This window comes from Micromonospora sp. NPDC047793 (assembly GCF_040642635.1).
Taxonomy (GTDB): domain Bacteria; phylum Actinomycetota; class Actinomycetes; order Mycobacteriales; family Micromonosporaceae; genus Micromonospora.
The window spans coordinates 1-57671 of sequence record NZ_JBEYSG010000013.1; the positions used below are offsets into that span (position 1 = coordinate 1).

51 protein-coding genes and 2 tRNA genes (1 of these 53 running past the window's edge) are annotated in these 57671 nt (G+C 72.1%); 32 read left to right on the forward strand and 21 right to left on the reverse strand.

The genetic code is table 11. The features are described from left to right. Positions 1 to 9 precede the first annotated feature (9 nt). Positions 10 to 297: a flavin reductase gene (locus ABZ738_RS22900; protein ID WP_176095027.1), complete on the reverse strand. Its 288-nt coding sequence runs from the start codon at positions 295 to 297 to the stop codon at positions 10 to 12. A gap of 228 nt (positions 298 to 525) precedes the next feature. Between ABZ738_RS22900 and ABZ738_RS22905 the strand changes: the two genes are divergently transcribed. Both ABZ738_RS22905 and ABZ738_RS22910 read left to right on the forward strand, forming a co-directional pair. After that, positions 526 to 1329, forward strand: coding sequence for a helix-turn-helix transcriptional regulator (locus tag ABZ738_RS22905; RefSeq protein WP_254876961.1), 804 nt, complete (start codon positions 526 to 528; stop codon positions 1327 to 1329). Beyond that, positions 1320 to 1511, forward strand: a complete 192-nt coding sequence (locus ABZ738_RS22910; protein WP_357216165.1) for a DUF397 domain-containing protein — start codon at positions 1320 to 1322, stop codon at positions 1509 to 1511. The genes ABZ738_RS22905 and ABZ738_RS22910 overlap by 10 nt, the downstream gene beginning before the upstream one ends. Before the next feature lie 105 nt (positions 1512 to 1616). Here ABZ738_RS22910 and ABZ738_RS22915 read toward each other — a convergent pair whose 3' ends face one another. From ABZ738_RS22915 to ABZ738_RS22935, 5 genes are all read right to left on the reverse strand, one after another. Continuing rightward, a complete protein-coding gene (locus tag ABZ738_RS22915; protein ID WP_357216167.1) occupies positions 1617 to 2588 on the reverse strand; it encodes a TAXI family TRAP transporter solute-binding subunit in 972 nt (323 codons plus the stop codon). A gap of 101 nt (positions 2589 to 2689) precedes the next feature. Further along, positions 2690 to 3109 carry a roadblock/LC7 domain-containing protein gene (locus ABZ738_RS22920; protein WP_131057271.1) on the reverse strand — a complete coding sequence of 140 codons (420 nt, stop codon included), beginning with the start codon at positions 3107 to 3109 and terminating at the stop codon, positions 2690 to 2692. Then, the gene (locus ABZ738_RS22925; RefSeq protein WP_357216170.1) at positions 3106 to 5460 is read right to left on the reverse strand and encodes a sensor histidine kinase; all 2355 of its coding nucleotides are present in this window, start codon (positions 5458 to 5460) and stop codon (positions 3106 to 3108) included. Before ABZ738_RS22925 ends, ABZ738_RS22920 begins: the two co-directional genes overlap by 4 nt. Positions 5461 to 5599: 139 nt before the next feature. Beyond that, entirely contained in the window at positions 5600 to 6619 is a 1020-nt protein-coding gene (locus ABZ738_RS22930) for a TAXI family TRAP transporter solute-binding subunit (protein WP_357216173.1), read from the reverse strand. A gap of 17 nt (positions 6620 to 6636) precedes the next feature. Then, on the reverse strand, positions 6637 to 8706 hold the full coding sequence (locus tag ABZ738_RS22935; protein WP_357216415.1) for a TRAP transporter fused permease subunit: 2070 nt from the start codon (positions 8704 to 8706) through the stop codon (positions 6637 to 6639). 825 nt (positions 8707 to 9531) lie between these two features. Here ABZ738_RS22935 and ABZ738_RS22940 point away from each other — a divergent pair. From ABZ738_RS22940 to ABZ738_RS23020, 17 genes are all read left to right on the forward strand, one after another. Continuing rightward, entirely contained in the window at positions 9532 to 10578 is a 1047-nt protein-coding gene (locus ABZ738_RS22940) for a YihY/virulence factor BrkB family protein (protein WP_357216176.1), read from the forward strand. Between the two features lie 345 nt (positions 10579 to 10923). After that, entirely contained in the window at positions 10924 to 12102 is a 1179-nt protein-coding gene (locus ABZ738_RS22945; protein WP_131053884.1) for an ROK family protein, read from the forward strand. A gap of 65 nt (positions 12103 to 12167) precedes the next feature. Further along, entirely contained in the window at positions 12168 to 13679 is a 1512-nt protein-coding gene (locus ABZ738_RS22950) for a sugar ABC transporter ATP-binding protein (protein ID WP_357216418.1), read from the forward strand. Positions 13680 to 13755: 76 nt separating this feature from the next. Further along, on the forward strand, positions 13756 to 14877 hold the full coding sequence (locus ABZ738_RS22955; RefSeq protein ID WP_131053885.1) for an ABC transporter permease: 1122 nt from the start codon (positions 13756 to 13758) through the stop codon (positions 14875 to 14877). A 104-nt stretch (positions 14878 to 14981) separates the two neighbouring features. Then, positions 14982 to 16037: a substrate-binding domain-containing protein gene (locus ABZ738_RS22960; protein WP_131053886.1), complete on the forward strand. Its 1056-nt coding sequence runs from the start codon at positions 14982 to 14984 to the stop codon at positions 16035 to 16037. 21 nt (positions 16038 to 16058) lie between these two features. Beyond that, positions 16059 to 17264: a Gfo/Idh/MocA family oxidoreductase gene (locus ABZ738_RS22965; protein WP_131053887.1), complete on the forward strand. Its 1206-nt coding sequence runs from the start codon at positions 16059 to 16061 to the stop codon at positions 17262 to 17264. Positions 17265 to 17733: 469 nt separating this feature from the next. Continuing rightward, the gene (locus ABZ738_RS22970) at positions 17734 to 18894 is read left to right on the forward strand and encodes an inositol-3-phosphate synthase (RefSeq protein WP_131053888.1); all 1161 of its coding nucleotides are present in this window, start codon (positions 17734 to 17736) and stop codon (positions 18892 to 18894) included. Further along, positions 18878 to 19753: an SCO3242 family prenyltransferase gene (locus ABZ738_RS22975; RefSeq protein WP_357216183.1), complete on the forward strand. Its 876-nt coding sequence runs from the start codon at positions 18878 to 18880 to the stop codon at positions 19751 to 19753. The genes ABZ738_RS22970 and ABZ738_RS22975 overlap by 17 nt, the downstream gene beginning before the upstream one ends. Next, positions 19750 to 20784: a sugar phosphate isomerase/epimerase family protein gene (locus ABZ738_RS22980; RefSeq protein ID WP_357216186.1), complete on the forward strand. Its 1035-nt coding sequence runs from the start codon at positions 19750 to 19752 to the stop codon at positions 20782 to 20784. Before ABZ738_RS22975 ends, ABZ738_RS22980 begins: the two co-directional genes overlap by 4 nt. Positions 20785 to 20914: 130 nt before the next feature. Beyond that, positions 20915 to 21520, forward strand: coding sequence for an EboA domain-containing protein (locus ABZ738_RS22985; protein ID WP_357216188.1), 606 nt, complete (start codon positions 20915 to 20917; stop codon positions 21518 to 21520). Further along, positions 21520 to 22368, forward strand: a complete 849-nt coding sequence (locus ABZ738_RS22990) for a TatD family hydrolase (protein ID WP_357216191.1) — start codon at positions 21520 to 21522, stop codon at positions 22366 to 22368. Before ABZ738_RS22985 ends, ABZ738_RS22990 begins: the two co-directional genes overlap by 1 nt. Then, positions 22368 to 23585 carry a metabolite traffic protein EboE gene (gene eboE, locus ABZ738_RS22995; protein ID WP_357216194.1) on the forward strand — a complete coding sequence of 406 codons (1218 nt, stop codon included), beginning with the start codon at positions 22368 to 22370 and terminating at the stop codon, positions 23583 to 23585. The genes ABZ738_RS22990 and eboE overlap by 1 nt, the downstream gene beginning before the upstream one ends. A 19-nt stretch (positions 23586 to 23604) precedes the next feature. Then, positions 23605 to 24993, forward strand: a complete 1389-nt coding sequence (locus tag ABZ738_RS23000) for a nucleotide pyrophosphatase/phosphodiesterase family protein (protein WP_357216197.1) — start codon at positions 23605 to 23607, stop codon at positions 24991 to 24993. After that, positions 24990 to 26057 carry a polyprenyl synthetase family protein gene (locus tag ABZ738_RS23005; RefSeq protein WP_357216200.1) on the forward strand — a complete coding sequence of 356 codons (1068 nt, stop codon included), beginning with the start codon at positions 24990 to 24992 and terminating at the stop codon, positions 26055 to 26057. Before ABZ738_RS23000 ends, ABZ738_RS23005 begins: the two co-directional genes overlap by 4 nt. A 238-nt stretch (positions 26058 to 26295) precedes the next feature. After that, the gene (locus ABZ738_RS23010; RefSeq protein ID WP_131054506.1) at positions 26296 to 29163 is read left to right on the forward strand and encodes a PQQ-dependent sugar dehydrogenase; all 2868 of its coding nucleotides are present in this window, start codon (positions 26296 to 26298) and stop codon (positions 29161 to 29163) included. Between the two features lie 79 nt (positions 29164 to 29242). Further along, positions 29243 to 30958 carry a lectin gene (locus ABZ738_RS23015; protein ID WP_176095013.1) on the forward strand — a complete coding sequence of 572 codons (1716 nt, stop codon included), beginning with the start codon at positions 29243 to 29245 and terminating at the stop codon, positions 30956 to 30958. A 298-nt stretch (positions 30959 to 31256) separates the two neighbouring features. Beyond that, a complete protein-coding gene (locus ABZ738_RS23020; protein ID WP_131054505.1) occupies positions 31257 to 32264 on the forward strand; it encodes a sugar phosphate isomerase/epimerase family protein in 1008 nt (335 codons plus the stop codon). A gap of 77 nt (positions 32265 to 32341) precedes the next feature. Here ABZ738_RS23020 and ABZ738_RS23025 read toward each other — a convergent pair whose 3' ends face one another. Beyond that, positions 32342 to 33520, reverse strand: coding sequence for an ROK family transcriptional regulator (locus ABZ738_RS23025; protein WP_357216205.1), 1179 nt, complete (start codon positions 33518 to 33520; stop codon positions 32342 to 32344). A gap of 436 nt (positions 33521 to 33956) precedes the next feature. Further along, positions 33957 to 34334 (reverse strand): hypothetical protein, encoded by a 378-nt coding sequence (locus ABZ738_RS23030; protein ID WP_131053924.1) that lies wholly within the window; start codon positions 34332 to 34334, stop codon positions 33957 to 33959. Positions 34335 to 34607: 273 nt separating this feature from the next. Between ABZ738_RS23030 and ABZ738_RS23035 the strand changes: the two genes are divergently transcribed. From ABZ738_RS23035 to ABZ738_RS23050, 4 genes are all read left to right on the forward strand, one after another. Further along, positions 34608 to 34680: transfer RNA gene (locus ABZ738_RS23035), tRNA-Asn, on the forward strand. 164 nt (positions 34681 to 34844) lie between these two features. Next, entirely contained in the window at positions 34845 to 35795 is a 951-nt protein-coding gene (locus ABZ738_RS23040; RefSeq protein WP_357216208.1) for a hypothetical protein, read from the forward strand. Next, entirely contained in the window at positions 35792 to 37486 is a 1695-nt protein-coding gene (locus ABZ738_RS23045; protein WP_357216211.1) for an insulinase family protein, read from the forward strand. The genes ABZ738_RS23040 and ABZ738_RS23045 overlap by 4 nt, the downstream gene beginning before the upstream one ends. 59 nt (positions 37487 to 37545) lie before the next feature. After that, a tRNA-Ile gene (locus tag ABZ738_RS23050) sits at positions 37546 to 37622 on the forward strand. A 106-nt stretch (positions 37623 to 37728) separates the two neighbouring features. Here ABZ738_RS23050 and ABZ738_RS23055 read toward each other — a convergent pair. Both ABZ738_RS23055 and ABZ738_RS23060 read right to left on the reverse strand, forming a co-directional pair. Next, positions 37729 to 38139, reverse strand: a complete 411-nt coding sequence (locus tag ABZ738_RS23055) for a type II toxin-antitoxin system VapC family toxin (protein WP_131053927.1) — start codon at positions 38137 to 38139, stop codon at positions 37729 to 37731. After that, positions 38136 to 38414: a type II toxin-antitoxin system prevent-host-death family antitoxin gene (locus tag ABZ738_RS23060; protein WP_131053928.1), complete on the reverse strand. Its 279-nt coding sequence runs from the start codon at positions 38412 to 38414 to the stop codon at positions 38136 to 38138. The genes ABZ738_RS23055 and ABZ738_RS23060 overlap by 4 nt, the downstream gene beginning before the upstream one ends. Before the next feature lie 374 nt (positions 38415 to 38788). Between ABZ738_RS23060 and ABZ738_RS23065 the strand changes: the two genes are divergently transcribed. Continuing rightward, positions 38789 to 39268 carry a DUF488 domain-containing protein gene (locus ABZ738_RS23065; RefSeq protein ID WP_236145797.1) on the forward strand — a complete coding sequence of 160 codons (480 nt, stop codon included), beginning with the start codon at positions 38789 to 38791 and terminating at the stop codon, positions 39266 to 39268. Here ABZ738_RS23065 and ABZ738_RS23070 read toward each other — a convergent pair. Then, the gene (locus tag ABZ738_RS23070) at positions 39234 to 40073 is read right to left on the reverse strand and encodes a hypothetical protein (RefSeq protein WP_131053929.1); all 840 of its coding nucleotides are present in this window, start codon (positions 40071 to 40073) and stop codon (positions 39234 to 39236) included. The two genes, ABZ738_RS23065 and ABZ738_RS23070, sit on opposite strands and share 35 nt — an antisense overlap. Before the next feature lie 311 nt (positions 40074 to 40384). On the opposite strand from ABZ738_RS23070, the gene ABZ738_RS23075 reads away from it, so the two are divergent. Further along, positions 40385 to 41191 carry a hypothetical protein gene (locus tag ABZ738_RS23075; protein WP_131053930.1) on the forward strand — a complete coding sequence of 269 codons (807 nt, stop codon included), beginning with the start codon at positions 40385 to 40387 and terminating at the stop codon, positions 41189 to 41191. A gap of 69 nt (positions 41192 to 41260) precedes the next feature. Here the strand turns inward: ABZ738_RS23075 and ABZ738_RS23080 are convergent, their stop codons facing one another. The 4 genes from ABZ738_RS23080 to ABZ738_RS23095 all read right to left on the reverse strand — a co-directional run bounded on the left by ABZ738_RS23080 (position 41261) and on the right by ABZ738_RS23095 (position 45801). Next, a complete protein-coding gene (locus ABZ738_RS23080; protein ID WP_357216217.1) occupies positions 41261 to 43309 on the reverse strand; it encodes a DUF4153 domain-containing protein in 2049 nt (682 codons plus the stop codon). Positions 43310 to 43408: 99 nt separating this feature from the next. Next, positions 43409 to 44104, reverse strand: coding sequence for a dihydrofolate reductase family protein (locus tag ABZ738_RS23085; protein WP_131053931.1), 696 nt, complete (start codon positions 44102 to 44104; stop codon positions 43409 to 43411). Between the two features lie 69 nt (positions 44105 to 44173). Continuing rightward, the gene (locus tag ABZ738_RS23090) at positions 44174 to 45430 is read right to left on the reverse strand and encodes a sigma-70 family RNA polymerase sigma factor (RefSeq protein ID WP_357216421.1); all 1257 of its coding nucleotides are present in this window, start codon (positions 45428 to 45430) and stop codon (positions 44174 to 44176) included. 2 nt (positions 45431 to 45432) lie between these two features. Further along, complete coding sequence (locus ABZ738_RS23095) at positions 45433 to 45801, reverse strand: YciI family protein (protein WP_357216222.1); 369 nt, start codon at positions 45799 to 45801, stop codon at positions 45433 to 45435. Between the two features lie 288 nt (positions 45802 to 46089). On the opposite strand from ABZ738_RS23095, the gene ABZ738_RS23100 reads away from it, so the two are divergent. Continuing rightward, complete coding sequence (locus ABZ738_RS23100; RefSeq protein WP_131053009.1) at positions 46090 to 46359, forward strand: hypothetical protein; 270 nt, start codon at positions 46090 to 46092, stop codon at positions 46357 to 46359. After that, complete coding sequence (locus tag ABZ738_RS23105) at positions 46359 to 47396, forward strand: hypothetical protein (RefSeq protein WP_131053008.1); 1038 nt, start codon at positions 46359 to 46361, stop codon at positions 47394 to 47396. Before ABZ738_RS23100 ends, ABZ738_RS23105 begins: the two co-directional genes overlap by 1 nt. Before the next feature lie 3 nt (positions 47397 to 47399). On the opposite strand, the gene ABZ738_RS23110 is transcribed toward ABZ738_RS23105, so the two are convergent. Both ABZ738_RS23110 and ABZ738_RS23115 read right to left on the reverse strand, forming a co-directional pair. Beyond that, a complete protein-coding gene (locus ABZ738_RS23110; RefSeq protein ID WP_357216226.1) occupies positions 47400 to 48563 on the reverse strand; it encodes a hypothetical protein in 1164 nt (387 codons plus the stop codon). Next, on the reverse strand, positions 48560 to 49084 hold the full coding sequence (locus tag ABZ738_RS23115) for a SigE family RNA polymerase sigma factor (protein WP_357216229.1): 525 nt from the start codon (positions 49082 to 49084) through the stop codon (positions 48560 to 48562). Before ABZ738_RS23115 ends, ABZ738_RS23110 begins: the two co-directional genes overlap by 4 nt. A 130-nt stretch (positions 49085 to 49214) precedes the next feature. Between ABZ738_RS23115 and ABZ738_RS23120 the strand changes: the two genes are divergently transcribed. From ABZ738_RS23120 to ABZ738_RS23130, 3 genes are read left to right on the forward strand one after another with little or no spacing between them, the layout of a single operon-like run. After that, positions 49215 to 49586 (forward strand): GntR family transcriptional regulator, encoded by a 372-nt coding sequence (locus ABZ738_RS23120; RefSeq protein ID WP_236145711.1) that lies wholly within the window; start codon positions 49215 to 49217, stop codon positions 49584 to 49586. Beyond that, positions 49583 to 50494 (forward strand): ABC transporter ATP-binding protein, encoded by a 912-nt coding sequence (locus tag ABZ738_RS23125; protein ID WP_357216233.1) that lies wholly within the window; start codon positions 49583 to 49585, stop codon positions 50492 to 50494. The genes ABZ738_RS23120 and ABZ738_RS23125 overlap by 4 nt, the downstream gene beginning before the upstream one ends. Continuing rightward, positions 50491 to 51186 carry an ABC transporter permease gene (locus tag ABZ738_RS23130; RefSeq protein WP_131053004.1) on the forward strand — a complete coding sequence of 232 codons (696 nt, stop codon included), beginning with the start codon at positions 50491 to 50493 and terminating at the stop codon, positions 51184 to 51186. Before ABZ738_RS23125 ends, ABZ738_RS23130 begins: the two co-directional genes overlap by 4 nt. Positions 51187 to 51282: 96 nt before the next feature. Here ABZ738_RS23130 and ABZ738_RS23135 read toward each other — a convergent pair whose 3' ends face one another. The 3 genes from ABZ738_RS23135 to ABZ738_RS23145 form a co-directional block, all read right to left on the reverse strand. Then, the gene (locus ABZ738_RS23135; RefSeq protein ID WP_357216237.1) at positions 51283 to 53451 is read right to left on the reverse strand and encodes a carbohydrate-binding module family 20 domain-containing protein; all 2169 of its coding nucleotides are present in this window, start codon (positions 53449 to 53451) and stop codon (positions 51283 to 51285) included. 213 nt (positions 53452 to 53664) lie between these two features. Further along, entirely contained in the window at positions 53665 to 55182 is a 1518-nt protein-coding gene (locus tag ABZ738_RS23140; protein WP_131053002.1) for a DUF6297 family protein, read from the reverse strand. A 5-nt stretch (positions 55183 to 55187) separates the two neighbouring features. After that, positions 55188 to 55811 (reverse strand): ATP-binding cassette domain-containing protein, encoded by a 624-nt coding sequence (locus ABZ738_RS23145; protein ID WP_236145712.1) that lies wholly within the window; start codon positions 55809 to 55811, stop codon positions 55188 to 55190. A 94-nt stretch (positions 55812 to 55905) separates the two neighbouring features. On the opposite strand from ABZ738_RS23145, the gene ABZ738_RS23150 reads away from it, so the two are divergent. Continuing rightward, positions 55906 to 56835 (forward strand): LLM class F420-dependent oxidoreductase, encoded by a 930-nt coding sequence (locus ABZ738_RS23150; protein ID WP_131053000.1) that lies wholly within the window; start codon positions 55906 to 55908, stop codon positions 56833 to 56835. Between the two features lie 43 nt (positions 56836 to 56878). Here the strand turns inward: ABZ738_RS23150 and ABZ738_RS23155 are convergent, their stop codons facing one another. Continuing rightward, positions 56879 to 57262: a thrombospondin type 3 repeat-containing protein gene (locus tag ABZ738_RS23155; protein WP_131052999.1), complete on the reverse strand. Its 384-nt coding sequence runs from the start codon at positions 57260 to 57262 to the stop codon at positions 56879 to 56881. 59 nt (positions 57263 to 57321) lie between these two features. Here ABZ738_RS23155 and ABZ738_RS23160 point away from each other — a divergent pair, with 59 nt between their 5' ends. Next, a protein-coding gene (locus ABZ738_RS23160) for a D-arabinono-1,4-lactone oxidase (RefSeq protein WP_131052998.1) crosses the window boundary here: on the forward strand, positions 57322 to 57671 show its 5' portion. 886 nt of this gene lie beyond the right edge of the window; 350 of the gene's 1236 nt are visible here — the first part of the coding sequence; its start codon is at positions 57322 to 57324; its stop codon lies off the right edge, out of view.

Genomic DNA, 57671 nt, shown 5'->3' on the forward strand with positions numbered 1-57671 from the left:
CGGGGTGGGTCAGCGGGGGCGGGCCCAGGTGAGGAAGCGGGCGGCCAGCGTTTCGGGTGGGCAGGTGCCGGCCAGGTCGTCGGCGGCGTCGTACATCATCGAGCCGAGATAGACGAGCAGGCCGGTGCGGTTCTCCCGGTATTCGCCCAACAACGCCAGCCGGGCCGCCGAGCACGGCCAACGGGCACCGCACACCCGGCACCGCCAGGACGGTCGGGCCGCGACGTGGGGGCGGTAACGGGCCGTCACCAGTCCCGGTCCCCGGGGAGCGGGATGGGGGTGGCCGGGGACGGACATCGCCGGAACAGGAATCGCATGGGTGGGCCTCCGTCGAGGTGAATGGGGCGCCGGCCGAGTCGGGTACGCCGACGCCCCGGCCTGGTTCCGCCCGCCGTCCGATCCCGTGAGCGGTCCCGCTGCGTGACAGTCTGGTGAGGACGCGACTACGGTGGGAGGCTTGGCGCGGTGACGACGCGCGCGTCCCGGGCCGATCTCAGGCGGTACGACGATGTACGGAGGGTGTCCGTGGACCGCTCGTCCATGCTGGAGCACTTCGCGGAGGAACTGCGGCTGGTCCGGTCCGCTGCCGACATGTCGCAGACCGCGCTGGCCGAGGCGCTCAGCTACTCGGCCGCGCTGGTGGCGAAGGTGGAGACCTGCGAGCGGAAGCCGAGCCTGGACTTCGCCCGCCGCTGCGACACGGTGTTCGCCGCCGACGGCCGTTTCGAGCGCATCCAACGCCGACTCAGCCGGGAGATCCTGGTGCCGTGGTTCCGGGACTGGCCCGGCATCGAGGCGGAGGCCACCGCGCTGCGTTCGTTCGAGCCGCTGTGTGTGCCGGGGCTGTTGCAGACCGAGGCGTATGCCCGCGCGTTGCTTGCCGGCGGTGGGCTGTTCGCGCCACACGAGGTCGAGCAGCAGGTGACGACCCGGTTGGACCGGCAGACCGTGCTGACCCGCGAGCGTCCGCCGATGTTCACCGCCGTCGTCGACGAGTACGTGCTGCGTCGGCGGATCGGTGGACCGGAGGTGATGCGGGAGCAACTGCGCCACCTGGTGAAGCTCGGCGCGACGGTGCCCAGGCTCCGGATCCAGGTCGTGCCGCTCTCGGTCGGCGCCTATCCCGGGATCAACGGCCCGTTCGTGATCGCCACGCCGCCGCACGGGGAGGACGTCGTCTATCAGGAAGGACAGCTCCACGGGCAGGTAGTGGACCGTGCCGACTATCTGCGGCAGATGGTCGAGGTTTGGGAGTCGATCCGGGGTGAGGCACTATCGCAACAGCAGTCCCTCGATCTGATCGCGGAAGTGGCGGAGACATGGAATTGACCGGCGTCCGGTGGCGCAAGAGCATCCGCAGTAACGGCCAGGGTGGCAACTGCGTGGAGGTGGCCGACAACCTGTCGGGTGTGGTGGCCGTACGCGATTCCAAGGATCCGGCTGGGCCGGTGTTGGTCTTCGGTCCCGGCTCCTGGCGTGCGTTCGTCACCCGGCTCTCCGAGCGCCCATAGCGGACGCCGAAGAGGCCCGAACGGATCGTGGTGCGAAAGCGCCCCTGCGAGGGCACTTCCGCACCACGATCTGTCCCGTCCGACGTCGAGGCAGCGCAGCGGCGGTCAGCCGCCCTGGTAGTAGCGGGCAGCGCCGGGGTGCAGGGGGATGGGGTCGGTGGAGGCGGCGCTCTGGCGGTCGAAGTTGCGGGCCTCGGGGTGTGCCACGGCCAGGTCGGTCTGGTACGTGAAGAGGAGCCGGGTCAGGTCGTACGCCAGTTGATCGGGCATGTCGGCGTTGACCAGGATCACGTTGGCCACCGTGACCGTGGGAGTGCCGTTCGGCGTGTCGTAGGCGTCCTTGGGCAGCTCGGCGGTGGTGTAGACCGAGCCGTGTTCGGCGTTGAGCGACTCGACCAACTCGGCGATCGGCAGCAGGGCGAACCGGCCCGGTGCGCCGCTGAGCATGTCGGCGATGCCGGGGGTGGGCAGGCCGCCGGAGAAGAACATGGCGTCGAGGGTCCCGGCGCGCATCCGGGCCACCGTCTCCGGCAGCGACAGCCGGGCCCGGCGTACGTCCCGTTCGGGGTCCAGCCCGGCGGCGGTGAGCAGCCGGGCGGCGATGACGTCGGTGCCGGACTTGGGGGAACCGGTGGAAACCCGCTTGCCGCGTAGTGCCGCGAGGCCGGTGAACTGGGCGTCGGCTCGGACGATGACGTGGGTGTAGTTGCTGTAGACCCGGGCCAGGGCCCGGACCGGTTGGGGTCGGCCGGCGAACGCGCCACGGCCGGCGCTGGCGTCGGCGGCGGTGTCGGCCAGGCTGAACGCGATCTCCATGTCGCCCTCGACCAGGCGGGTGATGTTCTCGCCGGAGGCTCCGGTGGGTTCGGCGCGGGCCTCGTAGCCGGGCAGGTGCCGGCTGATGATGTCGGCGTACCCGCCGCCGAGCTGGTAGTAGACGCCGGTGGTGTTGCCGGTGGCGAGGAAGATGCGTCCGTCGTGCCACGGGCGCGGCTCCGGGCCGGCCTCGGCGCCACAACCGGCGACCAGCGCGACCGCCAGCACGGCCGCCATCAGACGCCGACCCCGCCCGGCCACGCCGACACCTCGCGCGCGAACCGCCGCGCTTCGTCCACCGACGCCCGCACCCCACCCGCGAACCGCCGAGCTTCGTCCACCGACGCCGGCACTCCGGCCGGTCACGCCGGCACCCCGCCCTGTTCCGCCCAGGTGCGCATGGCCGGTTCGAGGGCCTCGGCCACCCGCTGGACCAGGGTGGCCGTCTCGTAGCCGATCTGGCCCAGGTCGCAGCCGGCGGAGGCGAGGACCCCGATCAGGGCGCGGTCGCCGACCGCCATCACCAGCAGCACCCCGCCGTCCATGTCGACGATCTGCTGGCGTACCCGGCCGGCGGACATCAGCCGCGCCGCGCCGACGGTCAGGCTGGCCAGCCCGCTGATCACGGCGGCGAGCTGGTCCGCCTGGTCGGTGGAGAGGTGGGGCGAGGCGGCCAGTCGCAGCCCGTCGCCGGAGACGGCGAGGGCGTGCGACACGTCCGGGACCTGCTCGGCGAAGTTCGCCAGGAGCCAGTCCAGGCCGGCGCTGACGTTGGGCATCATTCGGGTCTCCCGCTGTGTCTGGTCTGCTGGTTGCGTCGCATCGCCTGGGCCACCCCGGCCGACAGGGCGGTGAGTCGGGCCCGGACGACCTCGGGGTCGAGCAGGTCGGTGCCGGCCGGTGGGGGTGGGGTGTCGTGCAGTTCGGACTGCAGGCCGCCGCCACGGGTCCGCCGGGGCAGTCCGCTGGCGGTCGCCGCGCCGGCACCCGACCAACTCGGCGGTGCCTGGCCCGCCCCGGCACCCGACCAACTCGGCGGTGCCTGGCCCGCCCCGGCTCCGGCGCCCGACCGGCCGGACGATCCGTTGACGGCGGGGCGGACCACCGGCAGCGTCATCGTCGGGGCCCGGTGGACGGTGAACTGCTCCGGCGCGGTGCCCATCTCCGCCCGGGGCCGCGGTATCCGGCGGCCGCCGGGCTCGCCGTCGTGCGAGCGGAACCAGGCGGCACCGGGGGGCGTGGCGCGTGGCGCGGCGGGCGGCCGCCCCTTGACCTCCTCGACCCGGGTGAGGATCTCCTCCGGGACCTCCACCTGGGCGACCGTGCCGGCACCGGCGCTGTGCAGTCGCACCTGCACGCCGTGCCGCGCGGCCAGGTGGGCCACCACGTGCAGGCCCATGCTGCCGGCCGCCGCGCTGGACAGGACGGCCGGCGCGCGCAGCCGCTCGTTGATCTCGGCCAGGCGGCCTTCGCCGATGCCGATGCCCTGGTCGTGTACGCGCAGCGTCAGCCCGTCGACTGTCCGTCGACCGTCCACGTGCACCGGGGCGTGCGGCGGGGAGTAGGCGGTGGCGTTCTCCAACAGTTCGGCGAGGAGGTGGACGAGGTTGCCCACCGCCGAGCCGTGCACCGCGGCGGCCGGTACGTCGATCTCGACCCGGGCGTACTCCTCGATCTCCGACGCGGCGCCCCGGACCACGTCGGCCAGCAGGTGCGGGCCCTCGTGCGAGCGGCCCGGTTCGCCACCGGCGAGGACCAGCAGGTTCTCGCCGTTACGCCGCATGCGGGCGGCCAGGTGGTCGAGCGCGAACAGCCGGGCCAGCGCGTCGGGATCGGTCTCCTCCTGCTCGAACTCGTCGAGCAGGCGCAACTGCCGGGTGATCAGCGTCCGGATCCGTCGGGCCAGCGCCTCGACCATCCGGGTCACGTCCATGCGCAGCTCGGCCTGCTCACCGGCGAGCCGCAGGGCGGCCCGGTTGACCGTGTCGAACGCCTCCGCCACCTGGGCGATCTCGTCGCGTCCGCGACTGATCCCGGCGGTGATCTGGGAGGCCGGACCGGCACCGGAACTGCTGTCGCCGGCCGAGATCGCGGTGATCCGCTCGGGCAGTTCCCGGTGCGCCATGGCCAACGCGGCCACCCGCAGCCGCCGGAGCCGGCGGCTGGTGCGTACCGCCAGCATCGCGGCGGCGACCAGCGAGGCCAGCGCCAGCCCGCCGGCGGAGCCGCCGGTGACCAATGCCCGCTGGCGGGCGTCGGCGGCCAGCGCGGCGGACCGGCGGTCGAGGTCGTCGGAGAGTTCGCGGCCCAGCAGGTTGAACCGGCGGATGGTGCCGCTCTGCGCCACGAACCAGGCGTCGCCGTCGGTGCCGAGCGCGGCCGGCTCGCGGTCCGCGTTCAGCGCGCTGTCGCGCATCCGCCGGGCCGTGGAGACGTCACTGCCGGCCAGCAACCGGGTGTACGCGGCCGTGGCGTCCGCCCCGGCGATGCGGGAGAACTCGGCCTGGCGCTGTTCGGCGGCGCCCCGCAGCCGGCCCAGCCGGACCAGTTCACCCTCGGCCAGCTCGCCCCGGACGAAGACGGTCCGCAGCAGGTCACGTTCCAGCGACGCCAGGTGCTCCTGGGCGGCGACGGCGGCCACCTCCCGGGCCCGGTTGGCCAGCTCCGGGTCGCGTACCTGGGCGGGCAGCGCGTCGGCCACCGTGAGCAGCGACTCCACCAGCGCCACGTAGGTCGGGTCGGCGGTCGCGGAGCCCAGTGCGGCCACCCGTGCCTCGTCGAGCTGGACGAGGTGTTCGTCCACGCCGTCCAGGGAGCGGCCCAGGTCGGGAGCGGCCCGTCGGGCGTCGCCGCTGGCCGACCGGTACCGCGCCACGGCCTCGTCGACCCGCTGCCGCTGGGCGTCGACCAGTTGCCGGCCGGAGGTCCCGCCGCGCTGGCGCAGGGCGGCCGTCTCGCCGAGTTCCCGTTCCACCTCGTGCACCAGCGACACGGTGGCGGTGGCGGTGCCGGCCAGTACCCGGGCGCGTTCGGCGTCGGTGGTGGCGGAGAGGGCGTTGCCGGTCTGGATCGCGCCGAGGGCGAGTAGTCCGGCGGTGGCGACGAGGATCGGCGCGAGGAGCTGCGTCCGCACCGACCACAGTCGACCGGTGTGATCGGACGGACGGTTGTGCCGGCGTACGCGCGCCAGTGAGGGCAGCGGCACGGGGGTCTCCCGAGGTAGTGGTGGCCGGGCCGGGCCCCCACGGGAGGCACCGGCCCGGCCGGGTCGGTCAGCTCGCGCCGAGGTCCTGCAACGCCTTGTCCGCACCCCGGTGCAGACCGACCGGGTCGGTCTTGCGGGCGGTGTCCAGAGCGATGCCCTTGGCGGCGGGGTTGGCCTGGGCCAGCGCGTCCTTCTTCTCGAACACCGTCCGGGTGATCGCACAGGCCACGTTGGCGTCCAGGTCCTTGCGGACGAGCAGCACGTTGGGAACCACGATGGTCGGGGTGTCCGCCACAGTGGAGTACACGTCCTTGCCGATCGTGCCGGCCTGGTACGCGGGGTTCAGCTCGCTCATCTTAGGCAACAACGGCGTGATGTCGATGAACTTGACCTTGTCCCCGGCCGTGGTGAAGAGGTCCGTCACACCACCGGTGGGTACGCCGCCGGACCAGAAGAAGCCGTCGAGGCTGCCGTCCTTGACGCCCTCGACCGTCTTGGTCAGGTCCAGACGCTGGGCCTGGATGTCGGCGGCCGGATCGAGTCCGGCGGCCTCCAGCAGGCGGTTCGCGATGACCTCGGTGCCGGACTTGGGGGAGCCGGTGGAGATCTTCTTGCCCTTCATGTCGGCCACGGAGTTGATTCCCGCGTCGGCCCGGACGACCACCTGGGTGTAGTTGTCGTAGATCCGGGCCAGCGCCTCGACCGGCTGCGGAGTGGTGAAGGTGCCCTTGCCCTGCACCGCGTTGACGGCGGTGTCGAAGAGCGAGAACGCCACGTCGTACTGGCCGCCGACGAGCTGTTCGATGTTCTGCACCGACGCGCCGGTCTCGGCCGCCGTGCCGGTGAGCCGGCCGGCGGTGCTGTTCGAGAGCTGCCCGGCCAGGGCGTTGCCGACCACGTAGTAGACGCCGGTGGCGTTGCCGGTGGCGATGCCCACCCGGGTGTTCTCGGCCACCTCGCAGGTGACGGCGTTCGCGGTGTCGTCCGTGGCGGCGGCGCCCTGACGGCCGCCGCAACCTGCGGTGCCGGCCGCGACGAAGGCGAGTGCTCCCACTCCCGCCACGAGCCGCACGTTGATCCGTCCCACTCTTGCTCCTTCCGCGTTCATGCCGGTGATCCGGCTCGCGTCCCGCCGGAGGAGCCGGCGGATCCGCGTCGTACGAAAACGCCCACCGCCATGGCGCCGGCCAGTACGGCACCGATCGCGACGGGTACGGGTTCCAGCCAGAGCAGCGTGAGCCCGGCGATCGCGCCGAGCATCCGCTCCGGTACGCCCGCCGGGCCGACCCCGGGCAGCCAGCCGCCCGCCGCCACGGCCAGCACCGCCACGCTGAGCGCGGTGACCGTGCCGGCGACCAGGATCCGTTGTGGACCGCCCATGCCGAGCAGGCCGAGCCCGGTCGGGTTGGCCACGAAGGCGAGCGGGATGAGGTAGGCCGGCAGCGCGTACCGCAGGGTGTGCCACATGGTCGGTACGACGCGGCCGCCGGTGACCGCGGCGGCGGCGACCGCGGCGAGCGCGGTCGGCGGCGACACCTCGGACAGCACCGCGAAGTAGAAGACGAACATCGCCGCGGCGGGGGCGCTGACGCCGAGGTCGAGCAGGGCCGGACCGATGATCACCCAGCCGATCACGAAGGACGCGGTGACCGGGATGGCCAGGCCGAGCAGGCTCAGCGCGACGGCGGCGAGCAGCGCGGTGAGCGCCAGCACCACGGCCGGGTTCGAGCTGACCATGCCGGCGGCGTCGATCAGCAGCGCCGCGGCCTGTGGCCCGAGCCCGGTCTTCGTGGTGGTGGCGGTGATGATCCCGGCCGCCGCGCAGACCACCGTGACGGCGAGGACCCCGCGTGCGCCGCCGGAGAACGCGTCGAGCAGCCGGGGCGGGGTGAGCCGGTGCCTGCGGTCCAGGTAGGACAGCACGATCGCCAGCAGGGTGGCCAGCACCACCGCGCGGGTGGCCGAGACGCCGACGGCGAGCAGGCCGACGATCGCGAACAGTGAGGCGAAGTGATAGCCGGAGCGGGCCAGCAGCCGCCAGGCGGAGGTGGCCGGCATGGCTGCCGCGCGTACCCCGGAGCGGCGCGCGTCGATCTCCACCGAGAGCACGATGCCGAGGTAGTAGAGCACGGTCGGCACCATCGCCCAGCCGAGCACCTGGAGGTAGGAGACGCCCAGGTACTCGGCGATGATGAACGCCGCCGCGCCGAGCGTGGGCGGGGAGAGGATGGCTCCGACACCGGCCGCCGCGAGCATGCCGCCGGCCCGTTCCGCCGGGTAGCCGGCGCGGCGCAGGATCGGCCAGGTGACCGCACCGATGCTGACGGTGGTGGCGGCGCCCGAGCCGGAGACGGTGCCGAGCAGGAAGCCGGAGGCGACCGCGGTACGACCGGCGGCGGTGCGGGACCGGCGGAACGCGGCGGCGGAGAGGTCGACGAAGAACCGGCCGGCGCCGGAGCGGTCCAGCACCGCACCGTAGATGGTGAACAGCACGATGTAGGTGGCGGCCACGTCCAACGGGGTGCCGTAGAACCCGCTGTCGGAGTTGTAGAAGGCGTCCACGATCTGCCCGAAGTCGAGCCCGGCGTGGGCCACCGCCCAGGTCTGCGGCAGCAGTCCGCCGTAGTAGCCGTAGCCGAGGAAGACCAGGCACACCACGGGCAGGATCCAGCCGGTGGTGCGTCGGCACGCCTCCAGCAGCAGGAGCAGCAGGACGGTGCCCATCGCCACGTCGGTGCCGACGAGCAGGCCCTGCCGGTCGAGGAAGGCGTCGTAGCCGCCGCCACCGCCGGCCAGCGCGACCGGCAGCACCGGGTAGAGACAGGCGGCGAGCGCGGCGACTGCCAGTGCCCAGTCGACCCCGCTCGGCCCGGTGCGTGGCGGGCGGGCCTGCGCCGGGGGCGTGGCACGTCCGTCGGTGTTCGCGTCACGGTCGCGGCGCAGCCGGGGCAGCCGCAGGTCGGCCGGGTACGCGAGGAAGACCAGTGGGAGTACGCCGGCCAGGAAGAAGATCAGGTAGTACTTGCTGCCCTGGGCCAGTGGCCGGAACACCTGCCAGAGGGCGAGCAGCGCGACGGCCAGGGTCGCGGCGGTCAGCAGGACGGCGACCGGCCCGGTGAGCGTACGGCCGGGCTTCTCGTCCTCGAACTGGGCGGCCAGTTCCCGCGCGTCCACCTCCGGCGGCGCGTCGGTGTCCCCGGCACCGGTGGGTCGGTCACCGGGTGGCGTGTTCGGGCCGGTGGCGGGCTCGGGGCCGGGTCGTTGCCGGGGGATGGTGGCCGGAACGGTCCCGACGGCGCGCGGATCGGCCTCGGGGTCGGCCTCCGCCACGCGGGCACGGGCGCGATTGCCCTCGGGTCCGGAATCATCGGTGAATCGGATAGCCGACACGAGGGGGGACGATACGCGAATTGACACATCGATGGGAACATTGTCGATCGTCGTTTCCCTGAGTGACTTTCATTTTGTTTCAGTCACTCCCCGCTGCGCTTGTTTCAGAATCAGTTTCGCGACCGGCGCGGGACGTGCGCGTTAGTCTGCCGGATGCGCGACGCGAGCACGCGTAACTGCGTCCGTTTTTCACCTTCTGGGGCATTGGGCTGTCACATGTCGGCGTCGAAATGCCGGCGAATCCATTACTCTCCGTATAGATGCTGACGGAGGGTGGCGGCGTCGATCGGGTCGGTCGTCCGGGCCGGGGCGGTGGTTCGGCGGCTACCGGTGCGGGTGCCCGACCTGATCCGGTCGGCGCGTCACGGTTGACAGCGGATCCCCGACGAGTCGCGCTCTGCGCCGGTGCACGCGCCATTCCCGATCGCCTTTCCGCCATGGCCCGGGCCGGACGCGCGGCACCGGTGGCGCGACGGTGTGGTCGGCGGCACGACGGTGTGGTCGGCGGCACGCCGTGTCCGCGGTCCACGCGGAGGGCCGGCGGGTGGTTACCCGAGCGCACTGGCGGGGCATGTCTCGGGCGAGAACATCGAGGTGAGGGGAGGGGCGATGGCCTCCGAGAAGTCTTCCCGTCCAGACCGGGCCGACGCGGTGCGGCAGCCCGCCGACGATCCCCACAGCGGTGCGGAGCGCCTGCCGGCCGACCGGGACGCCCCCGACGGGCCGACCCGGCTGTCCCGCGACGAGTGGGTGGCGGCGGCGCGGCGGACCGTCCGGGAGTTCAGCTCCGACGGCCTGACCGACTGGGCCGCCGCCCTCACCTACTACGGTGTGCTCTCCATCTTCCCCGGCCTGCTGGTGCTGGTCTCGCTGCTCGGTCTGCTCGGCCCGAGCGCCACCCAGGGCGTGCGCGACACCGTCGGCCAGGTGGTGCCGGAGCAGAACATCCGCCAGATCATCGACGCGGCCATCGACCAGGCGCAGCAGAACGGCGGTCTCGCCGGCCTCGCCGCCGTGATCGGTCTGCTGGCCGCCTTCTGGTCGGCCTCCGGCTACGTCGCCGCCTTCATGCGCGCCTCCAACATCATCTACGACGTGCCGGAGGGGCGCCCGATCTGGAAGACCCTGCCGATCCGGGTGGGCGTGACCGCCGTGATCGGGGTGCTGCTGCTGGCCAGTGCGGTGATCGTGGTGTTCACCGGCCGGTTCGCCGAGCAGGTGGGTGACGCGATCGGGGTCGGCAGTACGGCGGTGACGGTCTGGGACCTCGCCAAGTGGCCGGTGCTGCTGATCCTGGTCAGCCTGATGTTCGCCATCCTCTACTGGGCTTCTCCGAACGCCCGGCAGAGCGGCTTCCGCTGGGTCAGCCCGGGCGGGGTCCTGGCGGTGGTGATGTGGCTGCTGGTCTCCGGCGTCTTCGCGCTCTACGTGGCCAACTTCGGCTCGTACAACAAGACCTACGGTGCGCTCGCCGGTGTGATCATCTTCTTGGTCTGGCTCTGGCTGAGCAACGTCGCGATCCTCTTCGGCGCCGAGTTCGACGCCGAGCTGGCGCGCGGCCGGGCCATCGCGGGTGGCCTGCGTCCGGTCGACCGGGAGCCGTACGTCGAGCTGCGCGACGACCGCAAGCTGCGGCAGGAGGACGAGACGGAGTGAGTTCGGCTTCTTAGCCGATCAGAGACACCCTGGGTCCGAGCGCCGGTCATCGGCGCTCGGGCCCAGGCTCGTTCTGCCCGGTCGGATGCGCGTCGTCAGGCTCCGGCCGGTTCGGCCACCTCCCGCCCTCGGGCGGCGTCGGCAGGCCGGCGGCCACCATCTGCCACGGCGCGGACCGGATGAGCAACCCTTTCCTTGATCCACTCGAAGCTTTTGTCTGCTCGGACAAAAGTTGGTGGAATGTCGGCCGAAGATCTGGACAGGCAGCTCGGAAGGCGCTTACTGTGTCGGACACAACACATCGGCGTTGCGTCGATGTGAATCGCATCGATGAAAGGGGTCCCGATGCGGACCGTCGAACCCCTGCACGTGCGCCTGTTGCGGTTGCTCCGCGACCAGGGGGCCGTCTCCCGGGCGGAGCTGGCGGACCGCCTGGAGATCCCCCGTCCCCGGCTGCTGGCCGAGCTGGAACGACTGGTGAGCCATGGCTACGTCGCCGAGGCCGGCATGGCCGCCTCCCGGGGCGGCCGACGCTCCACGCTCGTCGAACTGAGCCCGGACCTGCGGTTCGCGGCCGTCGACCTCGGAGCCAGCTCCATCGACGTCGAAGTCGTCAACGGCCGCCTGGAGCCCGTGGCGGCGTACGCGGAGACGGCCGACATCCGCTCGGGTCCCAAGGTGACCCTGCACCGCGTGAACGAACTGCTCGCCAAGGCCCGTGTGGACGGCGTCTACGACCGGCTGAACGCGGTCGGCATCGGGGTGCCCGGTCCGGTCAGCTTCCGCGACGGAGTGCCGGTGTCCCCGCCGATCATGCCGGGATGGGACCGCTTTCCGGTCCGTGAGCTGCTCACCCGCGAGCACGGCTGCCCGGCGGTGGTCGACAACGACGTGAACATCATGGCGATCGGCGAACGGCACGGCGGGGTGGCGCACTCGGTCGACGACTTCCTCTTCGTCAAGATCGGCACCGGGATCGGGTGCGGGATCTACCTGAGTGGCGAGGTCTACCGGGGCACCGACGGCTGCGCCGGGGACATCGGCCACATCCAGGTCGACGGGCACGGGCCGGTCTGCTCGTGCGGCAACGCCGGCTGCCTGGAGGCGCTGTTCAGCGGCGCCGCGCTGGCCAAGGAGGCCACTGCCGCAGCGCGTACCGGTGCCTCACCCGCGCTGGCCGAACGCCTGCGCGTGCAGGGGTCGGTCACCGCCCAGGACGTCGCCGCCGGTGCCGTCGAGGGCGACGTGGCCTGCATCCAGCTCATCCGCGAGGGCGGCCGACGCCTCGGCAGCGTCCTCGCCGGACTGGTCAGCTTCACCAACCCGTCGATGATCGTCATCGGCGGTGGACTCGCCCAACTCGGGCACGTCCTGCTCGCCGAGATCCGCAGCGTCGTCTACCGGCGTTCCCTGCCGCTGGCCACCGGCAACCTGCCGGTCGTGCTCTCCGAACTGGGACCCCGCGCCGGTGTCGCCGGAGCCGCGGTGCTCGCCAGCGACCTGGCTTTCCTGGAGGCAGCGTGAACACCGACGGCGACGTGAGCGACGCGCCACTGGTCGAAGCTCCGGACGACACCGTGGCCGGCGAGGTGGTCCTGCGCCTGACCGACGTGGTCAAGACCTTCCCGGGCGTACGCGCGCTGGACGGCGTGCAGTTGGAGGTCCGGGCCGGCGAGGTGCACTGCCTGCTCGGGCAGAACGGCGCCGGCAAGTCGACCCTGATCAAGGTGCTCGCCGGAGTGCATCGACCGGACTCGGGGCTGGTCGAATGGCGCGGCGAGCCGGTCACCTTCGCCAACCCGCAGGCCGCCATGCGAGCCGGGATCGCCACCATCTATCAGGAACTCGACCTGGTCGACGACCTGTCGGTGGCGGAGAACGCCTTCCTCGGGCACGAGCCGCGTCGCCTCGGCTTCGTCCGCCGGGGGCAGATGGCCCGGCGTACCCGGCAGATCCTCGGTCGGCTCGGGCACGCGGAGATCCCGCCGGGCCGGGTGGTGCGAGCGCTGCCGGCAGCCGGCAAGCAGGTGGTCAGCATGGCCCGCGCGCTCTCCCACGAAGCCCGGCTGATCATCATGGACGAACCGAGTGCGGTGCTCGCCCACGACGAGGTGGAGAACCTCTTCCGGATCATCCGCGAGCTGACCGCGCAGGGGATCGCGGTCATCTACATCTCGCACCGGCTGGAGGAGATCCGCGAGATCGGTGACCGGGTGACGGTCCTCAAGGACGGCCGGACCACGGCCTCGAACCTGGCGGCCCGGGACACCCCGACGCGTGACCTGGTCTCCCGGATGACCGGCCGGACCATCGAGTACGTCTTCCCGGATCGCCCCGACAGCACCGGTGTCGGCGACGAACTGCTCCAGGTCGACGGGTTGACCCGGGCCGGGGAGTTCGCCGACGTCTCGCTCTCGGTCCGGGCCGGGGAGATCGTCGGCATCGCCGGGCTGGTCGGTTCCGGCCGGTCCGAGCTGCTGGAGACGATCTACGGCGCCCGGCGGGCCGAGTCCGGCTCGGTGCGGATGTCCGGTCGGGCCCTGCGGTCGGGCAGCGTCGGCGCGGCGGTCCGGGCCGGCATGGGCATGGCCCCGGAGGAACGCAAGAGCCAGGCCCTGCTGCTCGGCGAGCCGATCTACCGCAACGTCACGCTGGCGACCTTCAGCAGGTACGCCCGACTCGGGTTCACCGACGTCGGGAAGGAACGCGCCGAGGCGGACCGGATCGCGGAGAAGCTGGAGATGCGCCCGCGCGACGTACGCCGGGCGGTGCGCACGCTCTCCGGCGGCAACCAGCAGAAGGTGGTGGTCGGGCGCTGGCTGCTCGGCGACACCAGACTGCTGCTGCTCGACGAACCGACCCGGGGCGTGGACGTGGGCGCCCGCGCCGAGCTGTACCAGGTGATCCGGCAACTCGCCGCCGAGGGTGTCGGGGTGCTGCTGGTCTCCAGCGAGGTGCCCGAGGTGCTCGGTCTGGCCGATCGGGTGCTGGTCATGCGGGAGGGCCGGGTCGTGCGTACCGCCCCGGCGGGCGAACTCGACGAGAACACCGTGCTCGACCTCGTGATGGCGGGGTCTCTGATGGAAGGCGCACCGGCATGAGCGAGCGTCAGCGAGCGAATCATCGATACAGCGTGAAGGTGCCTCATGGCGGCGCGGAGCGAAGCGGAGCGCCGGCATGAGCGAGCGAGGGCCCTCGACGACACAGTTGCCGGCACAGTCGCCGCCGGTGGACCCGAGCGGGACCGGGGTGACCACGCACGGGGCGGCCGACGCCCCGACGCGCGGCGGCCGGCTCTCCTTCTGGAACGGCGAGGGCGGTGAGGGCGCCAAGCGGAACCTGGCTCTGATCGGGGTGCTGCTGGTGCTCTTCGTGATCGGCGCGGCCACCCGCTCCGACCTGTACTCCAACCCGGACTGGGTCTGGGCCAACATGCTCAGCATCCTCAAGCTCGCCTCGGTGGTCGGCGTGGTCACCGTCGGGATGACCTTCGTGATCATCGGTGGCGGCATCGATCTCTCCGTCGGCGCGATCGTCGCGCTGGCCGGGGTCTGGTGCACCACGGTCGCCACGCAGAGCTTCGGCGCCGCCGGCATGATCTTCACCGCGATCGTGGTCGGGGTGGCGGTCGGCCTGGTCAACGGGACGCTCATCGCGTACGGGCGGCTGGTGCCGTTCATCGCCACGCTGGCCATGCTGGTGGCGGCCCGGGGACTGGCCGCCGAGATCTCCGACAAGCAGACGCAGATCTCGCAGAACGGCGTCATCAACGGGATCGCCAGCAACGACCTGCTCGGTATCCCGCTGCTGGTCTACATTCTGGCCGCCGTGGTCGCCGCCGGGTGGGTGCTGCTCAACCGCACCACCTTCGGCCGGCGTACGGTCGCCGTCGGCGGCAACCCGGAGGCGGCCCGGCTGGCCGGCATCAACGTCCGGCTGCACACCCTGCTGCTCTACGCGCTCTCCGGCCTCTGCTGCGGCATTGCCGCGATCATGCTCACCGCCCAGGCCACCTCGGCCCAGGCGGCGATGGCCAACCTCTACGAGCTGGACGCGATCGCCGCCGTGATCATCGGTGGCACGCTGCTCAGCGGCGGGCGGGGCACCATCATCGGTTCCCTGCTCGGTGTGATCATCTTCGCCACCATCACCAACCTCTTCGCGATCAACGGACTCTCCACCGAGGCACAGAACATGGTCAAGGGCGGCATCATCGTCGCCGCCGTCCTGATCCAGCAGGTGCAGTTCGGCACCCTCACCCAGTTCCTCCGCCGCAACAACCGGGTCACCACCAACTAACCCTCTTCGCACCCTCCGCACCAGACCGGACCACCCGAGCAGACGACGGTGGTCGGGTCGCGCACACCCAATTTTCCTCCACCACATGACATCAGGAGGTCGTCATGACCCAGCACAGTCGCGACATGTCGCGGCGCCGGATGCTCTTCGGCGGGGCGGCCGTCGGTGCCGGCGTACTGCTCTCCGCCTGCACCAGCAACGAGCAGGGCACGCCCACCGAGGCACAGACCAAGGCGGCCGAAGGCGGCGGCAACGCCGAACCGGGCGAGCGGGTCACGATCGGGTTCTCCGCACCGGCCGCCGACCACGGCTGGATCGCCGCGATCACCAACAACGCCCGGGCGCAGGCCGGCGCGTACTCCGACGTGGAGTTCAAGACGGTCGAGGCGGGTGCGGACGCGGCGGCCCAGCGGGCGGCGCTGTCCACCCTGGTCTCGCAGAAGCCGGACGTGATCGTGCTGCTGCCGCACGACGGCAAGGAGCTGAACTCGTTCGGCCTGGAGGCGATGGCGGCCGGCATCCCGGTGGTCAACCTGGACCGGGCCTTCCCGGACGCGAAGGCGTACCGGTTGCAGATCAAGGGTGACAACTACGGCATGGGCGTGGCGGCGGCCACCTTCATCATCGAACAGCTCAAGGCCAAGGGCGTGAGCAACCCGGTGATCGCCGAGATCGCCGGCATCGACTCGCTGGAGCTGACCCAGGAGCGGTCGAAGGGCTTCGCGGACACGCTGGCCCAGGGCGGCCTGCGGGTGGCCAACCGGCGGGCCGCGGAGTTCACCGTCGACTCCGGTCAGCGCGAGGCGAGCCAGTTGCTCCAGGCCCTGCCGAAGATCGACGCGATCTGGAACCACGACGACGACCAGGGCATCGGCGTGCTGGCCGCGATCAGCCAGGCCAACCGCAACGAGTTCTTCATGGTCGGCGGCGCCGGGTCGAAGAAGGCGATGGAGGACATCCAGGCCGACAACACGGTGCTGAAGGCCACGGTGACCTACAGCCCGTCGATGGCCTCGTCGGCCATCTCGCTGGCCCGGCTGATCGGCCAGAACCGGGGCATGTCGGACCTGGTCGAGCTTCAGGTGCCCAAGGAGATCGTCCTCGCCTCCGAGACGATCACGAAGGAGAACGCGAGCGACTACCTCAAGCTCGGGTTCTGACACCACGGGGGGAGACCCACCTTGTCCACGACTGACAACCAACTGCGGGTCGGCATGGTCGGCTACGCGTTCATGGGCGCCGCGCACTCGCAGGCATGGCGGACCGTGAATCGAGTGTTCGACCTGCCGGCGCGGGCCCGGATGGTGGCCGTCTGCGGGCGTGATCCGGGAAAGGTGGCCGACGCCGCCGACCGGCTCGGCTGGGAGGAGCACACCACGGACTGGCGGGAACTGGTGACCCGCCCGGACATCGACGTGGTCGACATCTGCACACCGGGTGACAGCCACGCCGAGATCGCCCTCGCGGCGCTGGCCGCCGGCAAGCACGTGCTGTGCGAGAAGCCGCTGGCCAACACCGTCGCCGAGGCACGGGAGATGGCCGCTGCGGCAGCCACCGCCCGAGCCGGCGGGGCCCGCTCGATGTGCGGGTTCAACTACCGGCGCGTACCCGCGGTGGCGCTGATGCGTCAGCTGGTCGCCGACGGGCGGCTGGGGGTGATCCGGCACGTCCGGGCCAGCTACCTGCAGGACTGGATCGTGGACCCGCAGTTCCCGCTGGTCTGGCGGTTGCAGAAGGACCAGGCGGGCTCCGGCGCGCTGGGTGACATCGGTGCGCACATCATCGACCTGACCCAGCACGTCACCGGCCAGCGGATCGCCGGGGTCAGCGCGGTCACCGAGACGTTCGTCAAGGAGCGGCCGTTGCCGACCGGTTCGAGCGGGCTGGCGGCGCAGGCCGACGGTGCCGCCGCCACCGGACCGGTGACCGTCGACGACGCCGCGATCTTCGTGGCCCGACTCGACGGCGGCGCGCTGGCCACGTACGAGGCGACCCGGTTCGCCACCGGCCGCAAGAACGCCCTCCGGGTGGAGATCAACGGGTCGCTCGGCTCGGTGGTCTTCGACCTGGAGCGCCTCAACGAGCTGGAGTTCTACGACGCCACGCGCCCCACGGCCGAGCAGGGCTTCAGCCGGATCCTGGTGACCGAGAGCGAGCACCCGTACCTGTCGGCCTGGTGGCCGCCGGGCCACATCATCGGGTACGAGCACTCCTTCACCCACCAGATGCGTGACTTCATCGAGGCGGTGGCGACCGGCGTCGACCCGTCGCCCTCGTTCGTCGAGGCGTTGCAGGTGCAACTGGTGTTGGACGCGGTGGTCCGCTCGGCCGATCTGGGGTCCGCCTGGACCGAGGTGGAGCCGACGTTGGCGACGGTCGCCGCCTGAACCGCCTCCGGTACCGACCGGCGAGGGCCGGCCGCGGTTGCGCCCCGCGGCCGGAACGGGGTCGGTACCGGAGGTCGTGTCACCGGCCACCCGGCCCGGTGACACCCGTTACGCGGTGCCTCCGGTGCGGCCGGACCGGGATTCCCCGGCCGCACCGGAGCACCGCCACCGGCGGCAACGTCGCCGCCGGTCAGGAGATCCCGCCGGGTACGCACCACCCGATCTTCCCCGCCTCTGGGCGGACCTGTTCGCCATGAGTCCTCCGGCCCGGTCACCGACGCCGGTGGCCGACCGGTTGCGGGGGAGGCAGGGGCGCGACGCCGACCGCCCCTGCCTGCTAGCCCCGTCCGTCCGCACCGCCCGAATGCCGGCCGGCGTCGTCGCCGCCGACCTCGACGCCAGCCGGTGAGCTTCATCGGGCGGCGCGGCGGACGGGGCGCATCCGCCCGAAGTGATCCGAAGGAGCGCTATGCGTACGGGTGTCTGGCTGGTGGGGGCGCGCGGCTCGGTCGCGACCACCAGCATCGTCGGGGCGCTCGCCCTGCGGGCCGGTCTGACCGGGCCCACCGGGTGCGTCACCGAGCTGCCCGAGCTGCGCGGACCGGCCCTGCCGACCTTCGCCGAGCTGGTGTTCGGCGGGCACGACGTGGTCACCACACCGCTCGCCAAGCGCGCCGAGGCGCTCGCCACCGCCGGGGTGCTGCCGGCCCGCCTGGTCGCCGCGTTGACCGAGGAACTGGCCACCGTGGAACGCGATCTGCGGCCCGCGCCGATCGGCGGCAGTCAGGCCGACCGGGCCGCCGCGACCGTCCGCGACCTCGTCGACTTCCGCGAGTGGCACGGGCTGGACCGGGTGGTGGTGGTCAACGTCGCGGCCACCGAGCCGACGCCCCGACCCCACCCCGGCCACACCGACCCGGAGGCGCTGAGTGCCGCTCTCGCCGGCCCCGACGAGGTGCTGCCCCCCAGCTCCCTGTACGCGTACGCGGCGGTGACGGCCGGCTGCCCGTACGTCGACTTCACCCCGTCGACCGGGCTCCGGCTGCCGGCGTTGACCACGCTCGCCGACACGCACCGGGTGCCGTACGCCGGACACGACGGCAAGACCGGGGAGACGCTGCTCAAGTCGGTGCTCGCCCCGATGTTCGCGATGCGCCACCTCACCGTACGGTCCTGGTCCGGGCTCAACCTGCTCGGCGGCGGCGACGGCGCGACCCTCTCCGACCCGGCCGCCAACGCCGCCAAGGTCCGCAGCAAGCAGCGGGTACTCGGCGAGACGCTCGGCTACCTGCCGCAGGGCGACACCCGCATCGAGTACGTCGAGGAACTGGGCGACTTCAAGACCGCCTGGGACCTGATCACCTTCGCCGGCTTCCTGGGCACCGGCATGCGCCTGGAGTTCACCTGGCAGGGCTGCGACTCGGCGCTGGCCGCCCCGCTCGTGCTCGACCTGGCCCGGCTCACCGCCGCCGCACACGCCGCCGGGGTCACCGGGCCGCTGACCGATCTCGCCTTCTTCTTCAAGGACCCGCTCGGCACCGCCACCCACTCGCTCGGCGACCAGTGGACCCGACTCGCCGCGTTCACCCGTCGTCTGCACGCCGGAGGTCACGATGCCGCGCGTGGCTGACCTCGCCGAGCTGGTCCGGGCACCGGCCGCGCTCTCGGTGCCCGGGGACGTGGTGGCCGGTGCCGCGGCGGCCGGTGCGCTCGGCCCGCGTACGCCCGTGCTGGCCACCGCGTCGGTGCTGCTCTACTGGGCCGGGATGGCCGCCAACGACTGGGCGGACCGGCGGCTGGACGCGGTCGAGCGCCCCGAGCGGCCGATCCCCAGCGGCCGGGTCCACCCCGGTCTCGCGGTCGGTCTGGCCGCCGGGCTGACCGTGGCCGGTGTCGGGCTCGCCGCGCTGGGCGGCGGCCGTCGCGCCACCGCCGTCGCGGTGCCGTTGGCCGCCGCCGTCTGGGCGTACGACCTGGCGGCCAAGAACACCGCCGCCGGGCCCGCGGTGATGGCCACCTGCCGGGGACTGGACGTCCTGCTCGGTGCCGCCGGTGGCCGACCGGCCCGGGCGTTGCCGGCGGCGCTGACCGTCGCCGCGCACACCTGGACCGTCACCGCCCTGTCCCGCCGCGAGGTCACCGGCGCCGACCGGGCGCTGCCGAGACGTACCCTCGCCGGCACCGCGCTGGTCGCCGCGAGCGCCGCGTTGCCGTCCCGCCGGGGCGGGCCGACGGTCGCCGGCCGGGTGGCGGCGCTGCCCGGGGTACTCGCCGGTTGGTACGCCGTCCGGTACGGCACCGCACAGGCGCGGGTCGCCGCCGACCCGAGCGCCGGTCGGGTCCGCGCGGCGGTCGGCGCCGGCATCACCGGGCTGCCCGCGTTGCAGGGCGCGCTGACCGCGCGGGCCGGTGCCGGCCTGCTCGGGCTGGCGGTCGCCGCCGCCGCGCCGCTGGGCCGGCGACTGGCCCGGAAGGTCTCACCGACATGACCGCCGCCGGCTCCGCGAACCCCGGCGGGCTGCGTTTCGGGTACGGCACCAACGGCTTCGCCAACCACCGGCTGGATGACGCGCTGGCGGTCATCGCCGACCTCGGCTACACCGGCGTGGCACTCACCCTCGACCACGACCACCTCGACCCGTTCGCGCCGGGGCTGGCCCGCCGGGTCGACGCCGTCGGCCGCCGACTGGCCGACCTCGGTCTCGGCCTGGTGATCGAGACCGGGGCGCGGTACCTGCTCGACCCCTGGCACAAGCACGCGCCGACGCTGCTGCACGACGACCCCGCGCTGCGGATCGAGTTCCTGCGCCGCGCGGTGGCGATCGGCGCGGACCTGGACGCCGAGGCGGTCTCGTTCTGGGCCGGTGTCCGACCGGAGTCGGTCCCACCTGCGGTCGCCTGGGACCGCCTGGTCGCCGGCTGCGCGCCGGTGGTCGCGGCGGCCGACGCCGCCGGGGTGACTCTCGGCTTCGAGCCCGAGCCGGGCATGCTGGTCGAGGACATCGCCGACTGGCAACGCCTGTACGCGGCCCTCGGCGCCCCGCCCCCACTGGGCATCACCCTCGACATCGGACACTGTCGCTGCCTGGAGCCGATACCGGTGCCCGACTGCGTCCGCGCGGTCGCCGCGCACCTGGTCAACGTGCAGATCGACGACATGCGGCGAGGCGTGCACGAACACCTGGAGTTCGGTACCGGCGAGATCGACTTCCCGCCGGTGCTGGCCGCCCTGCGCGAGGTCGGCTACCGGGGCCTGGTCGCGGTCGAGCTGCCCCGGCACTCGCACGCCGCCCCCGGCGTCGCCGCCCGCTCGCTGGACTTCCTGCGCGCCGCCGCGTCGCCTGCCGCCGCGTCGACCGCCGGTGCGGGCGGGACGACCGTGGGTGTGGCCGGGATGGTGGCGGTGCCAGCGCCGGCGCCGCAGGCGACCGAGCACACCTCGGTGGGCGCCCTTTGCTCTGCTTCAACGGACGCAACGCCCGGCGTCCGATATCCGGACAGCGACCGTTGCGTGGGGTGAAGCAGAGCAAAGGGGCCGCACGGCAGTAGCGCGGGCGGCGCGAGAGCACCGGAAGCGCCGACCGGCAGGGCAGCGAACAGCAGAGCACCGGAAGTGCCGAACGGCAGGAGCGGAAGGGGTGCGGACGGCGATGACACCGGACGAACTGCGGGCGGCCCTGCGGGGCGTACCCGATCCGGAGTGGCTGGCGACGGCGCTGCGGCGCGTCGCGGCCGAGCCGGCGACGATCGCGCGGCTCTTTCCCGCCGCCGGTCGGCACTGCGGCCGGGCCGAGCTGCCCGACCTGCCCGGTTGGACCGCCGACGAGGCGGCCCGGGCGCTGTTGCTGACCGCCCTGGCGACCGGGCACGCCGAGCGGGCCGAGACGCTGTACCGGACCGGTGACGCCGCCGAGAAACGGGCGGTGCTCAAGGCGTTGCCGCTGCTGCCGATCGGTACGGCCGGGGTGCCGCTGCTACACGACGCGATCCGCACCAACGACACCCGACTCGTCGCCGCCGCACTGGGCCCGTACGCCCGCTACCTCGACGCGCCGGCCTGGCGGCAGGCGGTGCTCAAGTGCGTCTTCAGCGGCGTACCGCTGGCCGTGGTGGCCGACCTCGACGCCCGCGCCGACGGGGAACTGGCGCAGATGCTCGGCGCGCTGGCCGACGAGCGGCGGGCCGCCGGGCGGGAGATGCCCGCCGACTCCGTCGCGCTGCTGGACCGGCTGACCACCCACCACAGGGAGGTGTGATGCGGATCTTCGACCCGCACATCCACATGACGTCCCGCACCACCGACGACTACGAGCGGATGGCCGCCGCGGGGGTCCGGGCGGTGGTCGAGCCGGCGTTCTGGCTCGGCCAGCCACGGACCAGCGTCGGTTCGTTCACCGACTACTTCGACTCGCTGGTCGGCTGGGAGCCGTTCCGGGCCGGGCAGTTCGGCGTACGTCACCATGCCACGATCGCGCTCAACCCGAAGGAGGCCAACGACCCGCGTTGCCGGGAGGTGCTCGACGTGCTGCCCCGCTACCTGGAGAAGGACGGCGTGGTGGCGGTCGGCGAGATCGGGTACGACTCGATGACGCCGGAGGAGGACGAGGTGTTCGCCGCCCAGCTCGCGCTGGCCGTGGCGCACGAACTGCCGGCGCTGGTGCACACCCCGCACCGGGACAAGGCCCGGGGCGTCGAACGTACCCTCGCGGTGGTCGCCGAGTCGGGGATCGGGGCGGGGTGGGTGGTGGTCGACCACCTCAACGAGGTGACCGTCCGTGCCGTGCGGGACAGCGACTGCTGGCTCGGGTTCTCCATCTACCCCGACACGAAGATGTCGCCGCCCCGGATGGTCGAGCTGCTCAGGGCGTACGGGACCGAGCGGGTGCTGGTCAACTCGGCGGCCGACTGGGGGCGCTCGGATCCGCTGCTGACCCGGGCCACCGGTGAGGCGATGCTGGCGGCCGGGTTCAGCGACGACGACGTGGACCTGGTGCTGTGGCGCAACCCGGTCGAGTTCTACGGCCAGTCCGGCCGACTCGACCTCAGCGACGTGGACGCCGAGCCGACCTTCGCCGGCAACTCGATCCTACGCGGCGGCGGCTGATGCGGTTCCGTCATCCGGGCGGGCGCACCGTGCACCTCGGGTACTGCACCAACGTGCACGCCGCCGAGGATCTCGCCGGCATCGTCGCCCAACTCGACCGCTACGCGCTGCCGATCCGGGAGACGCTCGGCAGCGACCTGCTCGGCCTCGGCCTGTGGCTGGCCGCCCCGGTCGCCGCCGAACTCGCCGCCGACCCGGACGCCCGCCGTCGCCTGCGCACCGAGCTGACCGTGCGCGGGCTGGAGGTGGTCACCCTCAACGGCTTCCCGTACGCGGCGTTCCAGGCACCCGTGGTCAAGGGCGCGGTGTACCTGCCCGACTGGACCGACGCGCAGCGACTGCGGTACACCCTGGACCTGGCCCGGGTGCTGGCCGACCTGCTGCCCGACGACGCCGTGCGGGGCTCCGTCTCCACCCTGCCGCTGGCCTGGCGTACCCCCTGGGACACCGCCCGTGCCGACGCGGCCCGGCACCGCCTGGACCAGCTCGCCGCCGGGCTCGCCACGGTGGAGCGGGAGACCGGCCGGACGGTGCGGGTCGGCTTCGAGCCGGAGCCCGGCTGTGTCGTGGAGAGCAGCGCCCAGGCGGTCACCGCACTGTCCGGCATGGACACCGAGCGCCTCGGTGTCTGCCTGGACCTCGCCCACCTCGCCTGTGCCTGGGAGGACCCGGCCGCCGCCCTCGACCGGTTGGCCGCCGCCGGGCTGCCGGTGGTGAAGGTGCAGGTGTCCGCCGCGTTGGAGGCGGCCGACCCGGTCGGCGACGCCGCCGCGCTGCGCCGCTGGGTCGAACCGCGCTTCCTGCACCAGACCCGCTCCGCGAGCTGCGCCACCGCCAGCCCGGCGGGCTTGTCGTCGGCGGCGGGGGACCCGGCCGACCCGGCGTGGGCGGCCGACGACCTGGACGCGGCGCTCGACGCCGGGCTGCCCGGCCCGTGGCGGGTGCACTACCACGTGCCGCTGCACGCCCCGCCCGAGCCGCCGCTGGGCTCGACGCTGCCGGTGCTGCGCGCCGCGCTGGCCGGGCTGCTCGGTGGCGTCGACGCGGGCTGTGACCATCTCGACGTCGAGACGTACACCTGGGGGGTGCTGCCGGTCCGGCGGCGCCCGCGCACCCACGCGGAGTTGGCCGCCGGGATCGCCGCCGAACTGGCCTTCACCCGCGACGAACTGGTCGCCCTCGGGCTGACCCCGACCGAAGCGGTGGTGACGCCGTGACCGAGCCTGGAGGAGCGTCGTGAGCCGACCCCTGGTGGTGCTGGACGTGGTGGGACTGACCCCCCGGCTGCTGGCGCACATGCCCCGGCTCCGGGCGGTCGCCGACGCCGGTTTCCAGGCCGAACTGGGCACGGTGCTGCCGGCGGTGACCTGCTCGGCGCAGTCGACGTTCCTGACCGGGGCGCTCCCGGCCGAGCACGGGATCGTCGGCAACGGGTGGTACTTCCGGGACCTCGGCGAGGTGCTGCTGTGGCGGCAGCACCACGCGCTGGTCGGCGGGGAGAAGCTGTGGCAGGCGGCCCGCCGGGCCGAGCCCGGCTACACCGTGGCGAACGTCTGCTGGTGGTACGCGATGGGCGCGGACGTGAACTGGACGGTCACGCCCCGGCCGGTCTACCACGCCGACGGCCGCAAGGAACCGGACTGCTACACCGACCCGCCCGAGCTGCACGACCGGCTCACCGCCCGGCTGGGCACGTTCCCGCTGTTCACCTACTGGGGCCCGGGTGCCGGGCTGCCCTCGTCACAGTGGATCTGCCGGGCCGCCCAACAGATCGTCGAGGAAGAGGCCCCGGACCTGACCCTGGTCTACGTCCCGCACCTCGACTACGACCTGCAACGTTTCGGCCCCGCCTCGACCCGGGCCGCCGAGGCGGCGGCCGAGCTGGACGGCGTACTCGGGCCGCTGCTGGACGCCGCACGGGACCGGGGAGCGACCGTGGTGGTGCTGTCGGAGTACGGCATCACCGACGTCTCCCGGCCGGTCGACGTCAACCGGCTGCTGCGGGCCGAGGGGCTGCTGCGCGTCTACACGCAGGCCGGGATGGAGTACCTGGACCCGTGGACGTCGCGGGCCTTCGCGGTCGCCGACCACCAGGTCGCCCACGTGTACGTGCGGGACCCGGCCGACGTCCCGGCGGTGGCGAGACTCTGCGCCGGGCTGTCCGGGGTGGCCGAGGTGCTCGACGCCGACGGCAAGGCGGCGTACGGGCTGGACCATCCGCGCGCCGGTGAACTGGTGCTGGTCGCCGAGCCGGACGCCTGGTTCACCTACTACTACTGGCACGACGACGCCCGCGCGCCGGACTTCGCCCGGCTGGTCGAGATCCACCGCAAACCCGGGTACGACCCGGCGGAGCTGTTCTTCGATCCGGCCGCGCCCGGTGCGGCGAAGCGACGGGCCGGGGTGGCCCTGGCCCGCAAGAAGCTCGGCATGCGGTATCTGATGAGCGTGGTCGGCCTGGACGCCGGGGCCGCCGCGGTACGAGGTTCGCACGGCCGACTGCCCGCCGACCCCGCCGACGGGCCGGTGCTGCTCTGCTCCGATCTCTCGGCGGCGCGGGACCGGATCGCTGCCACGGAGGTGAAGGGGCTGCTGCTGCATCTGGCCGGGCTCCCGGTGCGGTGACCGTCGAGGTGCCGTCCGCCGACGCGGACGCGTTACGGGCCCGGTTCGACGCCGAGCTGACCGGCTTCCTCGACCGGCAGGACCCGGACTGGCCGGACGGCGCGCCCCGGGGCGTCTTCACCACCCTGCACCGGTTCGTGCTGGCCGGCGGCAAGCGGCTCCGACCGCTCTTCTGTTACTGGGGCTGGCGGGGGGCCGGTGGTCCGGACGGCACCCCGATCGTGACCGCCGCCGCGGCGCTGGAGCTGTTCCACGCGTTCGCGCTGATCCACGACGACATCCTGGACGGCAGCGACCGCCGCCGGGGTGAACCCTCGGTGCACCGGATCTTCGCCGACCTGCACACCCGCTCGTCGTGGCGGGGCGACCCCGAGGCGTACGGGCGCAACACCGCCCTGCTCTGCGGCGATCTCTGCGCGGCCTGGTCGGACCAGATGTTCCACGAGTGCGGGCTGGCCGCCGAGGCGGTGCACCGGGGGTACGGCGTCTTCGCGCTGATGCGGACCGAGGTGATCGCGGGGGAGTACCTCGACCTGGTGTCCGGCGTCGGTGACGGGTCGGTGGCCAGCGCGCTCACGGTGATCCGGATGAAGGCGGCCCGCTACACGGTGACCCGGCCCCTGCAGATCGGTGCCACCCTGGCCGGCGCGCCACCCGAACTGCTCGCCGCGCTGGTCGAGTTCGGCGACCCGCTGGGGGACGCCTTCCAGCTCCGCGACGACGTGCTCGGGGTGTTCGGTGACCCGGCGGTCACCGGCAAGTCCGTCCTGGACGACCTGCGTGAGGGGAAGCCGACGGTGATGATGGCACTCGCCCGCGCCGCCGCCGACCGGTCGCAGAGCACCCGGCTGCGCGAGTTGTTCGGCAACCCGGACCTGGACGGTGACGGTGCCGCAGAGCTGCGGAAGATCATCGAGAGCACCGGTGCCCGGGACGAGATCGAGCGGATGATCCGACGGTGTGCCGAGGCCGCGCTGGCCGTGCTGGCGCACGTTCCGGTGACCCCGGAGAGCCGCGCCGCACTGAGCGCGCTGGCCACACAGGCAATCGACCGTCGGCACTGACCCGTAGCGCGGGCGACTTTCGATCAAACTGACGAAAGTCGATGCCGGTTCGGCGGAAGATATAGACACATTGACTTATGTCGCTTAGTGTTGGCGCCAGCACCGGATTGTTTCGTCGAGGTGAACCGGCGGCGCGGGAACCCACGACAGCACCACCGCACCCCTCCCGCTACGGCATCCGGCGCGACGGCGCGCGCCCCGCCCTGGCAGTCACTCGTCAGGAAGGGACAGGACACGCATGTCCACCCACCACCACCGCCACCCCGCACGGTGGCTCACCGGCGCCTCGGCGCTGATGCTGGCCCTCACGGCCGGCACGGTGGCCCTCGGCGCCGGACCGGCCGCCCTCGGCGGCCCCACCCCGGCCCAGGCCCACCCCATCGTCGCCACCGACTTCCAGCAGGTCACCCTCGCCAAGGGCGTGGCCGAGGTCGGCGAGCCGATGACCCTCGCGGTGCTGCCCGACCGCTCGGTCCTGCACACCGCCCGCAACGGCACGCTGCGCCGCACCGACGCGGCCGGCACCACCACCGTGATCGGCACCATCCCCGTCTACACCCATGACGAGGAAGGGTTGCAGGGCGTCGGCGTCGACCCCAACTTCACCAGCAACCGGCACGTCTTCCTCTACTACGCCCCGCCGCTGTCCACCCCGTCCGGCGACGCCCCGGCGACCGCCAGCGACTTCTCCGCCTGGCGCGGCGTCAACCGGCTGTCCCGGTTCACCCTCAACGCCGACTTCACGCTCAACCAGTCCAGCAAGGTCGACGTGCTGGACGTGGCCGCCGACCGGGGCATGTGCTGCCACGTCGGCGGCGACATCGACTTCGACGCCGCCGGCAACCTGTACCTCTCCACCGGCGACGACACCAACCCGTTCGACTCCGCCGGGTACTCCCCGATCGACGAACGGACCAACCGCAACCCGGCGTACGACGCGCAACGCAGCGCGGCCAACACCAACGACCTGCGCGGCAAGATCCTGCGGATCAAGGTCAACGCCAATGGGACGTACTCGATCCCGGCCGGCAACCTGTTCGCCCCCGGCACGGCCGGCACCCGCCCCGAGATCTACGCCATGGGCCTGCGCAACCCGTTCCGGATGAGCGTCGACAAGGCCACCGGCATCGTCTACGTCGGCGACTACGGGCCGGACGCCGGCTCCACCACCAGCCGGGGCCCCAGCGGCCAGGTCGAGTTCAACCGGATCACCGCGCCCGGCTTCTACGGTTGGCCGTACTGCACCGGCACCAACACCTCGAACGAGACGTACGCCGAGTGGAACTTCTCCAACGGCACCGCCGGCCCGAAGTACAACTGCACCGGCGGAGCGACCAACAACTCGTTCCGTAACACCGGCCTGACCACCCTGCCGGCTGCCAAACCCTCCTGGATCCGGTACGCCGGAGACGCCGGCAGCCCCCCGGAGTTCGGCAGCGGCTCCGAGTCGCCCGCCGCCGGCCCGGTCTACCGCTACGACGCCGCGTCCACGTCCACCACCAAGTGGCCGCAGAGCTTCGACGGCCAGTTCTTCGCCGGTGAGTTCGGACGCGGCTGGATCAAGCCGATCCACGTCAACAGCGACGGCTCGGTGGGCACCATCGACGCGTCCTTCCCATGGAACGGCAAGCAGGTCATGGACATGGCCTTCGGGCCGGACGGTGCGCTCTACGTGCTCGACTACGGCACCGGGTACTACAACGGCGACGCCAACTCCGCGCTCTACCGCTACGACTACGTCGGCGGCGGAAACCGGGCCCCGACGGCGGTGGCGTCGGCGAACCGGACCTCCGGAATTGCCCCGTTGACCGTCAACTTCTCCTCGGCCGGGTCGTCGGACCCGGAGGGTGGGGCGTTGACCTACTCGTGGGCGTTCGGTGACGGCACCACCTCGACGGCCGCCAACCCGAGCAAGACGTACACCGCCAACGGCACGTACAACGCCACGCTGACCGTCCGCGACCCGCAGGGCGCCACCGGCAACGCCAGCGTGCAGATCCGGGTCGGCAACACCGCGCCCACGGTCACCATCAACGGCCCGGTCAACGGCTCGCTGTTCTCCTTCGGCGACACCGTGCCGTTCAGCATCACCGTCACCGACCCGGAGGACGGCACGATCGACTGCACCAAGGTCCGGATGACCTACGTGCTGGGCCACGACAGCCACGGCCACCAGATCACCTCGCAGACCGGCTGCTCCGGCTCCATCACCATCCCGGTCGACGGTGAACACGACTACGCGGCGAACATCTTCGCGATCTTCGACGCCGAGTACACCGACACCGGCGGGCTCACCACCCACACCCAGCACACCCTCCAGCCGCGCAGCCGGCAGGCCGAGCACTACAAGACCTCGTCGGGCATCACGGTCTTCGACAAGACCCCGGCCGAGGGCGGCAAGACGGTCGGCAACATCAACAACGGCGACTGGATCGCGTTCGAGCCGTACCGGATCAACAACGTGACGTCGTTCAGCGCCCGGGTCTCCTCGGCCGGCTCCGGCGGCACCCTCCAGGTCCGCGCCGGCTCGGCCACCGGCACCGTGCTCGGCTCGGCCACCGTCCCGGTGACCGGCGGTTGGGAGACGTTCACGACCGTGAGCGGCGCGATCACCAACCCGCCGAGCGGCACCACCACGCTCTATCTCACGTTCGCCGGCACCGGCACCGGAACGCTCTACGACCTGGACTCGTTCACCTTCACCACGGGCAGCGGGAACACCGGCGGCACCGGCCCGATCACCGGGCTGGCCGGCAAGTGCCTGGACGTGCGGAACGCGGCCACCGCCGACGGTACGCAGATCCAGATCTACACCTGCAACGGCAGCACCGCGCAGACCTGGTCGGTGACGCCGAACTCGACGATCCGGGCGTTGGGCAAGTGCCTGGACGTGAACGGTGGCGCCTCGGCCGACGGTACGAAGATCCAGCTCTGGACGTGTAACGGCTCCGGCGCGCAGAACTGGTCGGCGCAGTCGAACGGGACGCTGCGCAATCCGCAGACGGGCAAGTGCCTGGACGTGTCGAACAACAGCTCGGCCGACGGTCAGGCGGTCCACCTCTGGACCTGTCACACCAACGCCAACCAGCGCTGGGTCCTGCCCTGACGAAAGCAGGGGTCCCCTGCTAACGCCTGGCGTTGTACAGGGGACCCCTGCTCACACCACGAACCGTAAGGAGAGCGACATGCGCACACTCCTCAGAAGACCCGCCGCCGGCCTGGCCACCGCGGTCCTCGCCGTCCTCGCCTGCACCGCACCGGCCACCCCGGCCAGCGCCGCCGACGCCCCGTACGACGTGCTGGTCTTCTCCAAGACCGCCGGCTTCCGGCACGACTCCATCGCGGTCGGCACCCAGGCCATCCGCGACCTGGGCGCGGCGAACAGCTTCACCGTCACCGCCACCGAGGACGCCGCCGCGTTCACCACCGGCAACCTCGCCCAGTACGAGGCGGTCGTCTTCCTCAACACCACCGGTGACGTGCTCAACGCCACCCAGCAGACCGCCTTCGAGTCGTACATCAACGCAGGCGGTGGATTCGTCGGCGTGCACGCCGCCGCCGACACCGAGTACGGCTGGTCCTTCTACGGCAACCTGGTCGGCGCGTACTTCCGCTCGCACCCGGCGATCCAGCAGGCCACCGTACGGGTCGAGAACCGCGCCCACGCGGCCACCGCACACCTGCCGCAGAACTGGGTACGCACCGACGAGTGGTACGACTTCCAGACCAACCCCCGCTCCGGCGCGCGCGTGCTGGCGAACCTGAACGAGTCGACGTACTCGGGTGGGGTGATGGGTGCCGACCACCCGATCGCCTGGTGCAAGACGGTCAGCGCCGGGCGGTCCTTCTACACCGGCGGCGGCCACACCCAGGCCTCGTACGCCGAGTCGGCGTTCCGGGCGCACCTGCTCGGCGGCATCCGGTACGCGGCCGGTCGCACCAAGGCCGACTGCCGCCCGGAGACCGGCTACACCGCCCTCTACAACGGCTCGACCACCGGCTGGTCCCAGGCCGGACCGGGCAGCTTCACCAACTCGGACGCCACGCTGACCTCGGTCGGCGGGATGGGCCTGTACTGGTACAGCGCGAAGCAGTTCACGAACTACTCGCTCAAGCTGGACTGGCGGCTCGCCGGGGACGACAACTCGGGCGTCTTCATCGGCTTCCCGCCGTCGAGCGATCCGAACTCGGCCATCAACAACGGCTACGAGGTGCAGATCGACCCCACCGACACCGCCGACCGGACCACCGGCGCGGTCTACGGCTTCAAGTCCGCCGACCTCGCCGCCCGCGACGCCGCGCTGAACCCGGCGGGGGAGTGGAACACCTACGAACTGCTGGTGGAGGGGGAGCGGCTCCAGGTCTTCCTGAACGGGTCGAAGATCAACGACTTCACCAACACCGATCCGGTACGGTCGCTCGCCGGACACATCGGCATCCAGAACCACGGTACGGGTGACGACGCGTTCTTCCGCAACATCCGGATCAAGGAGTTGGGCGGCACGAACCCGCCGCCCACCGGAACCGGCCGGATCACCGGTCTGGCGGGCAAGTGCCTGGACGTACGCAACGGTGCCACGGCCGACGGTACGCAGATCCAGATCTGGACCTGCAACGGCAGCACCGCGCAGACCTGGTCGGTGACGCCGAACTCGACGATCCGGGCGTTGGGCAAGTGCCTGGACGTCAACGGTGGCGCCTCGGCCGACGGCACCAAGATCCAGCTCTGGACGTGCAACGGTTCCGGCGCGCAGAACTGGTCGGCGCAGTCGAACGGGACGCTGCGCAACCCGCAGACGGGCAAGTGCCTGGACGTGTCGAACAACAGCTCGGCCGACGGTCAGGCGGTCCACCTCTGGACCTGTCACACCAACGCCAACCAGCGCTGGGTCCTGCCCTGACGAAAGCAGGGGTCCCCTGCTAACGCCTGGCGTTGTACAGGGGACCCCTCCTTACACCCACCGCGCGCTGCGCGGCACCTTGCACAACCGCGCGGCACCTTCCGCAACGGTGCGGCACGCGCCTAGAGTGAAGGCGGCGACCGCGAGGTGGCCGGTGCACCGACGGGAGGCGCAACCCGTCGGTCCCAGGTGCCACCGCGCCCACCGGTCCATCCCCTCGCAGGCCGCCACGTCCGGCCGCCCTCGCCCCGGTCACGCAGGTACGGAATCCCCACCACACGCACAGGGGAGAAGAACTATGGCGCGACCGATCACGCTGTTCACCGGCCAGTGGGCCGACCTTCCGTTCGACGAGGTGTGCCGGCTCGCCGCCGAGTGGGGCTACGACGGGCTGGAGATCGCCTGCTGGGGCGACCACTTCGAGGTCGACAAGGCACTGGCCGACGACTCGTACGTCGACCGCAAACGGGAGACGCTGGCCAAGCACAACCTCCAGGTCTTCACGATCTCCAACCACCTCGTCGGCCAGGCGGTCTGCGACCACCCGATCGACGAACGGCACCAGGGCATCCTGCCGGCCAGGATCTGGGGCGACGGCGAACCCGAGGGCGTACGCCAGCGGGCCGCCGAGGAGATCAAGGACACCGCCCGCGCGGCGGCGAAGCTCGGCGTCAACACCGTCGTCGGCTTCACCGGCTCGTCGATCTGGCACACCCTGGCGATGTTCCCGCCCGTGCCGCCGTCGATGATCGAGCGTGGCTACCAGGACTTCGCCGACCGGTGGAACCCGATCCTGGACGTCTTCGACTCCGTCGGGGTCCGGTTCGCCCACGAGGTGCACCCGAGCGAGATCGCGTACGACTACTACACCACCAGGCGCACCCTGGAGGCGATCGGGCACCGGGAGGCGTTCGGGCTGAACTGGGACCCGTCGCACTTCGTCTGGCAGGAGCTGGACCCGGTCAACTTCATCTTCGACTTCGCCGACCGGATCTACCACGTCGACTGCAAGGACGCGAAGGTACGCACCGGCGACGGTCGGCGCGGCCGGCTGGCCTCGCACCTGCCCTGGGCGGACCTGCGGCGCGGCTGGGACTTCGTCTCCACCGGGCACGGCGACGTGCCGTGGGAGGACTGCTTCCGCGCCCTGAACGCGATCGGCTACGACGGGCCGATCTCGATCGAGTGGGAGGACGCCGGCATGGACCGGCTGGTCGGTGCTCCCGAGGCACTCCAGTTCGTCCGTCGCCTCGCCTTCGACGCCCCGTCCGCCGCCTTCGACGCCGCGTTCAGCAGCAAGGACTGATCCCCGCCGACTCGGCAGTACGAGCTGATCCCGCCGACCGGGGGCCGATCCTCCGGCCCCCGGTCGACGCACGCCGCTCAGCCGACGGTGAAGACGTGCTCGCTGGCCAGCCGGGCCGCGCCCACCAGGCCGGCCCGGTCGGCCAGGTCGGAGAGGACCACCGGCATGGTGCCGGTGGCCGTCGGTGCCGACCGGCGGTAGACCACGCCCCGTACCTCGGCGAGCAGGATGTGCCCGAGCCCTTCCGGCGCGCCGCCGATCACCACGATCCCCGGGTTGAAGAAGCTGACCAGACCGACGAGCACCTGGCCGAGGCGGCGCGCGGCGTCGCGTACCAGTGCCTGGGCCGTCGGGTCCCCGGCGAGCGCGGCGGCGGCCACGTCCGACACGGTCAGCGTGCCGGCGTCGGCCAACCGCGCGGCCAGCGGCGCGCAGCGGCCGGTCCGTGCCGCGGCCGTCGCGGCCCGGGTCAGCCCGGCGTCGCCGCAGTACGCCTCCAGGCAGCCGACCTCCCCGCAGGCGCAGATCGGCCCGTCCTCGGAGAGCGGCAGGTGCGCGATGTCGCCGGCGCTGCTGGTCGATCCGCGGTACAGCGTGCCGCCGAGCACCAGTCCGCAGCCGATCGACGTGCCCAGCTTCAGATAGAGGAAGTCGTCGAAGGTGCGGCCGATTCCGGCGTGCTGCTCGCCCAGCGCCAGCACGTTCGCGTCGTTGTCGACCAGCGCCGGGCAGCCCAGCTCGGCGGCGAAGGCGTCCCGGACCGGGAAGCGCTGCCAGCCGGGCAGCGCGGTCGGCGCGATGGAGGCGCCGTCGTCGACCGGCCCGGGCAACGCGACACCGACACCGGTGGGTTCGGCGCCTCCCGACTCGGCGCGGAGCTTGCCGGCCAGTTCGACGCACCGCCCGATCACCGGCTCGGGTCCCTGGCGGACGTCGGCCGGCTCGCTCGCCTCGGCCAGCACGTTCAACTCACCGTCGGTGACCGCCACGCTGATCCGGTCGGTCCCGACGAGCACGCCGACGAACCGCACCCCGGCGGCGAGCCGGAGCAGGGACGAGCGCCGTCCGCCCCGGGACGCGGCCGGGCCGGCGGTCTCGATCAGGCCGCGGGCGACGAGGCGATCCAGTTCGGTGGTGAGAGTGGTACGCGACAGGCCGAGCAGGTCACCCAGCTCGACCCGGGAACGCGGGCCCTCGTCGCGCAGCAGCCGGACGAGTCGCGCCTGCTGCGGGTTCTCCGGCCGGAGAAGGGCCATCCCCACCACCTCCGGTCCGGAGTCTTCCACGACGGTGTTTCGGCACTGTGGCCGGAATCGTCCGCCCGGTGCCTGCGCTGTCCGGTCCTGGGCGCGCCCTGCTCTGTCCCGCTGCGCCCGGTCCGGCCCGCCCTGGTTCTCGACCTTCGGCCGGCACCTCCTGCCTTGGCCCGTGTGCCCCGACCTGGCGCGACCGGCACCTGTCCGGGCACGACGAGTGGGCGGCGAGGGGCGGGAGGTGCTGTGGAGACGGGGGGATCGTGAGGTGGGTAGATTTGTTGTCGCTCCAGCGACAACAAATCTACCCACCTCGTCGCTCGGCTCAGCCGAGTGCGGCCGGACGTCGCGCCCGGAGCCCGCGTCGATCGGCGAGCGGCGGGTACACGGCGACGGGCCCGGCCGCCGAGGTGGCGGCCGGGCCCGTTCGCGTACGGCTCTAGAGAGTGCTGCCGTTGGTGCCGGTCGGCTTGCGGGGGGTGGCCGACGTCGAGCTGGTCGCGCTCGACGAGCTGCCGCCCGCCTTGCTGCCCGCCGTCGCCGGAGTGCCGGCGTAGGTGTCGTCCGCCGGGGTCAGCCCGTGCTTGCCGTTGCTGTGCAGCTTCTCGCCCAGCTTGGAGTGCTCGAGCTTGTCCTTGCCCTCCTGGTAGAGGCGGTTGGCCTGGGCCTGCGCGACCCCGGCCGCCTCCTGGACCGTCGGGTGGTCGAGGACCTTGCGGCCCTGGATCACCAGCTCCTCGTACTTCTCACGGCCGGCACGGGCGCCCAGGACGAACCCCGCAGCCAGCCCGCCAAGGAACATGATCTTTCCGCGCATGGCGGCTCCTTTCGTACCTGGCGCGCTCTCTTCCGCCTCCCGGAGGCCGGGCGGTGGTCGATCGAACTCGCGCCTGCGTCATGTCGTCGGCAGTTATCTACCCATCCTCCTCTCCGCTCATACCTCCTTGGGCCGCGATGACGATTTATCCGTCTGCGTCCGGTTGGCGACCTGTCCTGCGGATGGATAACCCCCTAGCCCACGACCCCCCGGAATCCTGTACTCTTGTGCCGGTCGCGCGGCGCGGAGAGATCCGCACCAAGCGGTGCACGGTCCCCCGTAGCTCAATTGGCAGAGCAGCCGGCTGTTAACCGGCAGGTTTTTGGTTCGAGTCCAAACGGGGGAGCTCTCCTTGCTCCCCGCAACGCCCACCGGCACCCGGTGGGCGTTCGTCGTCTCCGACGCCGGCCCCAACCTCGGCCCCGGTCGAGCCGGGCCTGGCCGCACGGCGCTGGCAGGCAGCGAAAACGGGGACACCGGAGCCGAAGATGATCACCTATGATCCTCGCTGTGCCCGCACCCCTCCCGCCGGTGACCTTCGACGTCGCGGCGGCATACCCGCAGGTCGCGGCCGGTCGGGATGCTCTGGCTGCCGGTGACTGGCCGACCCTGCGCGCGCTCGTCGACGCCCAGGACGCACACGGCCGGACCGTCCTGGTCGGCGAGATCGGCGACGCCCCCGACGCGGAGAGGTTCCTGCGTGAGGTGTTCGCCGAGCATCCCGAGGACCCGGTGGCCGGGGCGATGCTCGGCGCGCACCTGATCCGGGCCGGGTGGCGCATCCGCACCGCCCGACGGGCCCAGCATGTCAGCCGCAAGCAGTTCGCCGACTTCTTCGACCACCTGCGCCGGGCCGAGCAGATCCTGATCGAGGTCACCGCCCGCCACCCGCAGGACGCGGCAGCATGGACCCAGCGGATCACCAGCGGCCGGGGACTACAGGTGGGGCAGGCCGAGGCCCGCCGCCGGTACGACCGGCTCGCCGCCCACCACCCGCACCACCTGCCGGCACAGGCGTCGCTGCTCCAACAGCTCTGCCCCAAGTGGAGCGGCACCTGGGAGAAGGCGCACGCGTTCGCCCACGAGTGCGCCGAGGCCGCACCACCCGGGGCCGCCAACGCGGTACTCGTCGTCGAGGCGTACCTGGAACAGGCCCTCGACCATGACCGGGTCTCCGCCGCGAGCGAGTTCCTGCGCGACCCGGCGGTGGCCGCCCGGATCCGCGCGGCGGCGGAACGCTCCGTCTGGCACCCCGACTACCGCGACGGCTGGGGTGGGGTGTGGGTACGCAGCACCTTCGCCCTCGCGTTCTGCCTGATGCAGGAGTGGCACCCGGCGGCACGGGAGTTCACCGCACTCGGCGGTGTCGGCGACGAGTCGATGTTCGGCTACCTCGGCGACGGGGCGACCGAGTTCCTGCGGTTGCGCGCGAAGGCGTACGCGAAGGCCGGCCAGTCGTGATCGCGCACCTGGACACCGACGGGGTCCCCACGCTGCTCGCGCCGACCGGCGGGCCGATGCGGGCCGGGCTGACCTTCCGGGTCGGCACCGCCGACGAGACCCTCGCCCGGCACGGCATCACCCACCTGCTCGAACACCTCGCCCTCGCCCCGCTCGGCAGCGCCGACCACCACTTCAACGGCGCCACCGGACCGATCTTCACCACCTTCCACATGCAGGGCTCCGAGCAGGACGTCGCCACCTTCCTGACCGCCGTCTGCGCCCACCTCGCCGACCTGCCCACCGGGCGGCTGGAGGTGGAGAAGGACATCCTGCGGACCGAGTGGAGCAGCCGGGGCAGCGCGGCCATCGACGACATCCCGCTGTGGCGGCACGGTGCCCGCGACTTCGGGCTGGGCAGCTACCCCGAATGGGGACTGGCCGCGCTCACCGCCGACGACCTGCGACAGTGGGCGGCGCGCTGGTTCACCCGCGAGAACGCGGTGCTCTGGATCGCCGGTGACCGGGTCCCCGACGGGCTGACCCTGAAACTGCCCGGCGGCACCCGGCAGCCCGTACCGGCCGCCTCGTCCGCACTGCCCGCCACCCCGGCGTACTTCGTGCGCGGCAACCAGGCCGTGGTGCTCGACGCGGTGGTGCGACGCGGGCACGCCGCCGGACTCTTCGCCGACGTGCTGGAACGCGAACTGTTCCGCGCGTTGCGCCAGGACGCCGGCCTCTCCTACACGATCGCCGGCGGCTACGAGCCGCGCGGTGACGGCCACGCCGTCCTGCGCGCCCTCGCCGACGCGCTGGCCGAGAAACAGGACGCCGTCCTCGGCGGCTTCGTCGACGTGCTGGCCACGCTCCGGGTCGGCCGGATAGACCAGGCCGACCTCGACGCCGCCGTGGCCAAGCGCATCGAGATGCTGGCCACCGCCGAGGCCGACGCCGCCAGGCTGACCGGGTACGCCTTCAACCTGCTCACCGGCGAGCCCAACCTCAGCCTCGACGAGCACCGCGCCGCACTGAGAGCGGTCACCGTGGCCGACCTGCACGAGGTCGCCCACGAGGTGCACGCCTCGGCCCTGCTGATGGTGCCCGAGGGCACCCGTGCCGACTGGGCCGGTTTCGTCGCCGCCCCCACCATCTCCGAGGCGATCCCCGCCGGCACCGCCCACCGCTCCCGCGACGACGACGGCCAACTCCGCGTCGGCCCCGACGGCATCAGCTACCTCGGTGACGGCGGCCCGCTGACCGTCCGGTACGCCGACTGCGCCGCCATGCTCGCCTGGCCCGACGGCGCCCGCCAACTCATCGGCCACGACGCGATCGTGCTGCACGTCGAGCCGACCCTGTACGACCTGCGCCCACCCGGCCTGGGCGTGTTGGACGCCGCCGTACCCGCCGACCGGCAGGTCGCCATGCCGCCCCGCGACCCTGAGCAGATCCCACAACCCGGCGGCGTACGCGACGACCGCGACCACGTTCCCCGCTCCCGGCGTGCCCGGCGGGAGACGTTGCTCCTGCTGCTCGGCGGCCTGGTCGTCCTCGGGCTCGGCGGCCGGGCCCTGCTGCTCACCATCGACGTGGTCCTCGAACCCCCCACGGGAGACGTCGGCGGGCGGTGGGGTGCGGCCGTTCGAGGCTGGCTGCTCACTGTTATCCTCGCGTTGCCCATCGTGCTGTTGGCGCGGGGGCGACGCCGGTGAGAAGCGGCCACCGATGCTGGCCGGTGATCGACCGAGCGGGATAAGATCCGCGCGGTGCCGGGGCGGTAGCTCAGCCGGTTAGAGCAGGGGACTCATAATCCCTCGGTCACGGGTTCGAGTCCCGTCCGCCCCACCAGCTACGGATACCCCAACAGAGGGTGCAAGGTCGCAGAACGCGGGCTACGGGCCGACGTCGCGGCCACCCGGTGGCCGGACTTCGTGCGGGGTGATGGATTCGTGGGTCAGTTCTGGCCGGGGCTTGCTACGGGTAGCCCTGCTTCCTTGGCACAAGCGAGCAGCCGCCGGTCGTAGGTGACGAAGGCGGTGAGTGCCGTGCCGGACTCGTTGGTCAGCACCTGGGCGGTGGCCAGGTGGATGGCGTCGAGGCTGCGGAGTGTCGGCTCGGCGAAGGCGGCTGCGGTGGCACGGATCGTGCTGTCGATCTCCAGTCGGAACAGTCGTCCGACAGCAGCCGGCACTCCGATCAACGCCTGCGGAGCCGATCGGCGGAGCGCTCTGGGTACTTCCACCTCGACGAGCGCGGAGGAGACCAGCGGCACGTCGTCGTGCTCGTTGAGCCAGGAGACGAGGTCGGTGCTGCATGCTTCCTGCCGCACCAGCTTGATGACGGCGGCGGAGTCGAGATAGATCACCAGCGCTCCTCGTCACGCATCGCCGTGAGCGAGGCGGCCACGTCCACACTCTCGTCGCCGAGCTTCGGAGGAAGTGGGACAGGGCCCCCGCCGGTGGGGGCGACGGCCCGCCCTGCCGCTACCAGCTTGGCCAGAATCGACCTGTCGTCACCTACCGGAACAAGTCGGGCGATCGGGTGTCCACGATCGGTGATCTCGACGGTCTCCCCGCCACTCACCCGAGCCAACACCTGGCTGGTGTTCTGGTTCAGCTCCCGAACACCGATGCGTTCCATGGACCCGAGTGTAGAACCAGATGTTCTACGCATCTAGCTCCTGGCGCAGTCCGGGCTGTCTCTTCGCTGACCAGGGAGATCCACGAGGGTTTAGGTCATGGCGGCTGCCGGGCGGATCCAGCTGGTGATGTCGGAATCATCACGCACGACCCCGAGGTCCGTGGGCGGGCAGGCTCAGGGTCAGCGGAGCGCTGGCGAACGTGGCGGTGTGGTCCGCATGGTGGCGCCTCCGGCCCACCAGCTAAATCGAGGCTTCAGCCAGCCAGGGGTGCCACCAACCGAAGCCTGGGCTTCCTGTGGCGAAGACGTCCAGGACGGCCTGTTTGTTGGCCGTCCCGATGGTCTTTGCTGGCATGCCATGAAAGGGTGTTCCGATGAGCGCCACCTTAGCTGTGAGTCACCGGGTCGGCATCCTGGGTGTCGGCTACGAAGGCCGCTCCATCGGTGAGTTCGTGAGTGGCCTCGTGGACATGAACGTCACACGCCTGGTCGATGTCCGGATGACGCCGATCTCACGCAAGCGTGGTTTCAGCAAGTCGGCCCTTAGTCAGGCGCTCGCGGCGCAGGGGATCGTCTACGAGCACCGCAGGGAGCTGGGTAACCCGAAGGAGAATCGCCCCGGATTCGGTGGCAGTCCCGAGGAGTTACGCTCGGCGAGAGCGGCGTACGCCTCTTTGCTGCACCACGCTGAGCCCTCGGCGGCGCTTGACGCGCTCGCCGAGAGCGGGCAACGCGAGTTGGTAGCGTTGCTCTGTTTCGAGGCAGACGAAAGCCGTTGTCACCGCCAGGTCGTCATGCGCCTGCTCGAAGATCGCATGCCTATCGTTTCGGCCAGTACACGCCCAGCACGCTGAACACGTGCACGCGCTTGGCTTGGTTGCCTACATAAAAGGCGACGTCACGGTTCGGCGCGCACATCTCTCCGAGAAACTTGGTCTCCAACGCCTCCCGCAACGCAGCGTCTGAGTGACCAGCGAGTCGTCGTTGTAGCGCTACCAGCTCCCAATCGATCACATGCTGCTTGTGTCCGTTGCACCCGCGCTCGTGGCAGCGGTAGTGGTAGGCGGCCTTGAAACGGGGTGCTTCTAGCGGGGACCTGCTCCGACCGCTGAAGAGGTCGGGCTGGCTCGCGTACGCCTCGATCCTGCGCTGCTCGTCGATGGTCCAGCCGGGGTGCGGCGTTACCTTGAAGGCGCGGACTTCCTTGGGGCGCACGAGAGCCAGCGATTGTGCGTCCGCGTGATCCTGAGCTTCGCGGTTGAGTCGGCACATTGAATCCTGAATGGCCGGGTCAAGCAGCGGCTGTCGCGATCTCCAGCCGTCGAGATGACGCTCCTTCTGGATCCGGTCCATCACCGGCTTCCAGCTCTCGCGCCGTTGATCCTGCCGTGCCGGTTTGGCATCGACAGAGATGATGTCGTACTTCTTGAATGCCTCATCGCTGTCGAGGTGTCTGAAGTTGATCGGGTAGAGGCGGACCCACGTCGGCCTCAAAACGTCTGTCCGCAGCCCTGCCACGCAGACGGTCTCCCCGTACTTCTCCGAGGGGTTCGGGGCAGCCTTAACGGTGATCAGTAGTTGTAGCCGGACCGTTCGGTCGTCGGCAGGCTTCGGGTCAGGTCCGGCCTCGCTCGGACCGAATAGCGACATCTGGGCCATGAGCGCCTCCAGCTGCTGTAGCCGTAGGTAGCTGTCCGATCACACAGTGATTCAGGTTCTCATGGCATCGACGGGTCGGCATAGAGGTGTGCTGTCGCTTGTGGTGTCAAGCGAGGAGTGCTCCAAGTGGGTGCCGTGCTGTGAGCTGCCTCGACCGGGCTGCGGTTGCAGCCAGCGGTTGGTCTTTGTCGTATGGCCGTGCGGGTGCCGCCGGTGTCCGGGTCGGGACAGAGCGCGTCCGGGTGGCCGACGATGACGTCATCATCGTCGATATCCACCCCTCGCACGACTCGCGTCTGAACGGAGAAACGATGCGGACGCAACCCCGACTGCGGTCCATCGCCACACTGGCCGCCGCCCTCGTCGCCACGCTCACCGCCGCACTGCTGCCGGCCGCGCCGGCTCTCGCGCTGCCCTCGGGCACCGGCTGGTCGGCCTCGTGGAACTACTACCACCCCACCGCCTACCAGTACTCCGGCACGCTGCCCGGGGTGCGCCTGACCGGGTACGCCACCGACAACGCCGGCATCTCGTCCACCGTCGGGACCATCGAGGACATCGCGGCGGACGGGCGTTGTGCCCGGGTGCTGCTCTACGCCGCCGGCGTCGGCTACATCGCCGACCGCACGGCCTGCGGCAACGGCACCTACCTGACCTACAACACCGGCACCTACAGCCAGGGTCTGCTGGTGGTCGTCTATCGGATGATCGACGGCACCACCACGTACGACAAGGGGTTCCATCTGTTCATCCCGGCCTCGGCCACGGACTCAGGGCTGCGGACGGTCGGCACCGGCGCGAGCTGGTCGTACTACACCTCGACCGCATTCCAGTACGCGATCACCCGCGACGGCGTCAGCTCGGTGGGCTACGGCGCACACCAGTCCGGTGACCTGCGCTCCTCGGTGAGCACCGTGCAGAAGACCGCCGGCACGGCGGGCTGCGCCTCCGGCAAGGTCACCGGCGGTACGACGGTCAGCGGCAGCACCTGCGTCAACGGCGGTACGGCCTCGTTCCACCGGTTCGACCACAGCTACAACCTGGAGGCGTCCGCCTGCTACCAGCCGACCGCCGGCACCCAGCGCTGCCTGGCGGTGAACATCCCCGAGCCCTGGTGACACCGGCCGTCCCGCCACCACCTCGCCGCGACCGGACCGGGCCGACTCGGGTCGGCCCGGTCGACGGGGTCAGCGGCGGGTCTTCGGCAGGTCGAACTGGTCGGCGCGGCGGCAGTCCCGCTGGTTGCCGATCGCCTCGGGGCCCAACCGGTCGAGTACCGCCCGGGCCCGGTCGCGGCCCCGGTTCCAGGCGTACCACGGATCCGGTTCGGCCAGGTCGTCGGCGATCCAGCTCAGGGTGCACCGGCGTACCGGGTCGGGCAGGGCGGCCAGGGCGGGCGTGGCGTCGGCGGAGAGCGCCCGCAGATACCAGGCGTCGATCCGGCCGGTCTCCTGGTAGCGGTCGATGTTGCGACGGGCCACGTAGTCCTCGGGGTTGAGCGCCGCCAGCCCCAGCAGCATCACCACCGCGAGCGCCGTGGTGAGCCGGGGGATCCAGCCGCCGCGCCACCGGACGCCGGCCACCAGGACCATCAGGAAGACGGCTCCGAGCAGCACCTCGAACGCCATCACGAAGACGCGCTCGCCGGTGAAGCTGTAGACCTTCTGGTACGTCCACATCCGCGACAGCGCCGACACCACGATCACCACGCTCAACGCGCTGAGCAGGCCGAGCAGGATCCGCAGGAGTACCCGGTCGCGCGGGGTGTCCCGGCGGGCCCAGCGGGTCACCCCGCCGAGGACCGCCAACGTCAGCACGGTCACCGCGACCAACTGCCAGAAGCCGCTGCGGGCGTACTCGGCGTAGCTGAGGCCGGTGGTGGACAGCACGTGCCGTTGCCCGCCGAAGAGAACGGTGAACTGCACCAGCACGAAGCCGGCGAAGAGAGTGGTGAGAGCGGCGATCGGCGGGGCCCACTCGACCGGCCCGAGCCGGCGGTCGGTCGGCCGGTCCACCAGGGACAGGTCCGGTGGCGCCGCGAGCGTGAAGAGTGCGGCCACCGCGATCAGGCCACCGACGGCGGCCAGGAACAGCCACCGGACCACCCCGCCGGCACTGACCTCGGGGACGAGGACGCCGAGTGCCTGGGAGAAGGCGGCGTCGGCGGAGGAGAGCAACGCACCGAAGACGACCAGGACGGCAACGGTGGCGGCGACCGAGCCGACGACACGGCGGGTGGTGCCGTCGCCGCCGGGCGCCCGGACATGGGCGCGCACCCACGGCAGTCCGCGCAGCGCGGCGAGCGGGGCGGCGCCCAGGCTGAACAGGATCGAGCGCATCCGCCGTCCGCCGACTATCGCCAGGGCCGCGCAGCACAGCGCCGCGAGCACGCAGAACGTCACCAGCCACCAGGCGTTGCGGAAGGCCAGCACCGCGAGCAGCGCCAGGGCGGCACCGGCCCATCCGGCCCGGACCCACCGCTCTGCCTTCGGCAGGTCGGCGGTGTGCCGGCGGACCGCGACCAGCACTGCGGCGGTCAGCACCAGCCAGCCGAGGAACCAACCGACGCCGGTACGCCCCAACGGCACGAACGCGGCCACCCCGAGCGCCCCGGCCAGGACCGCCAGCGGGGTGGCCCGATCACTGGCCGGTGCGGGGCCGGGCCATGCCCGGTCCAGGAACGACGGTTGCAGTGGCCGTGGCCGGAATTCGTATGGCGAGCCGGTGGTCCGGTAGCCGGGCACTGGCGGCCCGGGAGCGCCGGGCGGTGCCGCCGAAAGTGCCGGACCGGGAGCTACCTGGCCCGGCGCTGCCGTCTCCGGGATCCGCTGCGCTGGTGGTGATGCCGCTTTCGAGACCGGCGCGGTCACCGCCGGAGCCGGGGAGACCGGGGGAGCCCCGGTCGGGAGCGTGGAGCCGGCCGGGGTGGACACGGTCGGGGGCGGGGTCGCCGGGGCGGCCACCGTCGAGGTGTCCGGGCCGGTGGCGGCCGGGTCGTCGTCGGCCGCCACCAGCGGGAGGAAGATCGCGTACCCCCGGGTGCCCGGCGGCACGGTCACCGGGATCGCCCAGGCGGGCTGGTCGGCGGCACCGGGCCAGACGATGGGCGACAAGCCGTCGGTGGGCGGCAGGACCAGCAGCCGGGGTGGCGTCCCGGTGGGACCGGCGTCGGATGGCACAGGGATGTCGCCGGGTTCCTCGGTCGGGGAACGCTCGGCGGGTGGCGGCTGGGACACCGCGCCCTCCTCGATGGACGAATTGCCGTCACTCTAAGCGCGGTACACCTCTGCGCGTTGTCCCCTCCGCCCGGGACGCGGCAACCCGGTCGACCCGGTTCAGCCGGGCGTGCCGGTGCCCCGGCCCCGGTCGTCCAGGACCAGCGGGGCACGGCCGCGTACGGCGTACCGGATGTGGGTGACCTCGGGGGTGGGCACCACCCGGGTGGGGGACATCTCGATCGCCTCGAAGTCGTCCAGGCCCAGGTCGGGGGTGAACAGGCGCAGACCGTCGCCGAGTACCACCGGCACCACGTGCAGTTCCACCTCGTCCAGCAGACCGGCCCGCAGCACCTGCCGGACCAGGCTGCCGCCGCCGGCCACCGCCACGTTCCTGCCGCCGGCCGCCGCGCGGGCCTGTGCCACGGCGGCGGCCACCCCGTCGGTGACGTAGGTGAAGCTGGTGCCGCCCTGGCGCCGCAGCGTCGGGCGGGGACGGTGGGTCACCACGAAGACCGGCGCCCGGAACGGCGGCTCGTCGCCCCACGGCACCTCACCGCCGTCGGCCATCCGGCGGCCCATCACGTACGCGCCGGCGGCGCCGAACGACTCGGCGACGATCTCCGAGTTGACGTCGTGCTCGCCACCGGCGAACCCCTGCCGTTCGCGCCACGACGACGCGGCGGTGACCCAACGGGTGACCCGGAAGAAGCCGTGGCTCTCCGCCGAGTGCATCCAGTCGCCGGTCCCGTCGTGCCGTGGACCGGCGTAGCAGCCGTCCAGCGACACCGACAGTTGCGCGGTCACCCTGGTCATCTCCGTACCTCCACAGTCTGCGGCGGGCACCCGCCGCTCACCGGTGGATCGGAGCCGGACCGGCCGCTTCTACCGATCGGTGCTGTGACCCGGGTCACTCTCGCAGCGGGCCGCGCGACGCAGCAGGTGCCGCCGCTCGGGATCGTTTCCGGCGAGGTCGGCCGCCCGACGCCAGGCCACCGCCGCAGCGGCGCGGTCGCCGGCCGACTCCAGCAGGTGGGCGCGGACCGCGTGCCGGCGGTGGTGGTCGGCGAGCAGGCCCGACTCCACCTCGCCCAGCAGCGCCAACCCGGCCTGCGGCCCGTGCACCATGCCCACCGCCACCGCCCGGTTCAGCGTCGCCACCGGGTTGGGCGCCAGCCGCTCCAGCACCTCGTAGAGAGCGAGGATCTGCGGCCAGTCGGTCTCCTCGGTGTTCGGCGCCTCGGCGTGCACGGCGGCGATGGCGGCCTGCACCTGGTACGGGCCCGGCGGCGAGCTGGCGAGGCTCCGCGCGACCAGCGCGCAGCCCTCGGCGATCGCCGCCCGGTCCCACCACCGACGGTCCTGGTCGGCCAGCGGCACCAGGTCGCCGTCCGGGCCGACCCGGGCCGCCGCCCGCGCCTCCGTCAGCAGCATCAACGCGAGCAGCCCGGCCGTCTCCCCGTCGTCCGGCAGCCGCTCGTGCAACCGGCGGGTCAGCCGTAGCGCCTGCCGGGTCAGGTCGGCGCGACGCAGCTCGGGGCCGCTGCTGGCGCTGTACCCCTCGTTGAACATCAGATACAGCACCTGCCGGACCACGGCCAGCCGACGGCCCCGGTCCGCCGCCTGCGGCGGGGCGAACCGTGCGCCCGCCTCGCGCAACCGCTGTTTGGCCCGCACGATCCGCTGCCCCATGGTCTTCTCCGGCACCAGGAACGCGGCGGCCACCTCGGCGGTGGTGAGCCCACCGACCGCCCGCAGGGTGAGCGCGAGTTGCGCCGGTGCGGGCAGCGCCGGATGGCAGCAGAGCAGGAACAGCTCCAGCAGGTCGTCGCGGGGCGGTGCGGTGGCGTCCGGCGGTGGGGCGACGAGCGCGTCCCGCGGCAGGGCGTCGTGGGCGTTCCGTTCCCGGCGGGTCCGAGCCGCCTCGGTGCGGACCTGGTCGACGTAGCGGCGGGCGGCCACGGTGTGCAGCCAGCCCGAGGGATGTTCCGGTACGCCCTCGCGCGGCCACGCCTCGACGGCGGCGACCAGCGCCTCCTGCACCGCGTCCTCGGCGGTGGCGAAGTCGCCGTAGCGGCGTACCAGGGTGCCCAGCACCTGCGGGGCGAGCCGGCGCAGCAGGTCGGCGGTGGCCTCGTCCAGGCTCAGTTCCCGGCTCCGTGGGTCATCAGCGGCCAGACCTCCAGACCGCCGCCGATCCCGGTGCCCATCCGCAGCCCCGGGTACGACCGGGCGATCTCCAGCGCACGCTGCTCACTGTCCACGTCGATGACGAAGTACGACCCGACGTACTCCTTGGCCTCCAGGTACGGCCCGTCGGTGACGACCGGCGCGGCGTCAACCATGCGGACCGCGCGGGGGCGGGTCTCCAGGCCCTGCGAGTCGACCAGTTCGCCGGAGTCGCGCAGCGCCTGGTTGAAGGCGTCCACCTCGCCGATCAGCGTGGCCAGGTCGCCGTCCGGCAGGCTGCCCCAGACCTCGTCGTTGCCGTAGATCAGCATCAGGTACTTCATGTGCCATCCTCATAAGAATCGATATGTCCGTAAATAGACAGGACGACAGGTCCTCTCCTGACGCACTGTTGTAGCAGGTGAAGCGGCTGCGGACGGCGGGCCACGTCCGACGGGCCGCCTGCGGGTCGGGCGGACGCCCGCCCCCCGCCCGACAGCGACGTCGCCACCGTCATCACGCCGGATCCTCCACCGGAGCGGACACCTGCCCGCTCCGGCCGCCGCCGCATCTCCCGCCGGGCCGACGGGGCACTCCGCCGGTCACGGCGATCGAGCCAGGAAGGCGCAGCCATGGCCGCTCCCACCGTCACCGCCGCCCTCAACGCGAGCACCTACGCCCCCGGGGCGCAGATGCTGCTCACCGTCACCTACGGCGACCCGGACACCAAGACGCTCACCGTCACCGTCGTGGTCACCGACGCGCAGGGCAACAGCAGCGCGCCGGCCAAGGTCACCGCCGTCATCGACCCACTCACCGTCGCCGTCACCGACAGCTCGGGCCGCACCTGGACGCGGGTGTCGGACAACGGCGCGGTGGCCGTGTACCGGGCGGTGGCGTGATGGCCCGGGTCACCGTCACCGTGCGCGACTCCACCGGGCAGGCCGCCACCGCCGCCGTCGACTACGCGATCACGCCGCCGGTGCTCGGCGGCTACTACCTGTCCGGGAACGCCGACCCGACCGCCGACATGGCCGGGGGCAACTTCCGGTCGCTGACCCAGTACCGCAGCTTCGCCGACAGCTACGTCTTCCCCGGCTACAACCGCCCGTGGCTGGTCACCCTCGGCCGGGGTGGGATCCAGATCAACATGGTGCTGGAGCTCAAGCACTACGGGGCGACCGACACCGGGGCGCAGACCTTCACCGTCGACGGGGTGCGCTACGTCGTGCCCGCTCCGGCGATGACCATCCAGCAGCGTCCCGGCGCGGTCTGGCCGAAGGCGTACGGCTACGGCCAGGTGCTCGCCGGGCAGTGCGACGGACTCTTCGCCCGGGCGCTGTCGCAGTACCGCACCATGGGGTTCGGGGTGAACATCCAGCTCGCCTCCGAGCTGGACACCGACCACGAGTTCGGCACCACCGAGTCCGGCCGGGCGTACACCTGGGCGGAGTCGGACGCCCGTGCGGTGCAGGCGATGACGTACATCGTGAACTGGTTCCGGGCCAAGGCGCTGCCGCAGGGGACCACCTTCTCGGTCGGTCTCGGCGGCTTCGACCGGCCCTGCTTCCAGCGCACCCACCCGGAGTCGCTGATGTCGCGGCTGGACTTCCTCCAATGGAACGTCTACGCCACCAGCGCCTCGCACACCGCACTGGACCGGTTCCGCCGGACGAAGGACTGGGCCGTGGCCGACCTCGGCCCGGTGGCCCTGTCCCGCCCGGTGCTCATCGCCGAGTGGGGGGTACGCGCCGCCGAGATCCCCGACCAGCCGGCCTGGATCGCCACCGTGCCGGCCGCCATCGCCCGGCTCAACGCCGAGCGCGGTCCGATCATCGCCCGCACCAACTACTTCAACTCCGGCTGGGGCACGCTCAGCCCGAAGGCACCCGGACTGGCCGCCCTCCGGGCCGCGTACGCCCGCCCCCCGTACGCCTGACCGCTACGGGGCGGGCGGCGGGCCGAGCAGGTCGGTGAGCGCGTCGAGCAACGGTGCGGTGACCTGCTTGTTGGCACCGTAGAAGTGCCGGGCGCTGCGGCAGGGGATGTGCCGGACCCAGAACTCGGCCGTGGCACCGGTCGCGTCGGCCACGGTCAGCGTGTCGAACGCGGTGGGCGCGGGATAGCCCGGCCACCCGCCGCAGTCGCTGCTCATGGCCTTTCGGTCGAACGTGCCGTTGAGCACCGGGCGCAGGTCGTCGGCTCCCGCGCGCCGCCGCTCCTGCCGGACCAGTTCGGCGGTGCCGTCGTCCACCTCGTACCGACAGGCGGTGACCTCGACCAGAGGGGTCGGCAGGACCGTGTCGTAGGGGTCGCTGTTGTCGAGCCGGATCCGGTCCGGTGGCCCCGGGTTGGACGGCTTGTTCCGTACCCGGTCGGCGGGGATCGTGACCGGGCAGTCCGGGCTGGTGATCGTGGCCGGGTCGGTGGTGGCGACGAGTTGTGCCCGGTACCGGTCGAGGAACGTCGAGAAGACCTCGGAGTCCAGCGCCCGCCCGTGCGTGGCAGTGATCGACACCCGGCAGTTCGCGTTCGTCCAGACGGTCACCGGCTCGCGGTCGGGGTAGCGCAGCACCAGGACGGTCACCTCGTTGCGCGCTGCGGCGTTGCACATCGGCCTGCCGTCGGGTGTCGCTCGCCCCCGTCCGTCGACCGGTTGAGGCGGCTGGGCGTTGAGCAGGCGGACGATCTCGTCCACCCCGGCGGTGAGGGTACGCGGGCCAGGGCGCTCGTGGACCACCCCAGCGGTCCCGACCTGCACCTCGCAGGTGGTGATCTCGACGGCTCCAGGCGGGACGAGTGGTTCGTCGTCGCCGTAGCGCACGGCGTCCAGGTCGGGCTCTCCGGCGAGGCTGGTCGGGCAGACGACCTCGCCGGTCGGGTCGGTGGTCTGCACCGGTGGGGCGGTCCGGTCCGGCCCCCACAGCGCGGGCAGGCCGACGCCGAGCGCCACGACCAGGGTGACGGCCGCCGCCGTGCCGGTGACCACCCGGCGACGGTGTCGGCGTACCCGGATCCCGACCTCGGCGATGCGGTCGTGCGGGGTGGGCAGCGGGGGGACGGCGTCGGCGAACAGGTGGCGGATGTCCTCGTCGTCACGGCTCACGACACGACCTTCCGTTGGGTGAACAGGTCCAGGTTCGGATCGGTACGCAGGCTGCGTAGGGCACGGGAGGACTGCACCTTCACGGTGTTGGTCGAGCAGCCCAGCACCTCGGCGGTGCGCTCCACGGAGAGGTCCTCGGCGTAGCGCAGCACCACGATCGCCCGTTGCTGGCGGCTGAGGCGGGCCAGCGCGCGGCGAAGCGCGTCCCGGTCGGCCGACTCGCGAGCCAGGTCGCTCGGGCCGGACTGTTCGGGCGGTACGGCGGCCGGGATCTCGGCCCGCCACCGGCGTCGCCACCACGAGACGTACGTGGTGAACAGGGCGCGTCGCAGGTACGCCTCGGGATGTCCGGTGGACACCGTCGACCAGCGCTGCCATGCGGCGGCGAGCACGGTCTGCAACAGGTCCTCCGCCCGCCCGACGTCGCCGGTCAGCAGCCAGGCCGACCGGAGCAACGCGGGGGACCGGGCTGTCACGAACTCGGCGAAGCCCTCCGGCGGAGCCGGGTGTCCGTCGGTCATGCGCACCTCCCGGTACGTAGACGCGCACACCGGGTCGGAAGGTTAACGGACCGCACCGCGACTTGACAGCGACGCACCGAGGTTGCATGGTTAGTTACATGAGTAGTGAACCGGCCAACCAGGGTGGCGGGTGGCGGGCGTGATGGAGGACGGTCGGCCGATCTTTCTCCAGATCGCCGAGCTGCTGGAGAACTCGATCCTGGACGGGACGCTGGCCGAGGAGGCGCAGGTGCCGTCCACGAACGAGTTGGCGGCCTTCCACCGGATCAACCCGGCGACCGCCGCCAAGGGGGTCAACAAGCTCGTCGACGACGGAACGCTCTACAAGAAACGAGGAATCGGGATGTTCGTCTCCTCCGGCGCCCGCGCCACGCTGCGCGGTCGACGCCGTGACGAGTTCGCCCGGCAGTACGTGCAACCGCTGGTCGCCGAGGCACGCAAGCTCGGCATCGACCCGGCGGAACTCAAGAGCATGATCGACACCTGGGAGGGGGAGCGATGAGCCCCGTCGTCACCGTCACCGACCTCACCAAGAAGTACCGCGGCGTCACGGCGCTGGACCGGGTCAGCTTCTCGCTCGCCGGAAACCGGATCTACGGCCTGCTGGGACGCAACGGCGCCGGCAAGACCACGCTGATGCAGATCCTCACCGCGCAGAACTTCGCCACCTCCGGCGAGGTCGCGGTCTTCGGGCAGCACCCGTACGAGAACGAGGGCGTGCTGTCCCGGATCTCGTTCATCAAGGAGAGCCAGACCTACCCGTCGAACCTCCAGGTGCGGCACGTGCTGCGGGCCGCCGCCCTGGTCCACCCCGGGTGGGACGAGGCGTTCGCGCAGCAGTTGGTCGAGGACTTCCGGCTGCCGCCGCGCCGCAACGTCCGCAAGCTCTCCCGGGGCATGCTCTCGGCGCTGGGCATCATCGTCGGGCTGGCCACGCGGGCACCGTTGACCTTCTTCGACGAGCCCTACCTCGGCCTGGACGCGGTGGCCCGGCAGATCTTCTACGACCGGCTGCTGGCCGACTACACCGAACACCCCCGCACGATCGTGCTCTCGACCCACCTCATCGACGAGGTCAGCGACCTGATCGAGCACGTGCTGCTGATCGACGCCGGACGGCTGCTGCTCGACGAGGAGGCGGAGGCCCTGCGCGGCCAGGTGCTCACCGTCGCCGGCCCGGTCGCGGCGGTGGACGAGTTCAGCCGTACCGCCACCGAACTGCACCGGGTGCTGCTCGGCGGCACGGCCCGCGCCACCGTACGCGGTGACTTCGGCCCGGCGGACCAGGAGCGGGCCCGGTCCCTGGGCCTGGCCCTGGAGGCCGCGTCGTTGCAGGACACCGTCGTGCGCCTGACCACCTCGGCCGACGGACACGCCGCCGGCGCGACCAGCACGGAGGCTGTCCGATGAACCGTGCCCTGACCGTCGCCCGGCTTCAGTTCGTCGCCTGGCCCAGCGTGGTCGGCTGGCCCTGGGGGATCCTCGCCCTCAGCTTCCTCATCAACCTGGCGCTCTTCAGCTCGATGAACGAGTCGACCGATTCCACACCGACCACGGGTGGACTGGCCAGCATCTACGTCGTGATGTTCGTCGCCTGCGTCAACAGCATCACTCAGGACTTCCCGTTCGCGATCGGACTGGGCATCTCGCGCCGCAACTTCTACCTCGGCAACGTGCTCACCTTCGGCGCCCAGGCGATCGTCTACGCGGCCGCGCTCTATCTGCTCGCCGTCGTCGAGGAGGCCACCGCAGGCTGGGGCGTCGGCCTGACCTTCTTCGGCATACCGTTCCTCTGGGTGGAGAACCCGGTGCTGCGCTTCCTCGGCTTCGCGATCCCGTTCCTGCTGCTCGGCTTCCTGGGGATCGCGATCGCTCTGGTGTTCAAGCGGTGGGGCGTCAACGGCATGCTCGCCCTGAGCACCGTGGCGCTGGTCGTGATCGGTGGAGCCGTGGTGCTGGCGACCTGGCGTGGCTGGTGGTCGGCGATCGGTGGCTGGTTCGCCGACCAGTCGGGCGCCGTCCTCCTGGTGGGCTGGCCGGCGCTGCTCACGCTGCCACTCGCCGCCGTCAGCTATCTGATCATCCGGCGCGCGACCCCCTGACCGTCGACGCGCCGAGGCCCGACCCGGTCGACCGGGCGGAACGGGGGCGGCCCCTCCCGACACGACGTCGGGAGGGGCCGCTGTGTTCGGTCGCGGTCAGCGCCAGGTGTCGGTCAGGGTGATCGCGCCGGTGGCGGTGGCGGTGCGGTTGGCGCCCGACTCCCAGACCACCTGGCCCGAGTCGGTGCGCTTGACGTACTTGTAGGAGAACGCGGTGCCGGTCGGCAGGTTCAGCCCGCCGGTCCAGAGCGGGTAGGCGGTCGGCGACAGGCGGACCCCCTTGGCCGGGTCCCAGCCGCCGAGCGCGGGCAGGTCGCCGACGACATAGAGGTGCTGGCCGAGCGTGGTGGTGGCGGTCGCCCGAAAGGAGACCGTGGTGGCGGCCGGCGGGGTGCTGACCGGCTGGTTCCAGGTGGCGGTCAGAGCGGTGCCGGCGGTGCCGGTGCGGTTGGGGTCGTTCTCCCACTGCACCGAGCCGTTGCCGACCTTGACCAGCTTCCACTCGAACGCGGTGCCCGCCGGCACCGACACCGAGCCCGTCCAGGTCGGATAGCTGCCCGAGGTGGTGGAGAGCTTCACCCCGTTCGCGGGGTTCCAGGAGCCGAGCGCCGGGATCGAGCCGACGACGTACACCTCCTGGCCGGGGTCGGTGGAGACGGTGGCGGTGAACCGGGTGGAACCGGCCGGGACCGTCGGGCTCGCGGTCGGGGTCGGCGAGCCGGTCGGGGTCACCGTCGGGGTGGGCGTGGCGCCGTCCAGTCGGGCCTCGACGTGCAGGGCGACCGCCTGGTCTGCGGCGATCGACGCGGTGAAGGCGCCACCGGAGACGGTCACCGCGCCGCCGGGGCAGGCCCCGGTGGACCGGTCGTACGCGCCGCGACCGACGTTGCAGTAGCGGCCGTCCGGCAACGAGGTGGCGAAGCTACGGCTCCAGGCGCTGGTGGTGGCGTTGAAGGCGGCGTACCCCCGGTTGCCCCGGGCGAAGGCCAACCGCCCGTTGCCGTCGGTGACCACCGATCCGATGCCGGTGCCGGCGACCGCGTTGCGGAAGCCCGGCATGCCCGCCACCCCCGCGTTGCGGTGCTCGCAGATCCAGGCGCCGCCGGTGCAGTCGGCGGCCAGCGTGGTGCCGTTGGACGAGCTGGGCGGGCCCTGCCCGTGCACGGAGCCGAACGCGTAGCTCGACATGAGCTGGGGCCGACCGTACGGGTGGGCCATCATGAACGTGTCCGCCAGGTAGTAGCGGGCGCCGCTCTTGTAGGTCAGCGTCGGGTTCTCACGCTGGGTGTCGTGGTTGTCGACGAAGACGACCGCCTGTGCGGCGGTGAGTCCACCGTAGTTCGGCAGGTTGCCCAACTGGGCGATGTTGCCGTCGCGGAACGCCGAGGAGACGGCGCGCTGGTAGTCGAAGTTGGTCACCCCGCCGTACGGCGCGTACGCGGTGTAGGGGATCGTCCCGTCGCCGTACACCTCGTGGAACAGGTCCGGTCGACCGCCGAAGCCGGGTACGTCCCGCAACCGGTTGATGATGTCGCCCAGGTGCGCCTCCTGGACGTGCTTGGCGGCGTCCACCCGGAAGCCGGCCACCCCCAGGTCGATGACCGCGTTCATGTACTTGGCGATCTTGCGGCGTACCTCGGGATCGGCGGTGTTCAGGTCGGCCAGGTCGAGCAGCTCGCAGTCCTGGACCTCCTGCTTGTTGCCCCAGTTGCTGATCCGCCGGTAGCAGGGTGCGAAGTCGCCGTAGCCGTAGGCGTCGCCGGAGCCGTCGTTGAACAGGTTGGGGTAGCTGTACTTGCCGTAGACGGTGCCGGCGCTGCCCGGACCGCTGCCCGCCGAACCGGTGCCGCTCATGTGGTTGAGCACCATGTCCACATAGATCTTCACGCCCTGGGCGCGGCAGCGCTCGACCATGTCGACGAACTGGGCCTTGGTGCCGCGTCGGGTCGAGTCCAACCGGTACGACACCGGTTGGTAGTCCTGCCACCACGGGTACGTGGCGCCTTCGGCGCTGGGCAGCACCACGTGCTCCTGCGGCGGGGAGACCTGCACGCCGCCCCAGCCCTGGGGCCCGAGGGTGCTCTCGCACTCCTGTGCGACGGAGTCCCACCGCCACTGGAACAGGTGGACGATCGCGTCGCCGTTGGCGCGTACGTCGGCTGCACTGGCCGGCGCGGTGCCGGCGGCGACGACGGTGAGACCGACCGCGACCAGTGTCGCGGCCAGTGCCGCGGGTATCGCGGCGCGGGGACGGGGGATTCGCACGGGCCCTCCTCGGGGGACGGTCAGGCAGACGTGGTGACAGCACGGCTTCCTGCAAGTTATGCAAGAAGTTGCGGTGATGGCGTGACCGTAACAGTGACGTCGATGCTTGGGAACCTCTGATTCACAAGTCGATCCGACTTGCCACCAGCATCTTGCGGACAGTTGTAAACGCTGCAAGAATTTGCGTCCACTTCGACCGGAACGGCCGGTGACTCACACCCGGGGACGGCGGCCGTCCGTGCCGAAGCGCAGATAGGCCAGCACCGCCAGCACCGCGCAGGCGGCCTGGGCGGCGACCCAGGCCCAGCCCGGTTGCACCGGACCCAGGAGGGCGACCACCGTGGGCGTCGCGAACAGCAGCACGTCCGTGCCGTTGAACAGCCACAGCACCGGGCCGGGCGAGAAGGCGCCCATCGGGGTGACGACCAGCGGCAGGGAGTGGTCGATCCGGCCCGTCTGCGCCCGCCGGACGGCCATCATCGCGGCCGTCGGGCCGAACGCCAGCCCCAGCGCCCACCAGGGGCCCGGCGGCAGGTCGCCGAGCAACCCCAGCACCGCCACGGCCAGACCGGACCAGGCCGTGGCCAGCACCGTCGGCACGACCAGCCGGATCGCGACCGCCCGTCGACCGGTCAGCCCGAGCAGCCGCAGCAGCGCCGGGTGGGCCGCGTCGCGGCGCAACGCGTCGAGGGTGACCCCGGCGGTGGTGACCGCCCCCAGCACCAGGGCGGTCGCCGGCATCCAGTCCGCACCGGCACTGAGCAACGCGGGCAGCGGAGTCGCCACGGCCAGCCAGCCCAGCCGCCACCCGCGTCGACGCAACACCAGCAGATCCTGTTGCAGCGGCACCAGCCGGCCGAACCGGGGACGCAACGGCCGGGACCGCAGTGCCCGCCGCCGCCAGTACCGTCGCTCGCGCAGGTCGGCGAGGAACGACGGCTCGACGGCGTACGCGGCGTCCAGGTACGTGCCGACGGTCAACGACGGCTCGTGCAGCCGGACGTCGGGCAGGCGCGCCAGGTCGCGGAGGGCCAGGGCGGTCAGGCCCGCGACGACGAGCAGGGCGCCGAGGGTGAGCGGGAGCGGCGGCGCCGCGACACCGGGCAGCGCCGGCAGCGGTCGTACCCGGGCGAGCAGCACCGTCGCGCCCAACGCCACCAGCAGCGCCGGCAACGCCACGTCCAGCATCCGGGCGTACCCGGGGCGATGCTGCGCGGTCACCGCGAGCAACGCCAGGAGCGCACCGACGGCCGTACCCAGGGCGAGCCAGGCGGCCAGGGCGGACCCGGCGACCGGGCGGACCGCCAGTCGGGCGGCGCCGGCCAGCGCCAGCAGTGCGCCGATGACCGCCCCGACCGTGAGTGCCCGCACCAGCGCCGGCAGCAGCAGCCCCCGCCGGGGCACCGGCGCCGGCAGCAACCAGGTCAGCTCACCGCGCCCGAGGACCAACGGGCCCGTCTGACGCAACAGCAGCATCAGGCCGACAGCACCCGCACCCAGCAGCACCAGCACCACGAGCCGGTCCGGCGGGGCCGCCCCCGTCGCCGGCCACATCGCCGACCCGACACCCGGACCGAACATCGCGACCGCGATCGCCACGGTCAGCAGCAGCAGGTACACGTTCTCCAGCGAGAGCGAGGGGGCCCGTTCGGCCCGCTGCCGGCGTACCCAGCGGCGCAGCCTGCGGGCGGTCGGCGGCACCGGCTCCCGGCGGGTAACCGCCTCGCCCACCCGCGTCATGTGCCCGGTTCGGGCGCCGGTGACCCGGTGTGCAGCCGGAGGACCGGACAGTCGAGGGCGGCCACGAAGACCGGATCGTGACTGGCGAACAGCAGGCTCCCACCGGCGGCCAGGTGGTCGCCGAGCAGACCGGCCACCACCGGTCGGATCGCCGCGTCCAGCCGCTGCTCCGGCTCGTCGAGCACCAGCAGCTCCGCCGGGCGGGCCAGGGCGGCGGCCAGCAGCAGCCGCTGCCGCTCGCCCGAGGAGAGCCGGTCCGGGGTGCCGTCGCCGAGATCCCGCAGGCCCAGCACGGAGAGCAGTTCGTCCACCCGACCGTCGGCCGGGTCGTGGCCACCGGCCAACCGGACCAGCTCCACGTGTTCCCGGACGGTCAGTCCGGCGTACCAACTGGGCTGTTCGACGGTGGCGACCACCCGGCGCCAGAACGCGGCCGAGCCGTCGGGCGCGGCCCCGAACACCCGGACCCGGCCCGCGCTCGGGTCGGTCAGGCCGGTGACGCAGCGCAACACGGTGGACTTGCCCGCGCCGTTCTCGCCGACCAGGCAGAGCGCACCGCCCGCCGGCAGGTCGAAGCCGACGTCCCGCACCACGGTCACGCTGCCGAACGCGACGTGCAGGTCCGCGACGGCGACGACCGGTTCACCCACCGCACCACCCTAGATCAACGCCACAAGTCGGGCGGTACGGCTGTGGGCTTTCTATGCTCGGTCCATGGAACTGCGGATCTTCACCGAACCTCAGCAGGGTGCGACCTACGACGACCTGCTGGCCGTGGCCCGGCGTGCCGAGGAGACCGGCTTCGGCGCCTTCTTCCGCTCGGACCACTACCTCAAGATGGGGTCGGTCAGCGGCGAACCGGGCCCCACCGACGCCTGGACGACCCTGGCCGGGCTGGCCCGCGACACCCGCTCGATCCGGCTCGGCACGCTGATGACCGCCGCGACGTTCCGGCTGCCCGGCCCGCTGGCCATCACCGTCGCGCAGGTCGACCAGATGAGCGGCGGCCGGGTCGAACTGGGCATCGGCACCGGGTGGTACGACGCCGAGCACAGCGCGTACGGGATCCCGTTCCCGGCACTCAAGGAACGCTTCGACCGGCTGGACGAGCAGCTCGCCGTGATCACCGGTCTGTGGCGTACCCCGCCGGGGGAGACGTTCGCGTTCACCGGCCGCCACTACCAGGTCAGCGACTCGCCGGCGCTGCCCAAGCCGGTGCAGCAGCCGCACCCGCCGATCCTGCTCGGCGGCATGGGCGCGAAGCGGACCCCGCAGCTCACCGCCAGGTACGCCGACGAGTTCAACCTGCCGTTCGTCTCGATCGACGACACGGTCACCCAGTTCGGGCGGGTCCGTGCCGCCTGCCAGGAGATCGGCCGGAACCCGGACGAGCTGACCTGGTCCAACGCGTTGGTGCTCTGCTGCGGCAAGGACGACGCCGAGGTGGCCCGACGGGCCGCCGTGATCGGCCGGGAACCGGACGAGCTGCGCGAGAACGGGCTGGCCGGCACGCCCGCCGAGGTGGTCGACAAGCTCGGCCGGTACGCCGCCGTGGGCAGCCAGCGGGCCTACCTCCAGGTGCTCGACCTGGGCGACCTGGACCACCTGGACCTGGTCGCCTCGCAGGTGCTGCCGCAGCTCTGAGCGGTGCGGCTGCGCTGCGCGGTGCGGTGTCGACTCCGGCCTGTCAGGGGGCCGGGGTCCGCAGCACGGTCTCCAGCCGCCCGTCCCGGTCGTTGTCGAGATAGGTGACGTCCGGAATGCCGTCGCCGTCGAGGTCGTACTGCACCACGTCGGCCACGCCGTCGCCGTCGAAGTCGGTGACCACCGAGACCGAACCGTCCAGGTGCCGGCTGACTATCGACCGGGCGCCGCCCTCCATGCGAGGCGGCGGGCCGGGGGTCGGCACCGGCGACGGCGACGGTCCCGGCGACGGCTGCGGGGTCGGCTGGCCCGCCGGGTACGCACCGGCCGGCGCGCTGGCCGGGAACACCCCGCTGCCGGTCGGGTCGATCTCCTCCTCGGAGGGGTACACGTCGCCACGAGGGGCGGGATCACGGTAGCTGCTCATCGGCGTAGGGTTCCCCGACGGAGCCGACGGTAACCGTCGGCGCGGAAGGGGGAGGTCGCGTGTCGACGCAGCGCAACTGGGCGGGCAACATCCGGTACTCCGCGCGGGCGCACCACCGGCCGTCGTCCCTGGACGAGCTGCGCGAGCTGGTCGCCGGCAGCGACCGGATCCGGGCGGTGGGCAGCGGACACTCCTTCAACCGGCTCGGCGACTCCACCGGCGACCTGGTCGACCTCTCCGGGCTGCCGGACACGATCCGTCTCGACGCGCACCGCCGGACCGTCGACGTCCCGGCCGCGATCCGCTACGGCGACCTGGCCACCTGGCTGCACCAGCGGGGGTACGCGCTGGCCAACCTCGCCTCCCTGCCGCACATCTCGGTGGCCGGCGCGGTCGCCACCGGCACCCA

Coding starts and splice junctions, on each gene's coding strand:
- ABZ738_RS22900 (WP_176095027.1), bottom strand. CDS start 297: ATGTCCGTCCCCGGCCACCCCCATCCCGCTCCCCGGGGACCGGGACTG.
- ABZ738_RS22910 (WP_357216165.1), top strand. CDS start 1,320: ATGGAATTGACCGGCGTCCGGTGGCGCAAGAGCATCCGCAGTAACGGC.
- ABZ738_RS22920 (WP_131057271.1), bottom strand. CDS start 3,109: ATGATGCCCAACGTCAGCGCCGGCCTGGACTGGCTCCTGGCGAACTTC.
- ABZ738_RS22940 (WP_357216176.1), top strand. CDS start 9,532: ATGGCCTCCGAGAAGTCTTCCCGTCCAGACCGGGCCGACGCGGTGCGG.
- ABZ738_RS22945 (WP_131053884.1), top strand. CDS start 10,924: ATGCGGACCGTCGAACCCCTGCACGTGCGCCTGTTGCGGTTGCTCCGC.
- ABZ738_RS22955 (WP_131053885.1), top strand. CDS start 13,756: ATGAGCGAGCGAGGGCCCTCGACGACACAGTTGCCGGCACAGTCGCCG.
- ABZ738_RS22960 (WP_131053886.1), top strand. CDS start 14,982: ATGACCCAGCACAGTCGCGACATGTCGCGGCGCCGGATGCTCTTCGGC.
- ABZ738_RS22970 (WP_131053888.1), top strand. CDS start 17,734: ATGCGTACGGGTGTCTGGCTGGTGGGGGCGCGCGGCTCGGTCGCGACC.
- ABZ738_RS22975 (WP_357216183.1), top strand. CDS start 18,878: ATGCCGCGCGTGGCTGACCTCGCCGAGCTGGTCCGGGCACCGGCCGCG.
- ABZ738_RS22980 (WP_357216186.1), top strand. CDS start 19,750: ATGACCGCCGCCGGCTCCGCGAACCCCGGCGGGCTGCGTTTCGGGTAC.
- ABZ738_RS22985 (WP_357216188.1), top strand. CDS start 20,915: ATGACACCGGACGAACTGCGGGCGGCCCTGCGGGGCGTACCCGATCCG.
- ABZ738_RS22990 (WP_357216191.1), top strand. CDS start 21,520: ATGCGGATCTTCGACCCGCACATCCACATGACGTCCCGCACCACCGAC.
- eboE (WP_357216194.1), top strand. CDS start 22,368: ATGCGGTTCCGTCATCCGGGCGGGCGCACCGTGCACCTCGGGTACTGC.
- ABZ738_RS23010 (WP_131054506.1), top strand. CDS start 26,296: ATGTCCACCCACCACCACCGCCACCCCGCACGGTGGCTCACCGGCGCC.
- ABZ738_RS23015 (WP_176095013.1), top strand. CDS start 29,243: ATGCGCACACTCCTCAGAAGACCCGCCGCCGGCCTGGCCACCGCGGTC.
- ABZ738_RS23020 (WP_131054505.1), top strand. CDS start 31,257: ATGGCGCGACCGATCACGCTGTTCACCGGCCAGTGGGCCGACCTTCCG.
- ABZ738_RS23025 (WP_357216205.1), bottom strand. CDS start 33,520: ATGGCCCTTCTCCGGCCGGAGAACCCGCAGCAGGCGCGACTCGTCCGG.
- ABZ738_RS23030 (WP_131053924.1), bottom strand. CDS start 34,334: ATGCGCGGAAAGATCATGTTCCTTGGCGGGCTGGCTGCGGGGTTCGTC.
- ABZ738_RS23060 (WP_131053928.1), bottom strand. CDS start 38,414: ATGGAACGCATCGGTGTTCGGGAGCTGAACCAGAACACCAGCCAGGTG.
- ABZ738_RS23065 (WP_236145797.1), top strand. CDS start 38,789: ATGAGCGCCACCTTAGCTGTGAGTCACCGGGTCGGCATCCTGGGTGTC.
- ABZ738_RS23070 (WP_131053929.1), bottom strand. CDS start 40,073: ATGGCCCAGATGTCGCTATTCGGTCCGAGCGAGGCCGGACCTGACCCG.
- ABZ738_RS23075 (WP_131053930.1), top strand. CDS start 40,385: ATGCGGACGCAACCCCGACTGCGGTCCATCGCCACACTGGCCGCCGCC.
- ABZ738_RS23085 (WP_131053931.1), bottom strand. CDS start 44,104: ATGACCAGGGTGACCGCGCAACTGTCGGTGTCGCTGGACGGCTGCTAC.
- ABZ738_RS23095 (WP_357216222.1), bottom strand. CDS start 45,801: ATGAAGTACCTGATGCTGATCTACGGCAACGACGAGGTCTGGGGCAGC.
- ABZ738_RS23100 (WP_131053009.1), top strand. CDS start 46,090: ATGGCCGCTCCCACCGTCACCGCCGCCCTCAACGCGAGCACCTACGCC.
- ABZ738_RS23105 (WP_131053008.1), top strand. CDS start 46,359: ATGGCCCGGGTCACCGTCACCGTGCGCGACTCCACCGGGCAGGCCGCC.
- ABZ738_RS23115 (WP_357216229.1), bottom strand. CDS start 49,084: ATGACCGACGGACACCCGGCTCCGCCGGAGGGCTTCGCCGAGTTCGTG.
- ABZ738_RS23125 (WP_357216233.1), top strand. CDS start 49,583: ATGAGCCCCGTCGTCACCGTCACCGACCTCACCAAGAAGTACCGCGGC.
- ABZ738_RS23130 (WP_131053004.1), top strand. CDS start 50,491: ATGAACCGTGCCCTGACCGTCGCCCGGCTTCAGTTCGTCGCCTGGCCC.
- ABZ738_RS23150 (WP_131053000.1), top strand. CDS start 55,906: ATGGAACTGCGGATCTTCACCGAACCTCAGCAGGGTGCGACCTACGAC.
- ABZ738_RS23155 (WP_131052999.1), bottom strand. CDS start 57,262: ATGAGCAGCTACCGTGATCCCGCCCCTCGTGGCGACGTGTACCCCTCC.